The sequence below is a fragment of the Campylobacter sp. US33a genome, assembly GCF_004378855.1.
Classification (GTDB): Bacteria; Campylobacterota; Campylobacteria; order Campylobacterales; family Campylobacteraceae; genus Campylobacter_D.
The window spans coordinates 1-57,671 of sequence record NZ_RYYL01000009.1; the positions used below are offsets into that span (position 1 = coordinate 1).

Here is a 57,671-nt window from a genome sequence, read left to right on the forward strand (position 1 = left end):
ATAAAGAAATGATTAAAGAAATAATCAAAGAAATGATTTGAATTTTTGGTTGGGACTGAAAGATGGAAATTGAAATGAAGAAAATTTAAAAAAAATGCAAACAATGATTTGAAGAAGGTTGATTATTTAAAAAAAAGAAAATAATGATGAAAAACAGTAGATTGAAGCGAAAAATTCAAAAGCAAAAGCAAGAAAGATTATAAAAAGATTATTTGAAAATCAAATCCAATTTTAGTGGAGTAAAAACAATATTTTCCCATAAAACCATTTAAGCATTAAACACAAATGAATTACAAACACTCCTTAAAATAAGGAGTGTTTTATCATTTTTCTATTTAAAACCACCATCTCATATTAAACATAGCAGAATGAGAGGTGAGTCTATTTGAATAAATGCCATTATAGCCTAAAGCTATATCGGTATTATTGCTAAGTCTAAGACCCAAATCAATCTTGTTAAAATAATAAAAATCATCTAAAACATAGCTATCGCTATATCTTATATTTTCAATCATAAAATCAGAATTATAAGTATCATCTAAATTAATATTGACTCCTAAATTTGCAGCAATATACATTTTATCATTAAAGTCATATCTGGCTTCAAGAGCAGGAGATAGTGTATAAAGATTGATATTGTTTTTAGAATACCTTTCATTACCTAGGGTGAAAGAATCAATATTTAATCTATCATAAGCTAAACTCATTTTTGGAGTAAGGATAAAATTATTAATTTTCTTCTCATAGCCTAAACTAAAAGCCACACCATAGCTTAAAGTGTCATAATTGCTATTATCTTGCGAGCTGATTAAAGTTCTTTGCATTTTTGAATCTGTATAAGAAAGTCTTGCTTGTGTTTTAGCAAACAAATCTCCATCTTCTCCTTGCATTAAAGATAAATAATAATTCACTCCACCATAAAAGGCTTTATCTTTTATATTTAAGCGATTCATTGTATTATCCAAAGACAAATCTTCATAACCCATATAAAAACCTAGGATTTTATCTTCTGCTATTCTTTTATTTAAACCAAGGATTAAACCATAGCCATCACCTTTTAAAGAGCCATTGTTATTTGCTAAATCATAATTATCATCTACATAATAAGTTTTTATGAAACTTTTATAATCTTGATTGAAATTCTTTATCTCTTCATCTATGACATTAGCTATCATATAATTTCTTCTGATATGACTTAAGGTGCTAGCTTGAGCTGCAACATAGCTTTTAGAATTTAAAGTATCGGCTGTGATTTTAAATTTAGCATTATAATCACTTTCTAAGTCTGCGCTTGCTGCATTATCTCCTTTGATATATTCTGCTTTATAGATATTATTATCAAGATAGATAAAATCCACACTGCCTATTCCTTTGCCATTATTCACTTCTCCGCCTACAGCTTCTAGTTTTCCAAAGTTATTTGTGGTGTTATCTTTTTGATTGGCTAAGACTAAAGAATTACTATCATATACAGTATTAAGTCTAAAAGAACTTTCTTGTTTAATCATGGAGTCCATATCTAAAAACACACTGCCTTCTTTAAAATTAATGCTACTCCAGCCTGCATCAGGGTGTCCGCCTGCAGCATCAGGACCTAGGACTATGATGTGAGATTGTTTATCTGTATTATCTAAATCATTTAATTTATTATTATCTATGTTATAGTTATTGTTATTTGCATTATTAAAATCTTCAGCACTTTGAGTGATACTTAGTTTATATTTATTGACATTTAGGGTACCATAACTTGCTATACCTAAATGAGCTCCTTCTCCTGTATTTTTATCTGCACTGAATTTTAATTCTCCTGTGTTGCTAAATTCTGTTGTAAAAGGTGTAGTGCTTGAAGATCCATCACCGTGTAAGTGTAAAGCCACAATACTGCCTTGCAATACTCCTTGATTATCAATGTTTGCTCCAGCTGCAACAGTGATTGCATAGCCATTGTCTGATTTAATGGTGCCTGTGTTGGTGAAGGTATCAATGTTTTTTATTTTTACTGCTTCGCCTTCATTTGTAGAGATAATGCCTGAGTTAGTGAAGGTGGTGATGTCGCTAGCATACACTGCTATACCTTTGTCGATGGAGATGATGCCGTTAATATCATTAGTAAATGTGGCAATGCTATCAATATTAATAACACCAAATTCATTATCTATATTTTTAGATGTCACTACATTAATAGAACCATTATTGTAAAATTCTTTTGCACCACTAAAAGATATAGCCGTTGAAGAACCGTCATTAATTGATGTGATTTCTGAGTAATCTATATCAATTTGGCCTTCATTAACGAAAGATTCCATCTTTCCAGAATATGAAATAAAATTCATATTTTTAAGATTAATCTTTCCTTCTTTGCTATTAAAAAAATTATCAATTGGCTCACCGTATACATTTATAAAAGTAGAAAAAAATCCAAGTTCATTGCTTGTGCCTGTAGCATTGATTATGCCATTATTGATAATAAAATCAATATTGCCAAAATTTGTAAAAGGTGCATCCGTCTGAAGTGTGCCGTTGTTAATTATTTTGCCAATATGACCATTTTGGTTTTGAATCATTGAAACACTACTGAAACTGTTAGAATAAATAATTTCACCATTGTTTATTATCTCCTTAATTTCACCATCATTATCTAAAGCATATGAACGACCATTGCTTATATGCTCTATTTTTCCATTATTGACAAATGAATTTATTACACCATCATCATGATTTTTTAAAAAAGTATGAGAGCTTAATTTTATAGTTCCATCATTTTGAATCAAATCAATAACTGCTTTATTAACACTATCATCACCACCTTCTTTTGTGCCATTTACTATAGTATAAGGATTTGCGTTACCATCACCCGCAATATGTTCATAGGTAACACCTTTGCTTACTATAATCTTTGATAAATTCCCTTTATTCCAAAGTAAAGAATTATAATCTTGTAAATAATAATGATAAGCATCAATTTTAGCTACAATGTCAGTATTAATAGCAATACTTCCACCATTTCCTTCGTATGTAAGATTAATATTCTCTATTTTTCCATCTGTAATATTACTTGTATCTAAAATACAATCATTTATCGTGCAAGGATTTGTTGTGGTTATGTTATTATCTTGCGGATTATGAGTGCTCCATCCCCCCCCCCTGTGACATCATTACTTGAGCAGATGAATTTACTCTTGTTACATCAATTTCAAAAGCATAAATAGGACTTAAAATACTTGCCGTGATAGCAGATATCAAACAAGTCTTTTTTATCGATTTCTTTTTCATTAACAAACCTTTAATTTTAAATATTTTAATTACAAAAAATTAATTTGAAGTTTATTAATTTTAAACTTAAAAAGCACTTTAAACACAATGATTCTAAAAAGCTTAATCAATATAACGCTTAGCTAGTTCACCAAAATATTCTATACGCCTATCGCGTAAAAATGGCCACCAACGACGCACTTTTTCGCTTCTTTTTTGATCGATTTCTATGATTTTTACGCATTCATTTTCACTATCCAAAATACAAATTTCTTCTCCTTGTGGTCCAAAAACAAAAGAATTTCCCCAAAATCTAATACCTTCTTCTACACCGCTTTTGTCCTTTTCAAAACCCACCCTATTTACGGCCACTACATACAGGCCATTCGCTATAGCATGGCCTTTTTGAACTCCTAGCCAAGCATTGAGTTGTCTTTGCTTTTCATCATTCTCATCTTTATCAAACCAACCAATAGCTGTAGGATAGATAAGAATTTCAGCTCCTTTTAAAGCCATAAGTCTTGCTGCTTCAGGATACCATTGATCCCAGCAAATGAGTATACCAAGCTTACCTAAACTTGTATTGATTGGCTCAAAGCCCAAATCACCCTGCGTAAAATAAAATTTCTCATAAAAGCAAGGGTCATCAGGTATGTGCATTTTGCGGTATTTTCCCGCAATAGTACCATCTTTTTCAAATACCACAGCAGTGTTATGATAAAGTCCTGCACTTCTTTTTTCAAAAAGTGAAGTAAGCAAAACCACACCATTTTTTTTAGCTACATTCGCCCAAAATTCCACATCTTTTTCATAATCATTTGCCAAATCAAAAAAATCCACATTTTCACTTTGGCAAAAATACTCACTCTGATGAAGCTCACCTAAGCAAACAAGCTCTGCTCCTTGCTTAGCTGCTTGTTCTATAAATTCACAAGTTTTTTTTATGGTTTTTTCTTTGGTAGAATGAAATTTTTGTTGTATTAAAGCGATTTTCATTGTCTTTGCCTTTCTTCTTCTTCATCATCATAAGGATCTAAATGGATTTGTATGTCCCATTTTTCATCTTTAAATATTGCACGGATATTCTCTTCTATTTCATCTGAAATTTTATGTGCATTCAAAAGCGAGATTATAGGACAAAACACCAAATGAACACTTAAATAATTACAACTTGGAGTTTTGCGTGTTTTTAATTCATGATAAGAAATAACTTCTGAATTTTTAGAAATTAAAGCGCAAATTTCATCAACTTGCTCTTTTGGTAATGCTTCATCCATTAAAAAAGCTAAAGCTTTTTTAATAATTTTAAAAGCAGAAAATGCAGTATAAAGGCTTACAATAATTCCAAAAATGGCATCAATAATATGTAAATTTGTAAAATAAATTAAAACCAAAGCCACCAAGGTGCAAGCATTAGTTAAAAAATCTGTCTTATAGTGCAAAGCATCACTTTCTACAATTAAACTTTTGGTTTTTTTGGCTACATAATTTAAAAACAATACAAGAAAAAAAGTTACCCCCAAAGCAAAAACCATTACATAAATACTTGAATTTAAATCAGAGATTTGCTCTTTGTAATAAATTTTTAAAATACTTTCATAAAAGATAAAAATGCCCACACCAACAATGAAAACACCCTCTAATAAGCCCATTAAGGCCTCTATTTTAGAAAAACCAAAATTATAATTTTCATTTGCCTTTTGAGAACTTTTTTTAAGAGCCAAGAAATTAAAAGCAGAAATAGCAAAGTCCATTAAAGAATCAATTGCACTAGAAAGCACCGCTACAGAACCACTTGTTAAACCCACAATAAATTTCACACAAGCTAAAATAATCGCACAAACACTTGCGATAATAGTTGCATTTTTTTGCAAGCTCATCTTAGTCCTTTAAAACGATTTTGACAAGAGCAGTGCAAAGAGCCGTTTTGGCGTAAAAATACTCTCGCATCAACTCCTATGATTTTACGATTTGGCAAGGCTTTGCTAAGTCTTTGTATAATAATTTTATCCTTTTCATCATTATAAGTTGGCACAATTAAGGCATTGTTGATAAAAACAAAATTTGCATAGGTAGCTCCAAGTCTGCGATTTTCATAATACAAAGGTTTTGGTAAAGGAAGTTCAACTAAATTAAAACCTGTTTCTTCAAGCTCTTTTTTCATCTCTTGCAAAGGCAAATAATGCTCATCTTTTTCGTCTTCGCAAATACAGTGTGCTATGGTATTTGGCGTGATAAATCTTGCTAAAGTATCAATATGATGATCAGTATCATCACCTTTTATAAAACCATTTTCAAGCCAAATGATTTGCTTTAAACCAAAGATTTCTTTCAATTTTTCATCAATTTGTGTTTTATTTAAATGAGAATTTCTGTTTTCATTCAATAAACAATGAGAGCTTGTAAGCATCACTCCTTCGCCATTAAAATCTATACTTCCACCTTCTAAAATCAAATCAATTTTCTTAAGCTCTTCTTTAAATTTTTCTTTAAAAAGTTTAGAATTTACCGCATTATCAAGCTGACTTTGAAATTTATTTCCCCAAGCATTAAAAGTAAAATCAAGTGCTTTCAAGCACCCATTTTCTAAAATATCGATTGCGCCAAAATCGCGTATCCAAGTATCATTTGTATCACACACAAAAAATTCCACATTGGGTATATTTTCAAAAGGAGCAAAATCGCTTTTTTTAGGTGCTATAAGCAGCACCTTTTGAAACTCGCTAACCGCTTTTATAAATTCTTTATAGCCTTGTAAAATTTCATCTAAATATGGCTTCCAGTCACTTTTTTCGTGAGGCAAAGAAAGCATTAAACATTCTTGCTCACTCCATTCAGGGATTGATTTTATCATTTAACTACCTTTTTTGATAATAAAATTATAATTGTATCATTTTATTTGCATGATTTTTTTAAAAATCATATTTTTTTAAGATAAAAACCACAAATTTAAAACTTGTTAAAAATTATTCATTCATTTAAGTTACAAAATTTTTGCATTTTATTCACAGCCTTTTCACAATGTGATTTTATATCTAAAATACGATAAAATAGAACTTTAAGTTAAAAATTTATTCTAAAAATTTTTATAATTTTTTAAGCTTAAATATGCCTACAGTGATTTCTTTTTAATTTTGCATATAAAAAAGCCGTCGTTTAGATTATTTGGCAATATCCTTTTGGCTTTTTTTAACGCATCAAATTCTGAACTTTTAGCAGCTACAGCTTCTATCTTATCCAAATTTAAATCTAAAATTTCAATTTTAATCTCTCCATTTAGAGCATTTTCAAGCACTTCTTCATTCTCATATCTTGTAAAAGTGCAAGTACTATAAATTAACTCCCCATCTTGCTTCAAAGCTTTTAGTGCTGAGTTTAATAATCTTTTTTGTAAATTTGAAATTTGCTTGATTTCTTTAAGATTTTTTTGTATTAAAAATCCTGATTTCGCAAAGGTAGAACAAGGCGCATCGAGTAAAATTTTATCAAATTTTGACGGACAAATTTTGCCTATACTCTTAGCATCTTTTAAAAAACACTTTGCAATTTTTACTCCATAATTTTGCAAATTTTTCTTTAAAACAAAAAATCGATCCTTGCTTGCTTCAACACAAGCTAAATAGCCTTGATTTTCCATAAAATTTGCCAAATTAATACTCTTTCCACCCGGCGCAGCACACATATCTAAAACACTTTCATTGGGTTTGACATTTAAATTTTTCGCGCACAAATAAGAAGAGTAATTTTGCACATAAAAATACCCAAGTTCAAAAGCTTTTAATCTCGTAAGAGTATTTTTATCTTTATGATCGATTTTATAGCAATATTTATCAAGCTTAGCGAAAGCAATATCTACTTGTTTTAAAAGCTCTTCAAAATCCAATTCGTTGCTTTTTAAAGTATTGATAAAAACGCAAATATCTTTAGGTTTGTCGAAACTTTCCAAAATATCCAAAACTTGCTTTTCATCATAAAGTCCATCTAGATGAGTTTTTAAATCAAACAATGCCATGAAATTCCTTTAATATAATAAAAGCCGCCAAAGAATCAAGCCTGCCATCTTTTTTTCGTGTATTTATTACTCCAAATTCCAGAGCTTCCCTACTTGTCATACTTTCATCTACAAAATGAATTTCACCATTAAATTCAAGCAAAGTCGCAAAATGTTTAATGCGTCTGCTCATCTCCTCTTCACTTGATCCACCTTTTGGTATGCCTATAATAAGCGAAGAAATTTCGTGTAATTGGATTAAATCTTGTACTTCTTTTGCAGCTTGATTGCGATTTTTTCTCATAATGGCATCAAGTGGAATAGCGATTTTTCCATCCACGCAAAGCGCTACTCCTATGCGTTTTAAACCTACATCTAAAGCTAAAGTTTTCAAATCAAAACCTTTATATAAACCCCATCAATTTCGATTTTCCTTTCGAGTTCATATTCATAAATTTTTTGCCCAAAAACCGCCACAGCCTCATCCACACTCACGCCCTTTTTACAAAATTCTAAAATTTCATCACTTGGCTTTTCTGTTATATCCCCAAAACACGAGGCGAAATCTTTAAAATCAGTTATTAATTCTGCTTTTCTTTCTTTTATGAGCGAATTTGTGCCTCGACTCTCATTAATCCTATGCGGTAAAACATATAAAGGTTTTTTCATCTCTAAAGCAAGTCTAGCGCTTTGCATAGAACCACTTTTTAAATCCGCTTGAGCAATAATTACTGCTTCGCTTAAAGCAATAATCAAACGGTTTCTAAGTAAAAAATCATAATTTTTTGGGATATAACTATCTTCATTTTCACTTAAGGCTAAAGCATTGGTGTAAATTTCATTAATTATATTTTCATTGCTTTTGGGATAAATTCTATCAAGCCCATTTGCAAAAATTCCGATCGTTAATGGCATAGCAGCCTTACTTGCCACAATATCCACACCCAAAGCCCCGCCACTTACCACGCAAACATCAGCCATTTTTAGATAATTTGCCAATTCAAAAACACAATTTTTAGTATAAACACTCATTTTTCTTGAGCCGATGATAGCAACCTTTCTTTTATCCAAAAGCTCTAAATTCCCCTTATAATAGATATTCTTTGGCTTTTTATCCAAAGCAGAAAAAAGACTGTTTGATAATTCTTGTGCTAAAATTTTACTTGCCATAAATTTCACTTAAATACACTAATTCCACTTTTCTAAGCAATTTTTCACTCTCCTTTAATGCCTTAAAAGTATTTTTTCTAGGATGGGCTATAGCTATAGCAAAACCTTTCTTTTGTGCGAGTTTTACAGCACTTTCAAGTTGCTTTTTTACATAAACCACACTATCTTCATTATCTAAAAACACATCTCTTTGGATAAGCGGTTGGGAAAAATCCTTAATAATCTTAGTCGTAACGCTTTTTCCTATGGTTTTAGAATCTACAAAAATCAAATCATATTTTTTAAAAATCTTTAAAAGCTTTCTCATCGCCTTTTCATCACTGGTAAATAAACTACCGGTGTGATTGTTAATATACTTTATATTTTTAAAATCTTTTTTAATCTGCTGTATTTTATTTTCGATTTTTTCCTCGCTATCTTGTGGATATAAAGTGTCTTTTTCCTCATTTGCGTAATTTATCGCCGCTAAAGGCAAATGCACCATATAAAAGTCCAAATTTTTTGCGAATTTAGCTGCACTACTTGGTCTTGATTTATCTTTTGGCATTAAAGATGGCGTGAGTTTTAATTTTGTTTCTTGTAAATCTTTTAACTGCTCAAAACTCACAATATCATCAATGATAATGACAAGCTTTGCTTTTTGAGATACTTTTGAATCCTTTTGTGGTTTTAGCAAACTTGAATTTTGATCTTTAATAACAAGGGTATTATTTAAATCACTAGCATTTAAATCTTTGCTGATATCTTTTTGTAAATTTTCACTTAAATTAAAATCCTCAAAAATTGCATTTTCAAATTCGCTAAAATTTGCTTCGCTGATTTGTTTATTTTGCTGCCAAGTTGGTTCTTTTGCAGGAAGTTTATTTTCATAAGTGATATTAAATTCACTTTTAATAGTAAAGGTATTTTTGTTATTTTTATAGCCAAAATAAACTAAAGATACAAATAAGACAATAAATACAAGGGCGATAATAATTATCTGCCCTTTTTTAAGATAAATTCTTGACAAATTAGTTTTTATCTTTGTCGATTAATTTTTTAGCCGCTATCCAAGGCATCATAGCACGCAAATTGCGTCCTGTTTTTTCAATCAAAGAATCATTCATATTTTTGCGTTCTGCATGCATTCTTGCATATCCTGCACGACGCTCTAGTATAAAATCTTTAGCAAAAACACCATTTTGTATATCTTTTAAAACGCCTTTCATAGCCTTTTTAGTTTCTTCGGTGATAATTTTAGGCCCTGTGATATAATCACCGTATTCTGCAGTATTTGAGATAGAATAACGCATATCAGCAATTCCACCTTGATAAATCAAATCAACAATTAATTTCATCTCATGCAAACACTCAAAATAAGCCATTTCAGGCTCATATCCTGCTTCGACTAAGGTTTCAAATCCCGCTTGTATTAACGCACTAAGCCCACCACAAAGCACCGCTTGTTCACCAAAAAGATCGGTTTCTGTTTCAGCTTTAAAAGTCGTTTCTATAATACCTGTTCTACCCCCACCAATCGCACTTGCATAACTTAGGGCTAAATTTTTAGCATTTTTGCTTTCATCTTGATGCACAGCGATCAAACAAGGTGTTCCACCACCGATAGCAAATTCATTTCTTACTGTGTGCCCTGGTGCTTTTGGTGCTATCATAATCACATCAATACCTTTTGGAGCAACAATTTGTCCGTAATGGATATTAAAACCATGTGCAAAAGCTATAGCCTTACCTTCGCTTAAATTTGGCTTTATTTCATGATTAAAAATATCAGCTTGTAATTCATCAGGAGTTAATATCATGATAAGATCACACTCTTTTGAAGCCTCACTCACGCTTTTTACTTCAAAGCCCGCATTTTTAGCTTTTGCCCAGCTTGCTCCACCTTCTTTTAAGCCTACAATCACTTCAACGCCATTATCTCTTAAATTCATAGCATGCGCGTGTCCTTGGGAACCAAATCCTATCATTGCGACTTTTTTTGATTTAATTAAATTTAAATCACAATCTTTATCATAATACACAGTTATAGCCATCATCACTCCTAATTTTGAAAATTTTTTGAAAAATTATAACAAATAAAAAGCATAAATTTCATATCTTTTTTATAAACTTTATGCAATTATTATATTTTTTAAAATAAAAATTTAAATTTTTACACATTAATTAAAGACTATTGCAATGAAAGAATTTTTAAATAGCCTAAATTACGGCGTTAATACAAATCAAATCAATAATGAATTTAAGCAGATCTTAAGAGAACTTATAGCAAATCATATCGTAAAAGAATATAAAAATAAATTTTATATCAATAATGGCTATACTTTTGGAGTGCTTGATATTTCAAGTAAAGGCATAGGTTTTTTGGAATGCTTTGACGAAAATTTTAAAAAAGATCTACTCATAGAAAATAAAAATCTAAAAGGGGCAAATTACAAAGATATAGTTGCGGTAAAACTTTTACCTTTAAAGAAAAAACGCCCCAGTGCAAAAGTGGTTTTAGTCTTAAAAAGAGCCAATGAGACTTCTTTGGTTATCACTAAAAAATACGGTGAAGCTGTGCTTGGAATGAATATCAAAACCGGACTAAGCACAGCTTTAAAAGCTTCTCAAAAATCTTTAAAAGCCCTACCTTTAGGCACTATTTTAAAAATAGAAAATGAAAATAACAACATCATAGAAGTATTAGGACACATTGATGATGAAAGTGTGGATGAGAAAATTTCACTTGCACTTTTTAATAAAAATAGTGAATTTAGTGACGCTTGCATCAAAGAAGCCTTGGCAAATGGCGATAGTGTAGATGCAAGCATGTATGAAAATCGTATAGATTTAAGAAATTTGGCTTTTTGCACCATTGATCCAGTCCATGCAAAAGATTTTGATGATGCGATTTATTTTGATACACAAAAACGCGAAATTTATGTAGCTATTGCTGATGTAAGCGAGTATGTTTATGCTTATAGTGCTATTGATAAAGAAGCTAGAAATCGTGGATTTTCCATATACTTTCCACATATTGCTATCCCAATGTTGCCACGTCCTTTAAGTGAAAACATTTGCTCTTTAAAGCCAAATTTGGATCGCTTGGCGTATTGTTTTAAAATCACACTTGATCATGAATGCAAAGTCATAAAAGAAGAGCTTTTTGAAGCTATTATTAACTCAAAACGCCGTTTTAATTATGATGAAGTGGATGAAATTTTAGTCAAAAAACCTGACTTAGCAGAGCTTTCGTATCTTTATGAGCTTTTTAAAATCACAAGTATTTTACGCAAAAATCGCCTTAAAAATGCTTTTGAATTTCGCACTGAAGAGCTTAGAATGACTTTGGATGAAAATTTAAGCCTAAAAAGCACGGTTTTTGAAAAAGATACGCCTTCACATAATTTAATAGAAGATTGTATGCTTTTAGCCAATAAAGCCGCTGCAAAACTTATCGATATAGGAGTTTTTAGAAATCACTTGAGTGCAGATTCTAAAAAAATAGACAAGCTAATAAATGAGCTTTTAGAACTTGGAATTGATGTGAAATTTAAACCCAATTTACCCGAACTCATACGCGATATCCAGGCTTTGGCTGATGAGTTAAATTTAAGAGCAGAGGTTGATAAACTCATCATTAAAGCGCAAAAAAAAGCGGAGTATTCTAGCGAAAATGCAGGACATTTTGGCTTGGGATTTGATAAATATACGCATTTTACAAGCCCTATTAGAAGGTATTCTGATCTTATTTTACATAGACTTTTAAAAGCCAAACAAAAAAAAGATGATAAGCTTTTTAACTACTTGCTTTTAAACATACAAAGCACTTGCGAAAGTCTTAGCACGCTTGAAAGAGAAGCAGATAAAGTTGCTTATGACTTTATGGATAGAAAATTTGCTAGATGGGCGGCAAAAAATATAGGCAAAAAATTCAAGGCTTTAGTGGTGCAAAATGATGGAATTTGCATAGCAAAACTTGATGATGAAATTAAAGGCGCTGATATTATCCTTTATGATACGCGAGTAAATTTATTACAAAGCGTTGAAGTGCAGATTATAGAAGCTGATATTATCATGGCAAAAATTTATGCTAAAATCACAAAAAATTTAAATCCTTTAAAGGCAAAAAATGTATAGAAAAGATCTACAAAACTTGCTTTTAAAAGATAAATTTCCAAATTTTTTCTTTCTTTATGGAGCAGATAATTTTCAAAGCGAACTTTATGCTAATTTCATTAAACAAAAATGGAATACTGATGAGACTTTAAAAATCTTTTTTGAAGAGTATAATTTTTCTCGCGTGAGTGATTTTTTAAGTGGCGGATCGCTTTTTAGTGAAAAAAAACTTTTAGAAATCAAAACCAATAAAAAAATTCCTAGCAAAGAGCTAAAAATTCTCATAGAACTTTGCAAACAAAATCAAGATAATTTTCTACTTTTAGAACTTTATGATGAAAGCTCCAAGCAAAGCGATATAGAAAAGATTTTTGAAAATAATTTTGTAAGATTTTTTAAAGCAAATAACGCTAAAGAAGGTGTAGAGCTTTTAGCTATGAAAGCCAAAGAATTAAACATAGAAATCACCCAAAATGCTTTATTTGCTCTTTTTTCAAACTTTGATGAAAATTTATATTTAGCCGCTAGTGAGCTTAATAAATTTCAAGATTTAAGCATCGATGAAAAAACCATAGAGAAATATTGTTTCAGCTTAAGCGTAGTAGGCTTTGAAATGTTTTTTGAAAAACTTTTACAAGGCAAAAATATTAACACAGATCTTGAAAAAATTTTAGACAGTTTTAATGAAATTGCCTTAATTAATTCTTTAAATACTAACTTTTATCGTCTTTTTAAAATCGCTTTATATGCAAAAATTCATGGGAAAATGGATTTTAAAGAATTACTTGGTTATACACCTCCAGCACAAGTAGCTAAAAAACTAGAACTGCAAGCCTTTGGAATTAAAATTTCTCAATATCAACAAATTTTTACTCTATTGCTCGAAAGTGAATATGAGTTAAAAAATAATTCAAAACTTTCCAAAAAAGAATTTTTAATCGCGACTTTATTAAAGCTTTCACAAATTCTAAAAACAAAATAAAATTTTCTAATTTTTCTTGACTCAAACACTAACACTTAAGATAAATTTGCAAGCAAAATTAGTATTTAAAATTTTATAAAAATTAATGTATTTAAAAAACAATTAATAACAAAAAATATTTTGGAATAGAAGTTATCAAAAGCAAGGAAAAACCTTGCTTTTTATTTATTTGCTCTTTCTATATACTCTCCACGCACGGTATCAACGCGTATAACTTCGCCTTCTAATACATGAAAGGGAATTTGTACTACTGCACCCGTTTCAAGTGTTGCTGGTTTTTTATTTGATCCTTGTGTATCGCCTTTAAAATTTGGAGCTGTTTCGATAATCTTAAGCTCTACAACCTGCGGAACTTCCACACCAATAGCTTTGCCATTGTGAAAAAGCACATCAACCATCATACCATCAAGCATCCATTTTTTTGCCTCACCTACATCTTCATCACTAATTGCCACTTGCTCATAAGTCTGCGTATCCATAAACTGGCAATTTTCTCCATCATCATAAAGATATTGCATTGTTTTATCTTCCAAATTTGGAGCTTCGCATTTATCGCCTGCATGAAAAGTTTTTTCAAGCACTTTACCATCAATAAAAGATTTGATTTTTATACGCACAAAAGCAGGTCCCTTGCCCGGCTTAACATGTTGATATTCTACGATTTTAAAAGGAACGCCGTCAATTTCTATTTTAAGACCTTTTTTTAAATCGCCCATTGAATAAGATGCCATATTTTTCCTTTATAAAAAAAATGAAGTTTTGATTTTAGCAAATTTTACTTGATATCTCAATAAAATTAATTTTTTATACCCGAAAAATTAATAAAAAATAAGCTTTTTTAGATAAAATAAGCCCACGCATAGCAAATGCTCGCTTCGTTATGAAGAGGAAAGTCCGAGCTGCAAAAGACAAGGATTCCATCTAACAGATGGCTAGGGAAACCTAAGGGACAGTGCAACAGAAAGAAAACTTCCATTTTATGGTAAAGGTGAAACGGTAAGGTAAGAGCTTACCAGCGATTTTGGTAACAATTTCGGCTATGTAAACCCAATCCGCAGCAAGAAGGGATGGTTTTTGTCTTTATTGGAACCCTTCGCTTGATTTTGTTTGCAAAAACAAAACTAGATAAATGAGCATTCACGACAGAACTCGGCTTATCGCTATGCTATTTTATATATTTGCTTGCTCTTTGTAGCTTTTTAATATCTTGAGCTATGCTTTCTTTTTTACTTGAAACAATCTTAATCGCCTCTTGCAAAAGAGCTCTAATTTCTTCAAGTTTTCCTTGATGAGGATCTAAGGTTTTTATAAGACTTGCGATACTTTCAATATCTTCTTTTATGATAGCTAATTTTAAATTCTTTATCCACTCTTCTTGTTTCATTGCTGATGTACTTCTCTCCAAGCTTCTAATAAGCCTTTTACAACATTAATTACCTCATCAATTCTAGCTTCATTATTCTCTAAATTTGCCAAAGATAAGAGTTGAATTTCTCTCGTATAAAGCCCGCTTAAATAATGTGCTACCTCTCCGCCTTTTTCATAATCAAGACCATTAATAAGCTCAATAAAAATCGCTGTGGCTCTTTTTATATAATACACTCTTTGCTCTATGTCCTCATTTTTAATAGCCACTTTAATTCTTGAGCAAAAACGCAAAAGTCCTTCATAAAGCATTTCTATAAGTTTTTGTGGGGATTCAACCCCAATTTGATTTTGAGAATAAGCATTATAGGCAAAATTGTTTTGCATAAAAACTCCTTTTATTGATTGCTATTATTTGCCGCATTAATCATTTGCGTAATGGTATTTAATTGTGTGTTTAAATCATTTAAAATAATTTCATATTGTAAAAATTGATTTGCCATTGTTTCATATCTTGTATCAATTAATGCTTGAGTTGCTTCTTTAGATTTTGTAAGTGCTTTGGTATCTTGTGTTAAACTCTCATCGTATTTAGTCAATGAGCCATTTGGACCAACTATACCTTCTAAAGTTTCCTTAAGCTGAGAAAATATGCCCAAACCTTCAATAGGTTTAGCAATAATACTTGTTTTACTAAGCCCAAATTTCTTAAGAAACTCTTCATTGCCCTCTATTGCAAAATCACTCCCATCAGTGCCTTTAAATTTAATTTTATAACCTTTTTCACCATCTTGATCATATTCTTCAAGTTTAGCCTCTAAGCCTTCAATACGAAAACTATTAATATGATTGACTAAATTTTGAAGCATTTCTTCTTCGGTTTCGCCTTTCAAAACAAAAGGTTCCCCGCTTGGAGTTTTTGAAAAATCATAAGTTTCATAATTATAAACAATTTTAAAATCACCACTTTTAAAAGTTATGCCTTCTTTGCCTTCTCCAACAAAGTCACTCAAACTACCTTCTTTAATCAAATTTCCAGTATGATTGATATCTTCATATTGAGTAATACCTGAAAAAAAGCTTTCTGCCATTTCAGGATTCTCTTTAAATTTAGTTTCAAAAGCAGAAGCATCAAAAGACAAGGTGCCTGATTCATTCAAACTTAAACCAAAATCTTGCATAGAAAGCATTACAGTAGCAGAAATTTTATTTCCATCTTCATCTAAAACACTCCCTGTAACACTTTGACTTTGAAAAAGATCTGCGATAATTTTTGAACGAATACTATTAACTTCGCTTACCCCTTGCAAAGTTCCTTTTGTCCCAGTTTCGGCATTAAAATCTGTCGCTGCATTTAAATTTAAAACCAAATCATTATAAGCATCAACCATCTCTTGCATAGCTGTAGTAATGGCTTCTGTATCTTGTTGCACATCAAAATTAATTTCGCCTGTAGTATTTAAGGTAAGAGTTAAACCCACACCCAAATCAGTAATAGTATTACTAGGTCTTGTCATTTTAATGCCATCAAGCGTAAATTCGGCATTTTGCGCTTTTTGGATATGTAAAGGATTTTCTTCATCATCTATAATGCCAAAACCTTTAAAATCTTTTGGGTCAATAGGTTCACTACCTGCGCTCCCCTTATCCAAATTCCAACCAAGATTTTCAAAAATTTTTGTAGCATCCTCATTGCTAACATATTCTCCATTTTCGTTTTTTGTTCCATCAAAAAAACTTATTGCACTATCTTCACCTGTTTCTTTACTAGTTAAAGTGAGCCTATAAGGAGTACCTTTTTCTCCGGTATTTACGATTTTAGCAGTGATTTCTCCACCTGTTGCAGTGTTGATTTTATCAGCTAAATCTTTATAGGTAGTATTTTTATCTACAGTAATTGTATAGGCTTTATCTTTTTGAAAAAGCGTAAAAGATACAGGAGACTCTAAGTTAGAATTAACATAACCCATATCATTTTCTAGACCTTTACTTTGATAAACATCTTTTTGTGCTAGTTGAGTAACATTGATTTTCATACTCTGTAAAGCCACGCCACTATCAACCACTAAACTTGCCGGTGGATTATCTGTAATGCTTCCTACAACTTTTCTTTTTGCAAAAGCCGTAGCATCAGCCAATGAAGAAACTGCTGATTTAAAAGTTGAAAGTTTTGTAATAATTTCAGTTAAATCTTTTTGTTTGGCAGTATTTTCTTCAATTTTAGAAGTATAAGGCGTAAGACGAGCTGCCTCATCTGCTTTTTTTAATTGATCAATAATATCTTGTGTTAATACCCCAGAACCAAATCCCAAACTTGATAAACTACCAAATGCCATTTTAACTCTCCTTATCGAATATCATTCCTATTACATCTTGAAGATGCTCTGCTAATTTTAAAGCTTCTTCGCTAGGAATTTGTCTTATTAATCTTCCTGTATGTTTTTCCGTAACGCTAACATACATAGAATGAATTTTATCATTAAAGCCAAATTTTATATTTGTCCCTAAAGACTCCGCTTGTTGATTAAGCTTTTCTGTTAACTTGCTTAATTGCTCATTTATACTCTCATTTTGAGTATTGCCTTGTTCTGTATTTTGTGCCACATTACTAAATTCTACTTTTTGATTCAAAGAAGTTGAATTATTAGCAAAAAAGCTATTATCAATTTGACTATTTACCTTCATTTTAAAATCCTTTTTAAAATTGATTTACTATTGCCTAGTCTTCAAATCGGATATTTTTAAAAAAAATAAACAATCTTTTTAACAAAAAACAAAAAATGTTCCAAAAAATTAAAAAATCTCAAATTTTTCAAAAAGTTCTGAATTTTTTTCTAAAATATTTCTCAAAATCAAATCTTCAATCACACTCTTAGTACAATCAGTTTGTTTAGGCCAAACTCTTTCATAATTCTCAAGCCTACTTTTTGCTGTCGCATCAATACAAAGCTTATCTTGCTTGATAAAAATATCTCTTTTTGCATCGATATTATTAACCACGCGCCATACAAGCATATAAGGATTTTCAAGCTTGTTGTTTGCATCTAAAAAGACTAGAATTCTAAAATGTTTTTTAAAATCAAGCAATTTTTCAAAAAGTCCTAAAATTCTTTCTTTTTTATCAAGTAAAATACAAACAATAGGACTTTTACTTTCTTTATAAAATTGTTTTAAATTGATAAGCTCGATTTTGCTTTTAAAAAGTTCTAATAATTTTTCATCCTCTAAAATTTCAAGCTCTTCTGTCTCATTTTCTTCACAAGCATCAAGCCCTGCCTTACCTCCAAAACAAGCATTAGGAGATGCGTGATCTAATTGATCACAAATTCCTTCAGAAATTAAAATTTTATTTACGCTAAAACGATTTAAAATATAAGGAATTAGCGCATTATAATCATCTAAATTTGGAGCTTTGCTATCTACAAAAATAGCATGTTTTACAAAACTCATTTGCCCTACTCCCCAAAAAGCGTGCATGATTTGTTGTGCATGTGCAGGATATTTTGCATCGATTTTTGCTAAGATAAGATTATGAAAAACTCCATTTTCAGGCATTTTATAATCAAGTAAATCAGGAACTGAGGTTTGCAAAAGCGGTAAAAACACCCTTTCAGTCCCAAGTCCCATAATTTTATCTTCTAAAGGAGGTTTTCCCACAACCGTTGCTTGATAAATCGCGTCTTTTTTGGCATAAATTTTTTCCACTTTCATCACAGGAAAAAGCTCAGCAGGAGTATAAAAACCTGTATGATCTCCAAAAGGTCCTTCAATTTTAAATTCTTCTAAATCCACATAACCTTCAATCACTATGTCGCTATTATACGGAACAAAAATTCCATTCTCGCAAGGAGTGAGTTTAGCTGGAGTTTTTTTGATAAAACCATAAAGTAAAAGCTCAAAAATCCCTTTAGGTAAAGGAGCTTGACCACACCAAATATAAAGCGGATCACCGCCTATTGCGATACTTACAGGCATTTTTTTCAAACCGGCATTTTTATACTCATGATAAAAATTCGCCCCATCTTTATGAATTTGCCAATGCATTAAAAGTTCATTTTTATCGCTTATTTGTAAACGATACATTCCAAGATTATTTTGCGTTTTATCCAAATTTTGCGTATAAACTTGCCCCATAGTAATGAATTTACCCACATCATCTTCCCAAGTCTTAAGCACAGGCAGCTCTTCAAGCGAAGGTAAAATTTCATAATCATACAAAGCCTTATTGGCTTTAAGTCTTTTTGGTGGAACATTTTTAAGACTTAATAAAGTCATAAAAAAATCCATTTTTGCCTTGAAATTTGTAGGAATATGCATTTTTGTGAGTTTTGAAATTTCATCAGCTACCTCATTAAAATCGCGTCCAAAAGCTAAATTTAAGGCCAACTCATTACAAAAAGTATTCATTAAAACAGGAAATTTATATTTTTTATTTAATTTTTTATCCACGGGATTTTTAAAAAGCAAGGCCTTGCCATTTGGCTTTTTAGCTTCTATATAGGCTAAATGCGCAATTTCAAGATCTACATCAATGGGTTCTTCAAAAACTTTTAATAAATCATTTTTTTTTAAAATTTCAATAAATTCTTTCATATCATACTTTCAGCTTTTTTTAAAAGTTCTTTAGCACCTTTGGCTATAAATTCTTTAGCTAACTTTTCTCCAAATCCTTGAAATTCGCTTTTTTTAATCATTCTTTTATCTTGCAAAATTTCACTACCATCAGGGAGTCCTAGTACTGCACGCACACAAATTTCTTCTTCATTTAGCTCTGCATTAATACCTATTGGCACTTGACAACCCCCTTCTAAGGTAGAGATAAATTCTCTTTCTATGGTACTTTCAATCAAAGCATTTTCATCATTTAAACATTTTAAAAGTTTGGTGATTTCTTCATCTTCCACACTTTCTATGCCTAAAATTCCTTGAGATGCCGCAGGAACTAATTCATCTTTGCTAAATTCATAAACAAAATTCACTTCTTTGTCTAAATTAAGGCGTTTAATGCCTGCCATAGCCAAAATAATCGCATCAAAATCGCCATTTTTTAGTTTTTCTATGCGAGAATTTACATTTCCACGCAAAGAAATAATCTCTAAATCAGGTCTTAATAATAAAAGTTGCATTTTGCGTCTAAGACTTGTGGTACCTATTTTTGCACCTTTTGGCAAAGAGGAAAAATCTTTGAAATTTTGAGATATCATCGCATCATTGCTTTGCTCTCTTTTACTTACTGCTGCTAAAATCAAACCCTTAGGAAAAAAACTTGGTACATCTTTTAAACTATGTACCGCCAAATGGGCTTTTCCTTGCAACATACTCTCTTCAAGTTCTTTGGTAAAAAGTCCTTTTCCACCGATTTTTGCTAAAGGAGAATCAAGTAAAACATCGCCCTTTGTTTTAAAGCCTTCTAAACGCACCTTTATTTGATGAGTTTTTTCAAGCACACCGGCTATATATTCGCTCTGCCATAAAGCAAGTTTACTTTTTCTTGTGGCTATAATAAGTTCTTTCATTTTCTTTCCTCTATAATCTCAACATCAATAATCTCTTCATCTTTATGATTAAATTTATGCGAAAAATACTCCTTGCTTTTTTTACTTGTGCTAAAAAATAAAGCAAACAAAAATACTAAAAAACCAAAAATACTGCTTAAAACTCCCGGTAAAATCAATAAAAAAGCTGCAATTACAAAAGAAAATTGCTTCAACATTTCTTTAACGCTCAAAACTTGAAAATCAAGCATGTTCTTCCAAAAAATTGCAAGCAAAATCACCCCAATAATCATACTAAAAAGCATAAAAAGTAAAAAATTACTAAAACCAAAAGCTATAATAAAAAGCACACAAGCTACAAATTCACAAACAATTAAAGGAACTAGAGAAAAACTATATTTTCTTTTCATAATATCTTCTTCTTAATTATCTCTAAAATTTCACTGCTTTTAACAAGTTCTTTTTGCAAATTTGCTCTTTCTATTAATTCCACTTCATTATTTTCCAAGCCCTTGCCAATAACCACGACATAAGGAAAACCCATAAGTTCAAAATCATTCATTTTAACACCAAAGCGTTCATTTCTATCATCAAGCAAAACTTCGATACCTAAGTTTTGCAAATTCTCATAAAGCTCATTTGCAAATTCTAAAGCTTTTTCGTCTTTAATATTTGAAACAATAATTTCAAGCGCAAAAGGCGCTAAAGCTTTATTCCAAATGCAACCCTTTTCATCATGACTCGCTTCAATAGCTACCGCAACCAAACGCGACACGCCTATACCATAACAGCCCATGTAAAAAGCTTGACTTTTGCCTTTTTCATCCAAGAAATTTGCATTCATAGCTTTTGAGTATTTTTGTCCTAATTTAAAAATATGTCCTACTTCTATACCCTTGCTTTTTTTGAGTTTTCCACCACATTTAACACAACAATCATTTTCTTTAACTTCTATTAAATCCTTAAAACGATCTTTGTTTAAATTCACCACATCAATGCCAATTAAATGATAATCTTTTTCATTGGCACCCATTATCATTTGCTTTTCATTTTCAAGCTCAAAATCGACATAAAAATCAATGTTTTTCAAACCTACAAAACCTATAAATCCAGTGACTAAGCCCGCTTCTTGAAGTTCTTCTTCGCTTGCATCTACAAGCTCTAAAGCTTTACAAGCGTTTTGTGCCTTTGTCTCTTGCAACTCATCACTCCCGCGCACAAAAAATACAATAAGCTTGCTTTCATTCTCATAAATAGCTTTTTTTACCACTGCTTTAATGGTATAAAATTCATCAATCTTAAAAAAGTCAGCCAAATCTTTAATGGTTTTAATATCTGGAGTGTGAAACTTACTCGCATAATTTGCCTCAGGGCGTTGAGCTTTGCAAGTTTTTTTAGCTCTTTTTGCTGCTTCAACATTGGCGGCATAATCACAATTCTCGCAAAGTAAAATATCATCTTCGCCATTTTTCGCTAAAACCATAAATTCCTTAGAACCACTTCCGCCAATAGCTCCACTATCAGCCTCCACTGCCCTAAAATCTAAACCCATTCTTTGTAAAATTTTAGAATAAGTCTTATACATCAAATCAAATTCTCGTCCCAAATCTTCTTCATTAGAGTGAAAACTATAACCATCTTTCATTAAAAACTCACGACATCTTAACAGTCCAAATCTTGGTCTTGCTTCGTCGCGAAATTTAAGCCCTATTTGATATAAGTGCAAAGGAAGTTGCTTGTAAGATGTAATTTTGTTTTTTACCAAAGAAAGCATGGCCTCTTCATGCGTTGGCCCTAAAACAAATTCATTTTCCTTTCTGTCCTTGAAGCGCAAAAGCTCTTTACCAAAAACATTATAACGCCCGCTTTCTTGCCATAAACTTGCAGGAGTTACAAAGCTTAGATTGACTTCTTGCGCTCCTGCTTTATCCATTTCTTCTTTAACTATATTTTTAATTTTATCTAAAACCCTTTTTCCTAAAGGTAAAAAATTATAAAGTCCGCTTCCAATTTGCTCAATAAATCCTGCACGCGTTAAAAAAATATGACTTGGTAAAGTTGCATCTTTAGGAGCTTCTTTTAAACTTGGTGCATAAAATTTGCTAAATTTCATCATTATTCTCCATATTAAATTCACATTTGTATTCATTTGAATTTTCAAAATTATCTTGCAAATCAAAAATATAACGCATAGCATCAACCACTACATCGCTTTGCATCTTACCTTGAATATGCCTTAAATTTACCGTTGGGGTATGCAAAAATGCTTTAAAAACTTGATGTATAAGTCTTCTTGCTTCCTCTTCATTGGAATGTTTTAAATAACCTTTATCTAAAGCGATTTGAAGCTGTTTTTGAGCACACTCTTTTGCTTTTAACCTTAAATCTTTAATTAAGGGCGCTAAGTTTAAATCTCCAAGATATTGAAAAAATTCCTCTGTCATTCTTGCAATAATTGCATAAGCAATTTGCGCTTGATGCTCTCTTAAAGCCAAATTTCGTTCTACAATCTCTTCTAAATCATCTACCGTAAAAACTTCAATACTATTATTTTTTTGTAAATCAATATCCCTTGGCACTGCAATATCAAAAAAATATCGTTTAAAAGCTTTTGTTTCTAAAATATCTTGAGTGATGATACACTCCAAGGCATTTGTAGCAGAAAATATTACTTCATAATTATTAATATAATAAGGCAAATTTTCTAAACTATCAAATTTACCCCGCAAATTCAAATCTTCAAATAAAGCCTTTGCGCGTGCAACATTACGATTAAGAATAATAATTTCTTTGACATGGGACATCAGATGTCTACAAGCAAGCTCGGCCATTTCCCCAGCACCCACCACAACAACACTTTTATCTTTCAAATCAATTAATTCTCTTGCCTTATTTACAGCAACAGAAGCCACAGAAACAGGATTTTTAGAAATCTGAGTTTCATTCCTTACTTTGGCGGCACATTTAAAAGCAAAATACAAAGCTTGCGAAAGATGAATGTCTAATGCTTTTTCATTTTTAGCAAAATAAAAAGCATCTTTTAACTGTCCTGTAATTTGTGTTTCGCCGATTACCAAACTATCTAAAGAGCTGGCCACTGAAAAAAGATGATGGATTGCCCCACTATCTTCGAAAACATCAGCCTTTTGATTAAGCAGTTCTTTATCAACTTCGCAAAGCAAAGCAATACAGGCGTTAATATGTTCGCTAATTTTCGAAAGCTCTTTTACATAAGCAAAAATTTCAACCCTATTGCAAGTGCTAAGAACAAAACTTTCTTGAATATTTGCATGAGAGTTGATTAAACGCAAAATTTCTTTTTTTTTGGTTGCGTCTGAGAAAGAAAGTTTTTCTCTTAACGCAATATCAGTATTTTTATGAGTAAAACTTACGCAAAAATAATGCATTAAAAATTCCTATTTATCATATTTTCAACAATTTGATTTAAAGCATTATTTTGATATTTTCCTACAGCTTTTAAAGCCAAAATTCCATAATTTTTTGCTAAATCAATAACAGAATCTAAAATTTGATGTTTTTCCAAATTTATTTTCAACCATTGTAATTCTTCTGAATTTAAATCTTTTTTAAATAAAGTTTTTAAATAATTCTTATCTTGGGTATTTAATTTTTCATAAAGATAAATATAAGCTAAAGTTGTTTTACCTTCTTTAAAATCACTCATGGCAGGTTTTCCAAGCGTCTTTTCATCACCTTTAATATCTAAAATATCATCAATCAATTGAAAAGCAAGTCCTAAATTTTTACCGTATTCCCCAAAAGCATCTTCATCATATCCAGCTAAAATAGCTCCGCATTTTGCGCTAGCTTCAATCAAAACCGCTGTTTTGTTATAAATCATTTTTAAGTATTGATTTTTATCGTTATTAAAATTTTGGCTTAAATTCACATCCATAAGTTCGCCTATGGCAAGTTTTACAACCGCATCTGAAATGATATTTGCAAATTTTGCTTCCATTTTACTTAACTCATGAAAAGCCTTAGAATACAAAATATCGCCAAGCATTAAAGCGTTTTTTGTGCCAAATTTCGCATTAACAGATTTTGCTCCACGCCTTAATTCACTCTCATCAACAATATCATCGTGCAATAAACTCGCCAAATGTATAAGCTCTATTACAGCGCAAATTTTAAAAGAATTTTCGCTTTCACCTGCAATAGCTAAAAGCAATTTAGAACGCATTTTTTTACCTGATTTTGTACCAGAAAGCATTGTTAAAATAGGTTCATAATCAAGTTCTTCTAAATACTGCCTTATCAAATCATCTATTTCTTGCACTTCATATCCTTAAAAGCTTAATTTGCATCATTTTCTTGTCCCCTTAGCGGTTTTACTTGAGACTCGTTAAAATTAATCATGGGCACCACTTGATTGTTTTGCGGTGGATTTTGCAAAGGTTTTTTTCTTGGATCTAAGAATTCCACCATTAAACGAGACTCCTTATCTTCTATATAAACTTTAAAAGTTGCTAAGCCCTTATTATAACCACTAAATTCTAAAATAAGCCTTGCTCTATCAATATGTGGATTTTTATAATCAGGGATCAAAGTTTGAGTTGCCCAATTTAAATTCCTACGCAAAGAAAGGACAAACTGTCTTGGATATTTTCTGAATTTTGTATGAACGATAAGATTAGTATTATCAAACAAAGTCCAGTAAAAATCAAAATTTTGCACCTCATTTTCAAAGCCCAATTCTTTAATTTCCACACTGGCTCTTTCATCTTTTTTTAAAACAAATTCATAAGTGTGTTCAAAAATAGGCTCACTCGCAAAGGCGAAAACGCAAATGCAAAGAGTAAATAAAAATTTCAAAATCAGCCCTCATGACCTAAAATTTTAGCACCCAATTCTATAAAAATATCATTGTGTCTTTGTGTGATAAAATCCCCATTTTCAAGTATAAAATTTTTCACATCTCCTTCGTTTAAACCTTGCTTTTCCAGCAATTCTATCATGGCAATATGCTCAGAAAAAAACTCTTCAAAAACTTTTTCTAAAGCACCCAAATTTCCATTTTGTATGATTTCTATAAATTTTTCTTTGGGAGTTTTATTTAAAATTTCATCAAAAAGATCCATATTCTTTTACCTTAAAATTATATTTAAAGTTAAGATTATAAAACCCTATCAATTAAAATCAGTTTAATTTTAAAAAATTACGGAGTAAAGGACGCCAAAAGGCGTCATATTAAGAATGTGCTTTTGTATTTTGCGCGTATTTAATACCCAAATCAAAAGCCTTAGCATTTGCATCTCTTGTCTTAGCAGGAACCATATGAAGCATGGTTTCTTTTAAAACATTTAAATCAATACATTTGCTCATATAAGCAGCAATGGCAAGTGCCACAACAGATTGAGTAGCAACATTTCCCACCTCATCTTTTGCGATAGTAATGATAGGAATTTCAAAAATTTGCCATTTTTTATAGTCTTCGCTTTCAGGATGCACTAAATTTGGTTCCACTACTATGATACCACCCTCTTTTACGCCACCGCGAAATCCTTTATAGCCTTTATCTGCAGTTGAAAGCATAAAATCAACTTCACCTTCTACTGCATAAGGGAAAAGAATTTCCTTATCATCGATAATAATATCAACCTTAGTAGGACCCCCTCTAACTTGCGAGGTATAAGTAGAAGCTTTAAAAGCATAGCGACCTTCTTTAATCGCCGCTTCAGCTAAAATTTCTCCTGCAGTAATAACACCTTGTCCGCCTTCGCCGCCAAATCTTAATTGATATTTCATTTTAAAGCTCCTAAATCAACCATTCTATTTTCTTTAGCCGCTCTTCGAACTTCCTCATAAGCATGGCAATACTCGGCTTTACTTTCATCTTGATGCAAAATTCCTGTAGGAAATTTATCTTTTCTTTCTTCAAAATCCAAGCCATCAAATTTAGACTTATCCACTACACGATTTTTAATCCAATCAAGCATAGCCACTGCTTCGCCCATTTTGTTTTTTCTACCTAAATTGATATGGCAGTTTGAGAAAACATCTACAAAACTATAACCCTTATGTGCTAAAGCCTTATAAATCAAATTTTCTAGTTTATTTGCTTCAATTACATTGCCTCTTGCCACAAAAGAAGCTCCAGCAGCCTTAGTTAATTCACATGCATCAAAATTTGGATCAATATTACCATGTTGAGCGGTTACAGTATAAAATCCTTGCGGAGTTGTAGGAGAGGTTTGTGAATTTGTAAGTCCATAGATAAAATTATTAATCACAATATGAGTTAAGTCAATATTTCTACGACATCCATGAATGGTATGATTTCCACCAATTGCTAGAGTATCGCCATCACCACTTACCACAATCACATGTTTGCTTGGATTGGCTAATTTTATACCTGTAGCATAAGCAATAGCTCTTCCGTGAGTCGTATGAACAGTATTACAATTTACATAAGAACTCATTCTACCACTACAACCAATACCCGAAACCAAACAAACATCATCCATATTCCAACCAAGTTTTTGCACAGCACGGATAATACATTTTAAAACAACACCATCACCACAACCCCAACACCATTGAGTTGGAAGTTTATCTACCCTTAAGTATTCATCATAATCAAATGCCATTTTATATATTCTCCTTTACTTTAGCAATGATCTCACTTGGAGTGATAGGACGACCATTTGCACGATGCAAACTGATAAAATCGCGACGAGAACTTACTCTTTCAATTTCTTCTAAATATTGTCCCATATTTAGCTCGCTTACCATTACTTTTTTAAATTTGGCTACAACTTCTGCAATTTTTTTCTCAGCCACTGGATAAAGAGTAATTGGACGGAAAAGTCCTACTTTTAAGCCTTCTTCTCTAAGTCTATTGATAGCTTCTTTTGCTGAACGACTTACACTTCCATAAGCAATGATTAAAAATTCAGCATCATCCATCATATACTCTTCATAGGCACAAATATCATCGCTATTGTTTTTAATTTTACCTATAAGTCTTTCCATATTTTTCTTTACTATAGCACCATCTTCAGTTGGAAATCCTATATCTCCATGATGTAATCCTGTTACATGGTAACGATAACCTGTAAAGAATGGATTAAGCGTTGCAGGTTCATTTTCGCCCGCTGCATAAGGTTTATAATCTTTTTTATCGCCTGTAAATTTTTTACGGTTTATAATCTCTATATCTTTTAAATCAGGTAATACTGCTTTTCCGTTCATATGTCCTACAGTTTCATCCATAAGTAAAAATACAGGAGTCATATATTTTTCTGCCAAATTAAAAGCTCTTATAGTTTGCAAATACGCTTCTTCCAAAGATGCTGGTGCGATAGCTATACTTGCAAAATCTCCATGAGTTGGCGCTTTTGCTTGAAATAAATCTCCTTGTGCCACCCTTGTTGGAAGTCCAGTTGATGGACCACCCCTCATAACATTTACAATTACAAGCGGAATTTCAGCAATAAACGCAAGTCCAATTTGCTCTGCTTTTAAAGAAATTCCAGGACCACTACTTGCAGTCATTGATTTTACACCACTCATTGCAGCACCAATAGCCACGCTCACACCCGAAATTTCATCTTCCATTTGAATAAAAGTTCCATCATTTGCCGGCAATAAATGACTTAACTCATGTGCAATTTCAGAACTTGGAGTGATAGGATAACCTCCAAAAAATTTACATCCACAATCAATCGCAGCTTTAGCGATTAAAACATTTCCTGTTGCTATAACTTCTCTCATATCCTATCCTATGCACTCAATTTTTTATATTTATTTTTTTTCACAGCTTCAGCTCTATCTTTTGCTTCGCTTGTGAGTTTTGCAAATTTAAACTCTTCTCTTTTTGCCACCATAATAGCAAAATCCGGACAATGCGCCTCGCACTCGCTACATCCTATACAAGATTCAGGATGAACAACTTCTATCATTTGTCCTAAAACCGCATGAATATCATCACGCATAGCTAAAACTCCTGCAGGACAATAGCTAACGCAAATATTACAAGCTTTACATCTATGCTCATTTACCCAAACAGGGGTATCTTTTGGAGCTACTATACTCATAATTTTTCCTTTATCAACCTAATATTTTTTGAATTTCTTCGCCAATTAAAGCTGGAGAATCCACCACATGAATTCCATAAGACTTTAATGCTTCTTTTTTAGCCGCAGCACTTTCATCAGCACTACCTACAATCGCTCCTGCGTGTCCCATTCTTTTACCCTTTGGCGCAGTCGCTCCAGCAATGAATGCTACCACAGGTTTACTAATATTTTCTTTAATAAATTTAGCTGCTTCCACTTCTAAGCTACCACCAATTTCCCCTATCATTACAATAGCTTTAGTTTCATCATCTTTTTGAAATTCGCTCAAAAGTTCTTTATAAGCAAGTCCTATAATAGGATCTCCTCCAATTCCTACCGCAGTAGAAATTCCATATCCACCTTGAACGACTTGATTGGCTGCTTCATAAGTTAAAGTTCCACTTTTTGAAATAAGTCCTACGCAACCTTTTTTGAAGATAAATCCTGGCATAATGCCTAATTTACACTCTTCAGAAGTGATAATTCCTGGGCAATTTGGTCCTATGATTTTCATACCTTTTTTATTTGCATATTGCTTAGCAAACATCATATCTTTAACCGGAGTATGCTCTGTAATTACAACTGCAAGTTTAATGCCCGCATCAGCTGCTTCAATCACACTATCACCCACAGCAAAAGCAGGAACAAAAATCAAGCTCACATCAGCTCCTGTAGCTTTAACCGCATCAGCTACGGTATCAAAAACTGGCTTTCCAAGATGAGTTTGCCCACCTTTATGAGGGGTTACACCTCCAACTATATTTGTACCATAAGCCATACATTGTTCTGCATGAAAAGTTGCCTCTTTACCTGTAAAACCTTGAACGATTACTTTTGTATTTTTATTAACCAATATACTCATTTTTTATCCTTATCCTACTAAACTTTTTACTAATTCTGCGCCATTTTTAAGATTGGTGGCTGCTTTGATATTTTTAAGATTTGAATTATCTAAAATTGCCTTAGCTTCAGCTGCATTTGTACCATCAAGACGAACAACAATTGGAATATTAACCTCAACATTTTTAGTCGCTTCTAAAATTCCATTTGCAATTCTATCGCAACGAACAATACCACCAAAGATATTGATAAATATCACTTTTACATTTTTATCTCTTAAAATGATTTCAAAAGCTTTTGCAACCGTTTCAGGTGATGCACCACCACCCACATCTAAGAAATTTGCAGGTTTTGCGCCACTGTAATTAATAATATCCATAGTCGCCATTGCAAGTCCAGCACCATTTACCATACAAGCTACATCGCCATCCAATTTTACATAGCTTAAACCAAATTCAGCCGCTTCTCTTTCAGCTGGATTTTCTTCTGTGATATCTCTAAGCTCAGCAATTTCTGGGTGACGATAAAGTGCACTATCATCAAAACTACATTTTGCATCAAGTGCATAGAAATCGCCTTCTGCAGTTTTGATTAGAGGATTGATTTCAAGCATATTCATATCTTTATCCATATAAAGCTTATAAAGTTTTGCTATCATAGAAATAAGTTTTTTGCTTTCATCTTTGTCAAGTCCCAAAACTTTTGCTACTTCAAGTCCATGGAACATTTTAAAACCAATTTGCGGATCAATGCCTACTTTTGCAATTTTTTCTGGACTTTCTTTAGCTACTTTTTCTATATCCATTCCACCTTCACTTGAAGCGATAATGGTGATTTGCTCTGCCATTCTGTTGAACAAAATAGCCAAATAATATTCTTTTACAATATTTGCACCACTTTCTATATAAAGCTTTTGTACGAGTTTTCCTTCTGGTCCTGTTTGATGAGTAACCAAATTCATACCTAAAATTTGACTTGCATAGCCTTTTACTTCATCTAAATTTTTAGCAATTTTAACACCACCACCAAGACCACGGCCACCTGCGTGAATTTGGGCTTTAACTGCCCAAACACTACCGCCTAATTCTTTAGCATTTGCCACAGCCTCATCAACACTAAATGCAACTTTTCCCTTTAAAGTAGGGATACCATTATCTGCAAAAATCGCTTTTGCTTGATATTCATGTATATTCATTTTATTCCTTTATGTATTGATATTTTATTAATGATTTTTTTATTTTATCTTTTTCTTCGTTGCTAAGATCAAGTTTCATGATCTCAACAACACCTTCTAAACCCAATCTTGCCATCGTTCCCAATGCTTTATTTTGCACTCCAAATTCTCCATGCAAAATCACACTCATAGGCAAAAATTCTCCACTCCTGATAGACTCAAGCATTCTCACACAAGCACTAGCAGGCGCCAAATAAGCCGAGGTTTTCAAATGCTTTATAACCTTAGCACCTCCTGTCTTTACTTCATTTTCTAAATCTTCAAATTCTTCTTCACTTAAAAGTTCACTTATTTTTTGATTTTTCACACTTGCATAAGATTTAACCAAAACCATATCATCATTATGAAAACCAATTAATCTCGTATCTACACTTGAAATTTTTGCTTTTAATTTTTTAGCAAGCTCATATTTAAAACGAGCATTATCTAAAACTCCTGCCATAGCAACAATCTTTTTGGAAGAAAAAATTTTACTCTCATAAAGAGTATTAAGTAAAAAATCCACCGGATTAGTTAGGATAATAAAAAGCGGATCGGCGCTAAATTCTTTAATTTTTCTAGCACAATCGAGCATTATGTTGGTATTAAGCTGCAAAAGCTCTTCTCTACTTTGTCCGTCTTTTCTTGCAAAACCTGCACTAAAAAGCACAATATCTGAATTTTTTGTATGAGAATAATCCGTAGAACAAATCAACTCAATATCCAAATTTAAAGCCGCTATGCTTTGAGAAAGTTCAAGTTCTTTTGCATAAAGTAAATCTTCATTAATATCAACTAAAACAATTTGCGTTGCAAGCTCTCTTAAAATGATCGCATAAGCAACACTTCCGCCTACATTACCCGCTCCGATGATTGCAATTTTCATCTTTGTCCTATTTTTTCTATAATGGCATTAAAAGTCGCACTTGGACGCATAATTTTATTTACTTTTTCATCATCAAATTTATAATAACCGCCAAGATCAACTTTAACTCCTTGTGCATCATTAAATTCAGCTCTAATTTTTTCTTCATTAGAAGAAAGCTCTAAAGCAATATCTTTAAAAAAGCTTTGAAGTTCCATATCATTTGCTTGCCTTGCTAAATGATTTGCAAAATACATGGCCAAATAAAAATGACTCGTGCGATTATCATCCTCTTTGACTTTTCTTGATGGAGCTTTATTGTTTTCAAGCCATTCTCCTATAGCTTCATCAAGACATTCTGCCAAAACTTTGGCTTTGTGATGATTGCATTTATTGGCATAAAATTCTAAACTCGCTTGTAAAGCTAAAAACTCACCCAAACTATCCCAACGCAAATGATTTTCTTCTACTAGTTGCTCCACTTGCTTCGGTGCTGACCCACCAGCTCCTGTTTCAAACATTGCCCCACCATTTAACATAGGTACAACAGACAACATTTTTGCACTAGTTCCAAGCTCTAAAATAGGGAAAAGGTCGGTTAAATAATCTCTTAGCACATTTCCTGTGATAGAAATCACATCTTTTCCTCCGCGGATAAGCTCTAAACTTTTTAAACAAGCATCATATGGTGCTAAAATAGCTATATTTTTACCCTTTTCTTTCAAGCGATTTTGCACCAATTCGATCATAATTTTATTGCTTGCTCTTTTGCTATCCAGCCAAAAAATCGCTTCGGTACTTGTTAAATCAGCTCTTTCAATGCCTAAATCGATCCAATTTAACACCGCATCAAATTTAGCTTGATTAGCCCTATAGATATCGCCTTTCTTAACCTTATGCTCCAATAAAACTTTACCATTAACAATGATTTTAAAAGTCCCATCTTCTTTAGCCACAAAGGTTTTATCATGCGAGCCGTATTCTTGAGCTTTTTTGGCCATTAAACCCACATTTGAAACACTGCCTAATTTCGCAGGATTCAAAGTGCCATTCTTACGCAAATCTTCAATTACAGCCTCGTAAATAGTCGCATAAGTTTGATCAGGAATGACTGCATTAGTATCTTTTTCTTTGCCTTCTTTATCCCACAATCTTGCACCATTTTTAAGCATTGCAGGCATAGAAGCATCAACAATCACATCGCTTGGTACATGTAAATTTGTAATACCTTTGTCTGAATTTACCATAGAAATATCAGCAGAATTAGTCAAAATTTCATTATATTTTTTTAAAATTTCATCTTTTTTGCTTGAAGTTTCAACCTTGCTTAAAAGCTCACTTAGTCCATTATTTGGATTGATTCCTAGTTTTTCAAATTCATCTTTAAATTCTACAAATAACTCTTTAAAGAAAGTGCTTACCGCATAACCAAAAAGTATAGGGTCGCTTACTTTCATCATTGTAGCTTTTAAATGCAATGAAAAAAGCACATCATCGTCTTTGCTGGCTTTAATTTCTTTGGCATAAAATTCTTGCAACTTTGCTACATCCATAAAAGTAGCGTCTAAAATTTCATTCTTTTCAAGTTTTAAACCTTCTTTTAAAACTTCACTTTTGCCATTATTTCCTACAAATTCGATACTGGCAACGCAATCCTCATTGATTAAAACCGCTTTCTCATTAGAGAAAAAATCACCTTCCTTCATATAAGAAACACGAGTTTTTGAATTAGGATTAAACTCAACCACACGATAAGGATTATTTTTCGCATAGTCCTTAACTGCTTTAGTAGAGCGACGATCAGAGTTTCCTTGTCTTAATACAGGATTAACCGCAGAACCTAAAACTTTTTGATATTTTGCTTTAATTTGCGCTTCTTCATCATTCTTTGGCTCATCTGGGTAATTTGGTAACATATAACCCTTGGTTTGCAATTCTTTAATTGCTGCTTTAAGTTGCGGAATAGATGCTGAAATATTAGGTGTTTTAATGAGATTTGCTTGCGGATTTTTTACAAGTTCACCTAAAATTTCTAAAGCATCTTCGCATTTTTGCGTATCTTTTAGATATTCACCAAAATTAGCCAAAATTCTTCCAGACAAAGAAATATCGGAAGTCTTAACACTTATATTAACTCTATTTAAAAAAGCCTGCACTATAGGCAAAAAAGAATAAGTCGCAAGAGCGGGCGACTCATCTGTTAGTGTATAAGTTATGTGCATCTTATTCCTTTTATTTTATTTTCCTCTGACAATATATAACAAAGTAGATTAAAAAATAAAATTTTATTTCAACGAATTTTTATTATGTCTTAAATTTACACACTTAACTTAAAAATTACTTAATTAAATAAATTTGCTGGCAATTCAAAAATATTTTTTATCAAATTTAAAGGTGTTTTTAAGGTCTCTGTTAAAATTTGAGTGTGAAATTCCGGATTATCAATTTGTCCATCAACCTTTACCGTTGTTGAAATTTCTCTGTTTTTACCTAAAACAATTTGATTAATAATAGGAACTTTAGAAATAGCTTCAGATGTTGATTTAAGGGTTTTTAATTGCAAGTCAATATTTAAAACATTACTTTTTAAATTAATCACCCCAGTACCTAAAATATCAATACTATCTCCATCTAAATTTAAACCTTCCAAAGTTAAAATATCACCTTTTCTATTAAATACAACTGCACCTTTTTCTACATTTAAACCCTTCTCGTTAAAAGTGGGTGTTTTAAAAAGCAATAAACTCGGAATTGTGTCCAAAAAACTTACCAATTGATTTTGAAACTTCAGGCCTGTAAAATGAGTATTTTTAATCCAAATCTTACCCTTATATTCTTTCGAACTTTTACCTTCTATTAAAAAATTAAAAACTCCATTTTCAACCACCGTTCTTCCAAAAAAATTATTTAAAACTTCATCGCTAATATTAGAAATTTTTAAAATCATTTTTTCAGAATTAAATTCAAGATCAAAGTCACTTTGTTTATAATTTGCTACAACTTTTACATGATCATTTAAAAGATTTGCTTTAAGATTATCAAAACTTAAGGTTTTATTAAAATCTTGCAAAAACAAAGCACTATTTTGCGCATTTATGTAAGTAGGTTTGCTGACAATATGTGTGGTAATTTTTTCACTGTCTGAATTTTTATAGGCTAATTTTAAATTTTTTATAAAAATATGATTAACATCATCATTTAAATCAGCACTTACTAATTCACTTTGGGTTCTAATTTTTATACCACTAGAATTTTTACTTATAAAAAAACTATCTTTAACATAAGGCTTATCATTGGCATAAAATTCGCTGTCAAATATACCATTTTTCACTACCATTTCAAAATTATCAAAATCCTTAGTATAAAAAGTAATATCTTCAGTATTTTGAAATTTAAATTTTTGCAATAATTCCGAATAAGGTTCAAATTTTTTAAATGAATGCACCCTTAAAAATAAACCGTCGCTTAAATTCATATCCAAACCCCATTCTGAAGAGCTTAACCTTTTTTCACCTTCAAAATCAAATACAAATTGCATATTCTCATTTTTCATATCAAGTAGCATTGGTAAAGAAAGTTTGCTTAAATTTAAATCAAAAATCCCCTGCTTTTGAAAAAAATTTATACTAGCATTAAGTTCTGCTTTTAAAAAATCACTTTCCATATTTGGCACTATTATACTGGCTTTTTCATCTTTTAAAATGACTTTTGCTGCACTGACATTAAGATCAAACAAATCAAGCTTTGCATCCTGCATATCAAATTCACCCAAATAATACACAGAATTTTGTGCTTGAAAAGGAATTTTTAAAATCAAATCACTTTTTAACTTTCCACTTAATTGATTAAAAGGTAAATCAATATCATAAAGTTTTAAAATTTTATTAACATTTTTATCTAATAAAAGCTGGGAAGATTTTATATGAAGAAAAATGCCTATTTTGTCACTTTGCATAATATCATATAAATACACCTTGCTTTGAGAAATATCATATTGATTAAATGCAGCTTCTTTAAAATTGAAATCTAATTTTTGCTTGCTCAAATTCATATCAAGATGAGGAATTTTAATCGCATCTATATTATCATCGAGCTTTACTAAAACATTTTTTGCATAACCAAAAGCTTTAATTTCATCATAATAATAATTATTATGTGCCAAATCTGCAAACCCACTAAAATAATCAAAATGATAAAAATCGCCCTTCACTTTTTTGCCAACCCATTCAAGTAAATGAGAATCTAGATTATATTTTTGATTGATTTTCAATAAAACCTTTTCTATATCATAAATATTAATATCTTCTAGTTTATAGGCCAATTGATTTTTTTTATAAGAAAACGAAGCATTAAAATCTACTTCAGGAGCGGTAACTTTACCACTAAAAAAATAAAATTCACTATTGGTATTAATAGAAATATTTCCATCAACACTAGCATTATAATCTTTTACTTTCATTTTTATAATATTAGCATTTATTTCATTTTCAGTTCTTTGTAAATTCAATTTTAAAAATAAAGTAGGATTGTTGATAAAAAACTCATTATTTTTAAATAGAAACTGAAATTCTTGTCCCTTGATATTCAAATTTTCAATATTAATTTCTTGAGTGAAAAAATAAAGATATTTTAAACCTTTGCTGATATCAAAAATTTCTCTTGCCATGCTTTGACTCTGGATTGAGCTTGCGTTATCATCTTCTTTAAAACTAATTTTTTTTGCTCTTACAATTAATTTTTTATCTATTTTAATATATAATTGCTCAAGTTTTAAAAAATCGAAATTCAAGCTTGATATAGAAATACCAAATTTTAAAATCACAAAAAGGATAAAAAACACAATGAAAATAAGTCCAAAAACGCGTGCAATTTTTTTTATCATTTCAAATTTCTTTCTTATTTTAATCCTTGCAATTTTTTATTATTTACTTTTGCCTATAAAAAGCAATAGTGTTGTTTACATACCGCAAGGTTCAGTAGGACAAATTATAACCTATTTAAATAACAATCACTACAATATGAGCAAAATTGACAAATATATTTTATTTCTCCTAGGCCACCCTCAATCTGGCTGGATCAATATAGGCACAAAACCTCTTAATAAAGTCGAATTTTTACACAAACTTACTGTTGCTAAAGCCGCACTTGAAAGCATTACTTTAATACCAGGCGAAACAACAATCATTTTTTTAGAACAACTTGCAAATCAGCTAAATTTAAATAAAGAAAAATTACTCGCAGAGTACAAAAAACAAGCCGAATTTGAAGAGGGTATGCTTTATCCAGAAACTTACAAAATTCCAAAAGGAATTACAGAGCCTTTATTGATTTATTTTTTACTAAAACATTCAGAAAATACTTATAAAAAAATCGCCATGCATTATCTTACCTTGGATGATCTTAAAAGTAGAAAATGGCGTGAGATTATCATTGCAGCATCTGTCGTGCAAAAAGAAGCGGCAAATAATGATGAAATGCAGATGGTTGCCAGTGTGATTTATAACCGTTTAAGAAAAGGAATGAAACTTCAAATGGATGGGACGCTAAATTATGGAATTTACTCCCATACTAAAGTAACACCTGAGAGAATAAGACAAGACAACAGTTATTATAATACTTACAAATTTGAAGGTTTTCCCAAAGAAGCAGTCTGCAATGTATCAATAAACGCCATTCGTGCTGTAATTTTTGAAAAAAGATTTTTCGATAAAAATAAAAAAGGCTCAAGTGATTATTTATATTTTATGAGAGATAAACAGAGCGGAAAACATATTTTCAGTACAAATTTAAATGATCACAATAAAGCTATTGATTTGCAAAAAGGCAAATGATTTTTAAAATTTGGAATAATAATTGCTTATATCTTTAAAATTAAAAAAAAGGAGTTTCAAATGATAAGCCCATTTAAATCAAAAGAGCTTGTAGCTAGTGCTTTGGCGGGAAGAAATTTAAGAAACCAACTTATAAATTCAAACCTTGCAAATGTTGATACCCCTTTTTACAAAGCAAAAGATATAGAATTTGAAACCGCTTTGGTTAATCGTGCAAATGAAATTTTTAAAAAAAATGACAACAAAGAATTACAATTAGCTATAACCGAAGAAGGACATCAAAAACCTTGGAAATTCCCAGATCCTAACAAATCAACCATTTATTTAAGAGATGGGCATTTAGCAAGAAATGATGCAAATACTGTAGATTTGGATGTTGAAACCACAGAAATGAGTAAAAATACAATTATGATTACTGCTCTTGATGGGGTTCTAAGAAGACAAAGTAATATTTTCAGTTCTATACTTGATGCAAGTTCTAAATTAAGTTAAAGGTAAATTATGGCATACTTAAGCGATTTTGATATTAGCGGATATGGTTTAAGTGCTCAACGCTTTAGAATGAATGTAATTAGCTCCAATATAGCTAATGCAAACACAACCAGAACAGCAGAAGGCGGACCTTATAGAAGACGCGAAGTGATCTTTAAAGCAACAGATTTTGATAAGCTTTTAAATGAGCAAATCAGCAAAGATAATAATTTTTTAAAATATGAAAATCCTTTAAACGATCCAAGTTCACTTAAAGATGGCAAGCCTGCAATTCAAAGCGTTGTAGTGGATAAAGTAGTAAGAGATGATAAAGATTTTCGCATGAAATATGAGCCAAATCATCCTGATGCAAATGCACAAGGTTATGTTGCTTATCCAAATATAAATCCTGTCATTGAAATGGCCGATTTAATAGAAGCAACAAGAGCTTATCAAGCTAATGTCAGTGCTTTTACAAGTGCAAAAACTATTGCACAAAGTGCGATTGATTTATTAAAAGGATAAAAAATAAATGAATAGTATAGATAAAATAGGAACACTAAATACAAATCAGAGCCAAGAAAATAAGCAAAATAATAACATAGGCGATGAATTTTCTAAATTACTTAAAAATGAAATAGAAGATTTAGATAAAACACAAAAAACAGCAGAAGCTGCGATGACTGATATTGCTACAGGGGAAGTAAAAGATTTACATCAAGCAGCTATTGCTATTACAAAAGCCGAAAGTAGCATGAAATTTATGCTAGAAGTTAGAAATAAAGCTATTAATGCTTATAAAGAAATCACAAGAACACAAATTTAATCGTACCATAAAACGATGCAAGAAAACAACAAAAATAGAAAAACAAAAGTTGCTTTTGCCTTTTGTATGGCATCGTTTTTTATGCTACTTTTTCTCAGTTCTGCCTTTTTTCTTACCTCAAAAAGACACATTCCTAATACAGAAAAAGACCAATACACCACTGCTTTAAGAGGCAATATTATCACAAAGGATAATTTTACAATTTCAACTTCAAGACAAGTTTATCGTGCAGAAATTGATTTAAGAAGCATGAATCCTGAAAAATTTGAACTTTTTCTAAAGCTTTTTGAAATTTATAGCGGCGCAGATAAAGCGCAAATGCAAGATATTAAAAAAAGACTTAAAAGCAAAAAGAAAAACTATAATTTTATTTTGATACAAAATTTAGATTCCAAGCATGCAAGCTATCTTAAAGAACTTTCAAAAAAACTTTATGTTCAAGGTTTTTTTAAAGCCTTTACTAATAGCAATGGCAAAGTAGAAACTAGGGGTTTAAATGTTGTAGAACACAAAGAAGATCGAATTTATATGTCTTTGGACTCACTCACCCCAACTATTGGTTACACAAGAGTTGTTTTAGATGAGCAAAATAATATTTTAAAAAATATTGGTGTAAAAGGCTTAGAAAAATATTACGATGAATGCCTTATGCCTTTACAAGATGAAAAAATTCAAGGCTTAAAAGATATAGGCGGAAATATTATCTTAAATTTAGATTCAGTAGAAAAAAAACGAATTGATGGTTGTGATTTATATATTAACATATCTCTAAAATTACAAAAAACCATTGAAAAACTCATAGATCGAAGAAATTTAGACCTTAAAGCTAATGAAATTGTAGTTGGGGTGATGGAAAGCAAAAGTGGTAAAATTTTAGCCCTTGCAAGCACAAGAAGATATAATCCTGCAAACCGCGGAGAAGACTTATCTGTTTTAAATGCTAGTGCCATTGAATACAGCTACGAAGCGGGTTCTGTTATAAAACCTTTTATATTTACCACAGCTTTAAGATTAGACAAATTAAAACCAGATGAAATCATCAATACTCACGGCGGTAAATACAAACTGGGTCGCTACACCATAACAGACACTCATAAATCTGATAAAATGAGTATTGAAGAAGTCATTACTTACTCATCAAATATCGGTATGATAGAAATTGCAAAGCGTTTGAGTAATTTAGAAATTATTTCAGGGCTTAAAATTTTTAGATTTGGAGAAAAAAGTGGCATTGATCTTCCTTATGAACAAAAGGGAGAATTGCCAAATCCTAATAGATTAAGAGAGATAGAAAAAGCCGTTTTAAGCTATGGTTATGGACTTAAAACGACTTTTATACAACTGCTAGCTGCCTATAATGTTTTTAATAATAATGGTTATTATACCTCTCCACGCATTGGAGATAAAATTTATCAAAATGGTAGATTTATAATGCTTAATGAAGAAAATGCCGAGCAAGAAAGAATTCTTTCTGCTAGTGGAGCTAAAAAAATGCAAGAAATTTTAATCGCCGTAATTGAAAAAGGCACAGGAAAAAAAGTGTTAACCCAAGGTTTAACCATAGGTGGAAAAACAGGGACAGCAAGAATTGCTGAAAGACAAGGGTATACTTCTAATCGTTACAATGCTTCATTTTTTGGCTTTGCTAATGATAAAAACAACGCTTACACCATAGGAGTTTTAGTGCGAAATCCTACCAAGCCTTATAGCTATTATGCTGCACAAAGTGCTTTACCTATTTTTAAGGATGTAGTAGATATTTTACTCTCCCAAGATTTATTAAAACTTGATATTAATGCAACAGTTCAATAACTCTCTTCTAACCGTTTTAAAAGCTCACCATCACTTGCAAAATCAAAAAATTTAAATTCATTTCCATGTTGCATCACTCCATCAAGCAAATCTCCACTCAAACGATTTTTAAGATCAAGTTCTGCAATTTCAAAACCATCTAAAGTATTTGCAAATTCCCTCAAGCGACTTGGAATTTCTTTAAGTTTAGTATAAAGATAACAAGTGCTTTTAAGCCCCACTCTTCCAACGCGTCCTCTAAGCTGATGTAAAGTTGCAAGTCCTAAGCGTTCAGCTCCAACAATGACAATGGTGCTAAGTCTAGGAAGTGAAATTCCTACCTCTACAACCGTGGTGCTTAGCAAAATATTTCCCTCATCGCGAAATTGTTCTAAAATTTTATCCTTATTTTTATCCTTTCCATGCGTTACAAAAACTTTCTCATAATGACTTTCCCAATACCCCCTTGCTTGTTCTAAAGAAAGATAAGGAATTTTATCACTTGAATTTACCAAAGGATAAATAATGATAACTTGATGATTTTTAGCAATTTCATCTTTGATTTTTTCACTGAGTTTTGCAAAAGCTTCATTTTGTATGCAAAGGGTTGTAATATCTTTTTTAAAAGGCATTTCTTTAATGAACGAAAAATTAAGCAAGTGCGATTGTATCATACTTAGTGTTCTTGGAATGGGAGTTGCGGAAAATTGTATAAAATGAGGACTTAAGCCATTATTTTTTGCCATATCATTAATTTTTTGTCTTTGATTTGAACCAAAACGGTGCTGCTCATCAATCATCACAAGCACAGCATTATGACTTTGAAAATGAATGAGTGCATGAGTTCCTATAATCAAATTTGCTTTTTTGATTTTCTCATCTAAATCTTTTTCTTTTTTACCGCCTTTAATGAATAAAATATCCATGAAATCAGGCAAAAACTTCTTTGCTTCATCGTAAAGTTGTTGTGCGAGTATGCTAGTTGGAGCCATTAAAATTGCTTGTTTAGGATACACCATCAAAGCAGCCCCAAGCAAAACCAAAGTCTTACCACACCCCACATCTCCCATAATTACGCGTCTCTTTGCTTCTTTAGATTGTAAATCTTTTTTAATATCCAAAAGAGCATTTTGCTGATCTTTTGTTAGCTTAAAAGGCAAATTTAAAATCCAGTCATTAATATCATAAATTTTTAACTCATAACTTGGAAAAACCTGTTTTTTAGCCTTAAGCCTTCTTAGAAAATTAGAAATTTCAATATATTTTAAATCTTGAATTATTTTGCTTAAATTTTGATACAAAAAATAGCATTTTTCGTCATTGCTATGCAAATTTAATAATAGATTAATATATTTTTGCTCTAAATGATTTTCTTTTAAATTTTCTTCATTAACATAAGTTTGTATGAGCTTAGAAATACTCTCATCTTTTATGCCTTGTATATTGTATTTGGGGATAAATCCACCTGCTTTTTTAAGAATTTTGGGATTTACAAACTGCCAAGTTCTGCCAAATAAAGTCATTTTAGCGTGAAAAATATAGCAACCATGAGGCTTAAAAATTTTAATATGCCATTTACTGGGATGAAAAAAAACAAAATTTGCCACCAAATTCCAATTTTTACATTTACAAGTTCCAAAAAATTTATTGTTTTGATAAGCAGAAGTTAAAATTTCCACCTCTTCAACGCAAAAATCTTCTTTTGGAGCAGATGAGAAATTTAAATTTTCTATTTTTTTAGGTAAAAACAAAGCCAAATCAACACAATTTTTTAAACCTAATTTTTTAAAAAGCTCCCAATCTTTTTGACTAAGCTTCATTTACCACACTTGCAAAGCAAAGATTTAAAAGCTCTCTGTGCTTTTTGATATAAGAATTTAATTCTTGGAGTTCTACTTTTTCTATAAGTTTTAATTCTTGCTTAAAAAAGCCAAATTCTAAACCTTGATAATACTCACTATATGCCATAGATAAACGCTTGCTTAAACTTTCATAACGCAAAGGCGTTGAACCTATGAGAAAATTTTTAGCTTGGATTAATTCTTCTTCACTCACACCTTCATTTAAGAAATTTTCAAATACTTCTTTAACTATCTTTTTAGCTTCTTTAGCACTTTCATTTTTGGTTTGCAAATAACCAAAAATCCTAGAAAAAGACGCATTCATATCAAGCATAGCATAAGCAGAATACGCAAGTCCTCTTTTAACGCGAATTTCTTCCATTATCCTTGATCCAAAACCACCCTGCCCTAAAATAAACAAAGCAATCTTTGCTAAATGCAAATCCCTATCACCAAATTTCGCAAAAAATGGCGTTGCAAAATAAATATAAGCTTGCTCGCTTTCTTTTTTTATCAAAAGCTCATCTTTTATTTTTTTGCAAAACCCATATTGTTTTTGAGAATTTTTACTGCCTTTTTCAAATTTTGACAATAAATCATTTAAAAGCATGTGAGATTTTTCTTCGCTTAAATTTCCGCCCAAAATTACTACAAGATTACTTAAATTTATATTTTTCTTATAAAAATTTTCTAAATTTTTTAAAGAAAGTTCTTTGATACTTTTTTCATCGCCATCATTTGGAGTTTGAAATTCTTCATTTTCAAAGACACTCTTATTAAGCAAATTTTTAGCTAAATAATCAAAATCACTATTTTTACTCGCAAGTTCTCCTAAAGCATTGATTTTTAATTTTTCTAAAATTTTTTCTTCAAATCTAGGATTTAAAAGCAAATTTTGCAAATGTTTTAGGGCGAATTCAAAGTGCTCTCTTAAACAAGTCAAACTAAGCTCTAAGCTTTCAAAACCACTACTTGCTTCTAAATTTATGGCTTTAAATTCTAATTCTTTAAAAAAATTATCATCAACGCCTTCATTTAAAACTCGTGAAAACATTTTTGCAAGTCCCGCAATCTCATCATAACTTCTTCCGCAATTTCTAAAAACAAGCCTTAAAATCACAATAGGAAAATCATTATTTTCTTCAAAGATAAAAGGAATTTTTACTCCATTAATTTCTAAATTATGCATTAAAACCTTTCTAAAATTTCATAAGCAGTATTGCGTTTCGCTGGGTTTTCACCCAAACTTCTAATAAGCCTTATCATTTCATCTTGATTCATTCTATAACTCGCACCTGCTGCACTTACGACATTTTCTTCCATCATAGTTGAACCTAAATCATTGGCTCCAAATTTTAAAGCAAGCTGTCCTATGAGTGAGCCCTGCGTTACCCACGAGCTTTGCAAATTTTTAAAATTATCCAAATAAAGTCTTGCTAAAGCCAAAAGTCTTAAATATTTATTTGAACTTTGCTTCATAATTTCTGGGTATTTTTTGATTAAAGCTGTATTATCACTTTGAAAACTCCATAATATAAAAGCCCTAAAGCCACCTGTTTCATCTTGCAAATTTCTTAAATGCTCAAAATGATCAATAATTTCTTCATCACTCTCAACCGTCCCAAACATCATGGTTGCAGTGCTTTTCATGCCGATTTTATGTGCTGATCTATGCACTTCAAGCCAAGTGGCCGTGTCGCATTTATTAGGCGCAATAATATCTCTTACACGGTCGCTTAAAACTTCAGCACCTGCGCCAGGTATGGAAAATAAACCCTTAGCTTGAAGTCTTTGTAAAACTTCGGTAATAGAAATTTTAGAAGCCTTTGCAATATAAGCGATTTCAACCGCAGAAAAACCATGTACGGTGATATTTGGATAATGCTCTTTTATCCAAGCTACAAGTTCTTCATACCATTCTATTTTTAGTTTTGGATGCACGCCACCTTGAAATAAAATTTGCGTACCCCCAATAGCCTCAAGTTCTTCTATTTTTTTGCCTATTTCTTCAAAGCTTAAAATATAAGCATCATCTTCTTTATGGTGACGATAAAAAGCACAAAAAGAGCAATCAATACAACAAACATTAGTATAATTTATATTTCTATCTACTACAAAAGTAGTGATTTTTTCAGGATGAAGTTCTATTTTTTTTTGATAAGCCATTTCTCCAAGCTCAGCCAAACTTGCATTGTGAAGCAAATCTAGAGCTTCTTGTTTATTAAGTCTTGACAAAGTTAATCCTTTATTTGTATTACAAAAAACTAAATTATAGCATTTATAAACATAAATTTATGCTATAGTTTCACCCATGAATTATCTTGATTTATTAAAAAATAATAAAAATATTAGAATTTTAGCTTCGGTTCAGTTTATAGTGTATTTTGGTGCTTGGTTTTCACAAACGGGCGTTTTTACGCTTTTAGTTAATCTAAATGCTCCCACTTGGGCTACTTCAATCAGTGCTAGTTTGGCATTTTTACCAGGAATTTTACTTGCCCCAATCAACGGGGTTATAGTCGAAAAAAATAAGCCTAAAAAACTCTTGTTAAGCATGATAAGCATAGAGCTTTTTTCTATATTTTTTCTCATTTTTGTGACCAATCTTAATATGCTTTGGCTTTTATTTATACTCATTTTTACAAGGCTTTGCGTGGCTTCAATTTATTTTCAAGCAGAAATGAGCTTGCTTGCTAAAATTTTAACCCCACAAGAGTTAAAACTCGCCAATGAAATGCATAGTGTTATTTGGGCGATCTCTTATACAGCAGGGATGGCAAGTGCTGGCGTTTTCATTAATTTTTTTGGCACAAAAACGGCATTTTTATTTGATTGTTTTCTTATTAGTATTGGAATTTTATTTTTGCTAAGACTTAGTATTCCAGAATTTGAGCAAAAAATTCAAAACAACTTTCTTACTATGATTAAAGAGGGTTTTTTGTATGTTTTAAAAAACAAAGCTATTTTCCATCTTATTTTACTCCACGGTTTTATAGGGCTTACGGCTTACGAAACCTTAGTTACTCTTTTAGCTCAACACCCCTATAAAGAGGTTTTATCTGCGGCTTTGGTGATTGGTTTTTTAAATGCGGTGCGTGCTTGTTCTTTAGCTTTGGGTCCTATTATCTTAAGTAAAATTATTAATCATAATAATCTAAGTTATATTTATCTTGGACAAGGATTAGGAATTTTACTTTGGGCTGTGACTCAATTTAATTTCTATATTTCCTTTATAGGACTTTTGGCAGCAGGTTTTTGCACCTCCTCGCTTTGGTCTTATACTTACACTGCAATACAAAATCAATGCGATAAAAAGTATTATGGACGCGTTATTGCTTATACGGATATGGTTTTTCTTGGTTTTAGTGCAGGATTTTCGCTTTTAACAGGACTTTTATATGATTTAGGTATGAGCTTAAATTTCATCACTGCCTTACTAGGCGTGGTGTTTATTTTTGTGGCTTTTTATTGGCATTTTGTGAATAAAAAATATTTATAAGGGCTTTTTATTGATTTATATCAACAAAAGCCTTTTTGATTATTGCAAACTCACATCTTCACCTTTTAAGACTTGATTCATAGTATTCATCGCACACATTTTTCCACACATAGAACATGAATTCAAATCATCAGGACGACGCTCGTTAAACATTTTTTTGGCCTTTTCTCCATCTATGGCAAGCTTAAACATTTTTTCCCAATCAATATCCTGCCTAGCCTTGCTCATCTCATCATCTCTTGCCCTTTCTTTAGGGAGCTTAGCTATATCTCCTGCATGCGCCGCAATTTTGGTTGCCACTATACCATCTCTTACATCATCTAAATTTGGAAGTCTTAAGTGCTCAGCAGGTGTTACATAGCAAAGTATATCAGCGCCACTTGCAGCTGCCACTGCCCCACCAATCGCCCCGCTAATATGATCATACCCCGCACCAATATCAGTTACTAAAGGTCCCAAAACATAAAAAGGCGCACCTTTACAAAGGCGTTTTTCAAGCTGCATATTTGCTTCAATCTCATTTATAGCCATATGCCCAGGGCCTTCTATCATCACTTGTACCCCAGCCTTCCATGCTCTTTGAGTTAACAAAGATAATTCTATAAGCTCAGAAATTTGAGCCGCATCGCTTGCATCATGCGTAGATCCTGGACGCAAAGCATCGCCTAAAGACAATGTTACATCGTATTTTAAACAAATTTCAAGCAAATCATCATAGTATTCAAAAAAAGGATTTTCCGCCTCTTTCATCGCCATCCACGCATAAAGCACAGATCCGCCTCTTGAAACGATATTTGTAAGCCTTTTACTTTCTTTAAAAACTCTCGCAGCACGCGAATTTATGCCCGCATGTATAGTCATAAAATCCACCCCGCTTTTTGCATGATGATAGACCACATCTAAAAAATCTTTTGCACTAATTTGTTTTAAATCTTTTTCCAAAAATCCTACCGCATCATAAACAGGCACTGTTCCTATCATCGCTTTTGAAATGCTTATTAACTCATCTCTAAAACGGCTTGTCTTGCCATAATTGCTCAAATCCATAATGGCTTCGATGCCAAATTTATGAGCCAAATCGACCTTTTTTAATTCCTCACTATAATCAACACAATCATTTGAAACACCTAAATTCACATTTACCTTCGTGCGAAGTCCAAGTCCTATGCCGTTTGGATCAAGGCTTTTATGATTGATATTTGCAGGGATGATGATTTTTCCACAAGCAATATTTTCAAGTAAAAATTCCTCGCTTACTTGCTCTTTTTGTGCAACAATTTGCATTTCTTTGGTAAAAATGCCTTCTTTGGCGTAAATCATTTGAGTTTTCATATTTATCCTTTAAAAAATTTGGATAAATGAAGGGTGCAAGTTAAATTTAGAAAGTATAAATTTAAAAAGTATAAATCTTCCCGCCGCTAGCATTATCTAGTTCCGGTTCGGTCTAAGCTTTTAGCTTACTCTCAGCCTGTCTCACAAGCTCCCGTCATTTATGTGTTAAAATTATACTTTAACTTTCTTAATTTTTTTTGCTTAAGAAATTATTTTCACTCATAGCAATGCTCTTTAGTTACCGCTTTGCCTTTTTTGTTTATTAAACTAAAATTTTTATTTTGAGCTATCATTATACATTTGCCAGCGTATCCTAAAAATTCATCATAAAAATAAGGCAAGATTGGCTTACCTTTTTTATCTATAAAATACCATCCCTTGTTTGATTTAAAAGCTATAATGCCTAAAATTTCACTATATTCTCCTAAATTTTCATTAAATTTACTTACTATTTTATTACTAGCAGAACCATTACTATCTTTTAATTCTTGCGTTGAAAAGTGTAATAATTCTTCATTTTTAAATATTTTTGCATTCTTATCTATAAAATTCCATTTTCCATTTTTCTTTATATTAAGTAGAGAATTTTTATAAATATTACCCACTTCATCAAATTCATCAACCAATTTTCCTTCATAATCAATCAAATTGAATTTATCATGGTTTTGAACTATTATAAATTTGTCATCAAAAAAATCAGTAATTTTAGACTCATCATATATCTTATCAAATTGTGCTTTTGTGAGCTGGTTTGCTTTTTTATCAATTAAACTCCATTTTTCTTGAAATTTTCCTACTATAAAATTATTTGAAAGACACTTAATATCATCAAATTTAATCTTGCTTATAAAAACACCATTTTCTAAACTGACAAAATTCCATTTTAAATTTGATGCTTCGCGCAACTTCAAGCCTGTTTTACAATTTGCAAAATAATTAAATTTAAGTTTTGACAATAGCTTCCCTTTGGTATCAATAAGCCAAAATTCATCTTCATTTTCACCATCTAAATCGCCTTCAAAATAATTAGCATAAGCTATTATAAGATTGTACTCAATCCAGCTTGTATCCAGTTTTGTAAATTGAGCTGGTTTAATGGGAATATTTGCATTTTTATCCATTAAACCCATTTTTCCATCTTTTTCTATAGTAAAAAAATCTTGTCTGTTAAAATTATTTCCAATAGGCTTTACATCGTCAAATTGTGGCGAGATAAACATCTTGGCTTTTTGGTTGATAAGCCCCCATTTGTAATCATTCTTTTCATCGAATCTAGCCGCTATAATTTCATCGCTTAAATACATCACATCGATAAATTGTGGTTTGATGATGAAATTTTTATCATCATTACTATAAACAAAACCATAATAGACAAATCCATGCTTATCGATCGCTTCGCGTGCAAACAAATATCTTTTTTCAAGAAGCGATTTTAGATATTTACAAGCTTGCCTATCTTTTAAATCACAAGCTTTTTGATACATTGTTTTTGCTTTTTCAAACCTAAGTTGTAAAATATCTGCAAGCTCATACTCATAGATAATGCCCAAAGACACACAAGCGCTAGAGTTATTATTTTCGCAAGATTTTTTTAAAGAATCAATACTTTTATAATCAAAAGTGTCGGCGGAAAAATAAAATGTAACCATAGAAAAATAAAATGATACTTTTTGGTTGCATTTTATCTTTCCATAAAACTTAAACTTAAAATGTAATTATATTATTTCTTTTACTTTGTTTTTCCAAAAATCAACAAATTTTCTATCAATTTTAGGATTTGCCTCAGCTTCTTTTATTAAATCATTTATACAATCAATTCTTTTTTGCTTGGATTTAATGGTTTTTAATTTCCCAGCTTCTTCATAATACTTAATGCATTGATTTTCAAAAAGATTTACATCATAATTATCTTTTAAAAGCTGAATTGTATTGATAATCAAACCATAGGCTTTGGGATATTTTTCTCGTATTTTTTGTTCTATTTCCAATACAAGTTCTCTTCTGCTTTCTGCAGTATCTTTATTTTTTGACTTTAAGATTATATTAACGCTTTCTTCTATGATTTGGACATATCTTATTGCTTCTGCACACTCATCTTGATTGTTTAAAAATAAATTATGTAAAAATGCGCCTTGTTTATCCATAGGAAGACTTTTGTATTCTTCATATATTTCTTTATAGGAGTTTTCTATTTTTTCCAAGTCCTTTTTTCGCTCTTTTTCTTTTTCAAAATTTTCATTTATTTTTTGCATTCTTTGTTTGTGTGCTTCATCAATTTTCTGTATTTTTTGCTTATGCTCTTCGTTGATTTTTTGCATTTCTTGCTTATATTCATTCCAAATTTCTTTTAGTGGCTTATTTGGTGTTCCTTTTATTTTTCTATATAAATAATTACATAAGAGAAAAATATAAATAATTGCTAATATTGATAATATTGCATTCAATTTAAATCCTTTAAACTATATAATAGAACGCAAAACCTTACCCTGTATAATAATTTCAACTTGTGAGTCTTTTAAGTCCAAACTATAGCTTTTATAATCCTTATTTACACTAATAATATCTAAAACTTTACTTATTGGATCTAATTGCAAAAGTTTAACCATTAATTGGTTATCAAAATTTAAAATATACAATCCATCTCCTTGATATTCATGCGTTTCTTCAAAAACAACCCAGCTATCAGGTAAAAGCATTGGAACCATAGAATAACCATCAACTTTAATAGCTTTCACATTTTTAGGCGTCGTTTTAAAAAAGGCTTTGCTAAGCTCAAGCATTTCTCCTGTTTCATACTCTTCAAGCCCAATTAGCTCATTGCCACCACCAGCGGAAGCTGAAATGTTAAGTTTTGGTATTGAATAAAAATTAGCATCTCGCTTATTATTGTTAATATTATACTCATTTTTATTAGTATTGTTGATAAAATATTCATATGGTAAATTACTATCTTGAGAAATTTTATACACATACTTTTCGGGAATTTTTCCTCTTTTCTCCCAACCAGCTATAAGGCTATTCTCTATTTTTAAATATTTTGCCAACTGATTTTTATTTTTTACCCCTACTGCTTCAAACATTTTTTGCAATATATCTAAGACTTCCATATAATCGTAACCTTAACAAAAAATACTATAAAAAATTAGTTTTTTACTTGACTTATACTAACTTTTAATAGTATAATACTTCAATTATTTTTGAAATTTTATCACAATCGAAAATAAACTTCAATTAAAATTGAATTATTAAGGAAAAAATATGATTAAAACATATTTTAAAAACAATGCTATCAATGTAAAAGCCTTTGCTAGAACTCACAATATTAGTTACGATATTTTACACAGAGTTATCAAAGGCGAAATTACAGGAGAAAGAAATACTAAGGGTAGCACAAAAGCCGTATTTGAAAAACTCTTGGAGCTTGGCATTATTAACGAGCTTCCGCAAGGGTTAAAATAAATGTATTTCCTAGAAACCAAAGAAGCCGCACAAGCTTTTAATGTAAGTACAGGGGCTTTAAGACTTGCAGTAAGCAGAAACTCAAATAAATATGAGTGGCTAAAAGTGGATAACGCTAATGGTGGTAGAGGTGGCAAAAAACTACTATTTAAAATAAGCAAAGATGAGCTTTTAACTGCATTTAACCAAGAATTAATCAGTAAAAATACTTTAATTTATGATGAAAAAATGCAAGAAGTTAAATTGAGCGAAATTATAAGTGAAAATAATACAAATTGTATTCTTAAAGAGAAAAATTTAAATTTAACAGAGCCAAAAATAAATAATGATTTGGCTGTTTTAAATTTAAAATTTGAAAATTTAAGCGATGAAATTAAAAACAATGCTAGAGAAAAGCTTAAGGCTTTAAAGCAAGTGGAAAAATATATTGAAGGTGGCTTAAAGCAAAAAAGAGCTTTGGAATTATGCGGTATTTCTAAAATAGAAATTTTTAGAATTCGCAAAGCATATAAAGAAAATGGCATTCTAGGTCTTATCGACACTCGCGGACTTCATCGCAAAGATAAAACTAAGCTTAGCGCTTGGATGCAAGAATACGCTTTAAGAGAATACCGCACTTTTGGGGCAGGCGGTTTTAATTTTACCGAGCTTTGGTGGCAAATCCATAAAGAAGCAGCTATTAAAGAAAATTATGATTTTATAGGTTTTGATTTGGGAAAGGTAAAGCCACTCTTTAGTGTAAAAACCTTACAAAACTTCATTAAAAATTATTACAAAGATAAACCTTTAGAGTATTGCATTATCACTCAAGGACTTGATCGTGCAAAAAGCAAGTTTCTCCCCGCCCTTGGCAATCAAAGAGAGCTTTACGATATGAAAAACATGTGTTGGCAAATCGATAGCTCTCCAGCTGATATTATAGTAAGAGATGATGAAACACTAGAGCCTTTCCGCCCACACATCTTAAGTGTCGTTGATGTCTTTAGTGGTATGGGAGTGGCCACTTTAGTAGGAAAGTCAAATTCTTTAAGCCTAACTAGACTTTTATGGAAAGCCATAGATAAATTTGGTAAGCCTGATATGATTAAGGGTGATAATGGTAAAGATTATCTTTCAAAAGATTTTCAAAGCTTACTTGATGCCCTTAATATAAGCTATGATGCAGCTATTGCTTATGCAGGAGAACAAAAGGCTTTAGTTGAAAGGCGTTTTGGGACGCTTCAACACGCAAAGATTTCTCAGCTTCATGGATATATTGGAAAAAATCTTTCTCAAAGAGAAATGATAGAGCAAAAAACTCCTAAAAAAGAAAGAAAAGCCAAAGATGAATACGGCTTTGCTAAAAAGACTAATCAAAAATTACTTCACACCTTCAGCGAAGCTTGCGAGTTTTTAGAAGCTGAAGTGATTAAATGGAATATGAGTAAAGTTCGCCGTAAAAAAGGCGTTAAAACTCCACTTGAGCTTTGGAACTCATGTGATAGAGCTATTGTAAAAATAACTTATGAAGAGTTTTTATTTAACGCAGGAAATAAAGAGCTTAGAGTTGTTAGTAAAAAAGGCATTAACTTTGAAGGTAGGGTTTATAAAAGTGCCTTAATGCCAAGTGTGGGCACAAGGGTTAAGTGTGTGCAAAACATTGACAATATAAAAGAACTTTTTATCTATGATTTAAATGGCACTTTTCTTTGCTTAGCTCTTGATGAAAGCATTGCTAAACTTAGCAAAGAGAGCTTTAAAATGCTTAAAAAAGGCTATGAAAGCGAAGTTAAAGCCATTAAAGAAGTGCTTAAAAAAGATGAAATTGCCGCCTTTACCAAGCTTAATATCAAGCAAGACTTACAAGATTTACAAAGTGCTTTTGAAAACTCACTTATAAAAGCTAAAGAAGTGCATCAAAAATCCCTTGCAAAAGAAACCTTAAAAACACAAAGAGAGCTTGAATACATTAAAAACAATGCTAATGCAGATGAGCTTATTTTAAATTCTAAAAAAGAAATAAATAATGATGAAAGTGAGTTTGATATGGAAGCCTTTGTCGAAAAGAAATATTTTGCTGGTTAAAAGCTGTTTAAAGCTTGATTAAATCAAGTTTTAAAGAGTTTTTAAAAAACTCTAAAACAAAGATGCCTCCCCACTTTAGTGGGACGGGGGCTTTAGGTGGATGCAAGGAGCAAAGCTCCTGCTCACAAAGCGGAATTTACTTCCGCTGTGAAGTTAAGAGAAAGGAAATAGAAGATGGAATTAGTAGAACTTACTAAAAAGTTTTTAAGCACCCAAAACATCTCTCAAAACAATCTCTCTGATCGTTTGGGTATCAATAAAAGCTATATGGTGGGCTATATGAAAGAAGGTAGTAGCTATAAATACGCTTCAAAGGTAGAACCTTTGCTTGAAAAATACATTAAAAGCTTTGTGGAAGAAAAAAGCGTCAAAGAACTTCAAACCCCTTTCATTGCCACTAAAGATGCAAAGGCGATTAATGTAACCATTGAAAGTGCCATGAGCAATAGAGAAATGGGAGTAATCATTGGCGAAGCTGGAACTGGAAAAAGCAGAGCCATTAAAGAATATGCCGCTAAAAATGGCACAAGAGTGGTGCTTTTTGAAGCTACAACTGAAACAAGCAAAAGAATGCTTTTGGTAGGACTTGAGAATAAACTCAATGTGTGTTTTAAAGGCTCTTTGGATGATAAAATCAGAGGCATTGCTGCTGAGTTAGCAAGAACTTCAAAGGTTTTAATCATTGATGAGAGTGAGCACTTACCATTTCGTGCTTTGGAGTGCTTAAGACGCATATATGATTTTTCAAATACAGCTTTAATCTTAGTAGGCACTAGAAAACTTAAAAACAATCTTACAGGCATTGGCAGAAATGATTACAACGAGTATGGACAACTAAGCTCTAGAATTGGTGCAAAATGGGAATTAAAAGGACTTTGCTATCAAAATAAAGAAGGCTTAAAAGATGAAGACTTAAAAACGCTTTGTAAGCACTTCGATGTGGAAGATAAAAAGGCAATCGATTTGGTTTTTAACCTTGCTCGTGGCAATTTTAGAAAAAGCGAAAAACTTTTAAAAAGAGCCCTTGAATTTGCAGATACAAAAGCAGTAGAGCTTAAGCACATAGAAGCAGCTGCTTCATTTTTAATGTTAGGCTAATTATGACTTTCGAAGAGATAGCTAAAGAACTTAAACTCTCAAGAGCTAGAGTTTTGCAGATTTATAAAGGTGCAATTAATAAACTATCGCACCCTAGAAACAAAGATAAATGGCAAGCTATCTTTGAAACACTTGAAACTATCAAACAAGAAAGAATACAAAGAGAGAATTTAACACAAGGAGAAAGAAAATGATTAAAGGCACTAAAGCAGATTATAGCAGAAGTCTTTTTGAATTAAGAGGCACTGGAATTTATCGCATTGATAGAGGAGAAGGAGAATTTGTGGATGTTTTAAAAGGAGTTTTTCCTGATTATATTGTAAGAAAAATCATTCGTTTTCATTTGCGTAGAAAGCTTAACAAAAGTGCTTAAATAAGGCACTTTAATTAAGTTTTTTAAACTTAAATTTTTACAAAGGAGAATAAATGGCTTTAGTTTATGTGGCTAGCCCCTATGCAGGTTTGGCTGTAAGAGAAAATCAAAGAAAAGTACAGGCGATTAGCATAGCCCAGCAAGAATGCTTGAAAATTATGCGTGAATGTGCTGATTTTACACCAATTTCACCCATACTTCAATTTAGCTATTTGGATGAAGAAAAACACAGAGAAATTGCTTTAAAAATGGGCAGAAAGCTTTTAAAAGCTTGTGAATATATTTATGTTAGCACCCACAAAGATGCAAAACACTCAAAGGGCATACAAGAAGAATTAGCATTGGCTAAAAGACTTGGTATTAAAGAATTAGTTTTGGAGTTGCCCTTATAAAGGCTTAAGGATAGTTAGAAAAAGAGCCAAACACGCAATGCTTTTAAGGTATGGTGTGGTTCTTTGGGATTATCAAATTAATAAATTTAATTTAAAAGGAGAATAAATGCAAATAAATAATTTAGAAGATGTAAATTTAGCACTTAAAAAAGTAGCTGAACTGACTGTAAAAATGGAAAAGATTAATGGAGAAGTAACCTTAGCTTGTAATGAAATTAAAGAAAGTCGTGCAGGAGAGATTAAGGTTTTAAGCGATGAGCTTAAATACATGGAGCAATGCATTACAACCTTTTGCGAGAATAACAAACACGAGTTTGCAGAAAAAAGAAGCAAAGAATTTACCTTTGGTAAGATTGGCTATCGCCTAAGCAAAAGTGTATCTTTACCACGCGTAAAAGAAAAATTAGAAAACCTTGTAAAAGCCCTTAAAAGCTATGGACTTAATGATTGCATCACCTATAAAGAAGAACTTAATAAAGATGCTATTGTGGAGCTTGAAGATAGCACCTTAGTAAAGCTTGGGCTTAAAAGAGTTGTGAAAGATAATTTTAGAATAGAGCCAAAGATTGAAAGCTTGGAGATTGAAAAATGAGAGAGCTTTCTTTAGTAGCTTTAAAATTTCTAAATAGTGTTTTTAATGCAAAAACCGCTCATTTTAATGGCTTTTTAGAGCTTGATTTTAAAAATAAGTCTAAGCTAAAAAAGCAAAGATTTAAAAGAAAAAAGAAAATGTCTTCAAAGCAAAAAATCAGATTTAAAAAAAGAAAAATTTAACAAGTCCGCTAAGGCGGATTTGATTAAGTTTTTAAAACTTAGATTAAAACAAAAGGAGATGGAAAATGTATGTAAATGCAAGTATAGATGCGTGTGATTTGGAAGATTTTAGCGTAGATGATGTAGTTTATCTTTATGAAGAACTAGATACAGAAGAGCAAGAATTGTTTTTAAACAAAATTGGTAAAAATAAAAGCATTATTAATAAAATAAAGGATTTGTTTTTTCTATTAAATAATGATGAAGCTTTATCACTTTTAAAAGAATTAAACGAGAGTTTTAAAAGTGATAAAGAATGGCAAGAAACTATAAAAAGCATAAATGGAGATGAGAGATGAAGCTAAGAGATTTTGATTTTAGGGTTTGGGACGAAGGAATAAAAGGATATGTTAAAAATCAAGCAATAGCTATTATAGATAATAGAGTATTGGCAGGGAGTATGCATATTGGACAAATAGGTGAGTTTGAGTTTATGAGCGAAAATTATGACGATGAAATTGAAATAGAACTTTTTACTGGGCTTTATGATAAAAATGGTAAAAAAGCATATGAAAATGATATTGTTAAGGCTAAAAATCCATTCAATTATTTAGAAGCAAAAATTAGCATTCATAAAGAAGGGACTTTTTATCTTGAGAATAAAAGTGGACATTACATAGGTTCTTTAATTTATTTAGTTGAAGATGAAGGATATACCATTGAAATCATCGGTAATATCCACGAAAACCCTGAACTTTTGAAATGTTAAAAAATATTAAAAATTTTAACATAAAAATGAAATATGTTAAAAAAAGCCAAAAAATTTAACAAAACTCACTAATTAGTGGGTTTGATTAAGTTTTAGCAAGGAAAAATAAAATGAATTTGGATTTTTTAAATGAGTTTAAATTAAAAAATAAAGATTTAAACGAGAAATTAGAGTTTTTAATCCCTGATTTTTTAGTTAAAAAAGCAATAACTATCATTTATGCAAATGGTGGAAGTGGAAAAAGTTATTTAAGTGCTGCCATTTCAAAAGCACTTTGTGAAGATGCAAGGATTAAAAGCGTTATTTATATCGATATGGACAATCCTTTAAATGTTTTAAATGAGAGAGGTTTTGGCGAACTTATTTTAAATGAAAGCAAATTCACTTATATTCATAGATCAAGCTTAAAAACTTCAGCTTATGAGCTTTTAGAAATGATTGAGAGTAAAGGCGTGGCGGGAAGCTATGAAGGGGTTTTATTTGTTCTTGATTCTTTGCGTAATTTTGCAGATATTGATAATGATGCAAAAATGATGTCTTTGATGTCTTTGCTGATGAATTTAAGAGAATGTGGAGCAACTATTATGGCTTTACACCATTCCACAAAAGATGGCAGAGCTTTTAAAGGCTCAAATCATATTAGAAATTCAAGTGATTGTATGTATTTTTTACAAAAAGTGGCTAACTTAGAACAAGGTTTTGAAGTATTGCTTAGCGTTCAAAAAGAAAGAGCAGGAATTAAAGATCAAGCCTTTTTTATCAATACAAAAACTCTAAGCATTAAAAACACCGACTTACAAAACGCTAAAATCAGTGATAAAGAAGAAGTTTTTATAGATAAGGTTTTAAAGCTTTTAGGAGAAAAAAGCTTAAGCACAAGCGAGATTTTATCAGCACTTGAGGTAAGTAGGAGTGATAATTTTTCAAGGAATACTTTAGAGAAATTTAAAGGCGTTTTTTGGGAAAGTGAGCTTGGCGGAGAGAATGGTCGCACTTTTGTTTGGAAAAGTTTAAAAGCTGACAATAAAGACAGTAACGACAAGGAATTAGGCTCGTTTGATTAAAAATTTAACAAAGCTCGTTTTTAATGGGCTTGATTAAGTTTTTAAAAAGGATAGGTTGTGAAATTCAATACTTTTAAACCTTTTCATGATGAAGGGATATTTTTTGTAAAATTAAGAGCTTATCAAGCCTTACAAAATATGGCTAGAAAAAGTTTAGAAAGATTTTTAATAGAAAAGTTTTTAAAACAAGCTGTTTTAAGAAATAAGCTTTTAATCTTTTATTTTACAAACAATACTGCCTTAATGGAATTTAATGCTAAAAAAGAATGGATAAAGGCTGAATTAAGAGTGATTTATAAGCAAAATTTTGAACTTTTTTATAAGAATTATGCGCTTATTTTTAAAGACATAAAAGCGGAGCTTGTTGTTTTAAAAAACAAGCAAGAGAAAGAAGTTTTAAGAAAAGACGGCTTTGTTGAAAAAAGCACAGGAAATTTTCGTATCCACGATAATGTTTTAAAAGAAAAATTTTTAAAACTTCAAATCGCTATAAAAAATAGTGCTAAAGGAAAATAAAATGCAAAAACTTAGAACTCATCTTATTAAAATCATTCACACTTTAAGAAAAGATGCTAATTTAAGTGATGATGAAAGCTATCGCTGGGTGTTAAGTGAGAGATATGGCAAAACTTCAAGCAAAGATTTAAACATTGATGAGCTTAGAGATTTTGCTATCACTTTAGGTTATGAAGAAAGTTTTTTAAGCAAAAAAGGGCATAAAAAAGCAAGATATTTCAAAAAAGAAAACGCTAAAAG

The 57,671-nt window shown here is 31.3% G+C and carries 60 protein-coding genes, 1 other RNA gene and 1 riboswitch (1 of these 62 running past the window's edge); of the genes, 22 read left to right on the forward strand and 39 right to left on the reverse strand.

Translation table 11 applies throughout. The features are described 5' to 3' along the window. Positions 1 to 335: 335 nt before the first annotated feature. The 10 genes from ELQ16_RS07560 to ilvC form a co-directional block, all read right to left on the reverse strand. Entirely contained in the window at positions 336 to 2,771 is a 2,436-nt protein-coding gene (locus ELQ16_RS07560) for an autotransporter outer membrane beta-barrel domain-containing protein (protein ID WP_134238947.1), read from the reverse strand. Between the two features lie 349 nt (positions 2,772 to 3,120). Then, the gene (locus ELQ16_RS10040) at positions 3,121 to 3,273 is read right to left on the reverse strand and encodes a hypothetical protein (protein ID WP_166739673.1); all 153 of its coding nucleotides are present in this window, start codon (positions 3,271 to 3,273) and stop codon (positions 3,121 to 3,123) included. 102 nt (positions 3,274 to 3,375) lie between these two features. Then, positions 3,376 to 4,248, reverse strand: a complete 873-nt coding sequence (locus ELQ16_RS07565) for an N-carbamoylputrescine amidohydrolase (RefSeq protein ID WP_134238948.1) — start codon at positions 4,246 to 4,248, stop codon at positions 3,376 to 3,378. After that, entirely contained in the window at positions 4,245 to 5,132 is an 888-nt protein-coding gene (locus ELQ16_RS07570; RefSeq protein WP_134238949.1) for a cation diffusion facilitator family transporter, read from the reverse strand. The genes ELQ16_RS07565 and ELQ16_RS07570 overlap by 4 nt, the downstream gene beginning before the upstream one ends. Next, entirely contained in the window at positions 5,129 to 6,106 is a 978-nt protein-coding gene (locus ELQ16_RS07575; protein ID WP_134238950.1) for an agmatine deiminase family protein, read from the reverse strand. The genes ELQ16_RS07570 and ELQ16_RS07575 overlap by 4 nt, the downstream gene beginning before the upstream one ends. Before the next feature lie 258 nt (positions 6,107 to 6,364). Further along, the gene (locus ELQ16_RS07580) at positions 6,365 to 7,264 is read right to left on the reverse strand and encodes an RsmB/NOP family class I SAM-dependent RNA methyltransferase (RefSeq protein ID WP_134238951.1); all 900 of its coding nucleotides are present in this window, start codon (positions 7,262 to 7,264) and stop codon (positions 6,365 to 6,367) included. Next, entirely contained in the window at positions 7,251 to 7,637 is a 387-nt protein-coding gene (gene ruvX, locus ELQ16_RS07585) for a Holliday junction resolvase RuvX (RefSeq protein WP_134238952.1), read from the reverse strand. The genes ELQ16_RS07580 and ruvX overlap by 14 nt, the downstream gene beginning before the upstream one ends. After that, entirely contained in the window at positions 7,634 to 8,413 is a 780-nt protein-coding gene (locus ELQ16_RS07590; protein WP_134238953.1) for a DNA-processing protein DprA, read from the reverse strand. The genes ruvX and ELQ16_RS07590 overlap by 4 nt, the downstream gene beginning before the upstream one ends. Then, the gene (locus tag ELQ16_RS07595) at positions 8,403 to 9,422 is read right to left on the reverse strand and encodes a divergent polysaccharide deacetylase family protein (protein WP_243832613.1); all 1,020 of its coding nucleotides are present in this window, start codon (positions 9,420 to 9,422) and stop codon (positions 8,403 to 8,405) included. The genes ELQ16_RS07590 and ELQ16_RS07595 overlap by 11 nt, the downstream gene beginning before the upstream one ends. 1 nt (position 9,423) lies before the next feature. Then, positions 9,424 to 10,446 carry a ketol-acid reductoisomerase gene (gene ilvC, locus ELQ16_RS07600; protein WP_134238955.1) on the reverse strand — a complete coding sequence of 341 codons (1,023 nt, stop codon included), beginning with the start codon at positions 10,444 to 10,446 and terminating at the stop codon, positions 9,424 to 9,426. A 145-nt stretch (positions 10,447 to 10,591) separates the two neighbouring features. Here ilvC and ELQ16_RS07605 point away from each other — a divergent pair, with 145 nt between their 5' ends. After that, positions 10,592 to 12,532 carry a ribonuclease R family protein gene (locus ELQ16_RS07605; protein ID WP_134238956.1) on the forward strand — a complete coding sequence of 647 codons (1,941 nt, stop codon included), beginning with the start codon at positions 10,592 to 10,594 and terminating at the stop codon, positions 12,530 to 12,532. Beyond that, complete coding sequence (gene holA, locus ELQ16_RS07610) at positions 12,525 to 13,493, forward strand: DNA polymerase III subunit delta (RefSeq protein ID WP_134238957.1); 969 nt, start codon at positions 12,525 to 12,527, stop codon at positions 13,491 to 13,493. The genes ELQ16_RS07605 and holA overlap by 8 nt, the downstream gene beginning before the upstream one ends. Positions 13,494 to 13,654: 161 nt before the next feature. Here the strand turns inward: holA and efp are convergent, their stop codons facing one another. After that, positions 13,655 to 14,224 carry an elongation factor P gene (efp, locus tag ELQ16_RS07615; RefSeq protein ID WP_134238958.1) on the reverse strand — a complete coding sequence of 190 codons (570 nt, stop codon included), beginning with the start codon at positions 14,222 to 14,224 and terminating at the stop codon, positions 13,655 to 13,657. A gap of 123 nt (positions 14,225 to 14,347) precedes the next feature. Here efp and rnpB point away from each other — a divergent pair. After that, an RNA gene (gene rnpB, locus ELQ16_RS07620) (RNase P RNA component class A) lies at positions 14,348 to 14,665 on the forward strand. Here the strand turns inward: rnpB and ELQ16_RS07625 are convergent. The 21 genes from ELQ16_RS07625 to ELQ16_RS07725 form a co-directional block, all read right to left on the reverse strand. Next, positions 14,659 to 14,877 (reverse strand): hypothetical protein, encoded by a 219-nt coding sequence (locus tag ELQ16_RS07625; protein ID WP_166739674.1) that lies wholly within the window; start codon positions 14,875 to 14,877, stop codon positions 14,659 to 14,661. The two genes, rnpB and ELQ16_RS07625, sit on opposite strands and share 7 nt — an antisense overlap. Next, complete coding sequence (gene fliS, locus ELQ16_RS07630) at positions 14,874 to 15,245, reverse strand: flagellar export chaperone FliS (RefSeq protein ID WP_134238960.1); 372 nt, start codon at positions 15,243 to 15,245, stop codon at positions 14,874 to 14,876. The genes ELQ16_RS07625 and fliS overlap by 4 nt, the downstream gene beginning before the upstream one ends. Positions 15,246 to 15,256: 11 nt before the next feature. Further along, on the reverse strand, positions 15,257 to 17,194 hold the full coding sequence (fliD, locus tag ELQ16_RS07635; RefSeq protein ID WP_134238961.1) for a flagellar filament capping protein FliD: 1,938 nt from the start codon (positions 17,192 to 17,194) through the stop codon (positions 15,257 to 15,259). A gap of 1 nt (position 17,195) precedes the next feature. Beyond that, positions 17,196 to 17,543, reverse strand: coding sequence for a FlaG family protein (locus ELQ16_RS07640; RefSeq protein WP_134238962.1), 348 nt, complete (start codon positions 17,541 to 17,543; stop codon positions 17,196 to 17,198). Positions 17,544 to 17,651: 108 nt separating this feature from the next. Beyond that, positions 17,652 to 19,451: a menaquinone biosynthesis decarboxylase gene (locus tag ELQ16_RS07645; RefSeq protein ID WP_134238963.1), complete on the reverse strand. Its 1,800-nt coding sequence runs from the start codon at positions 19,449 to 19,451 to the stop codon at positions 17,652 to 17,654. After that, on the reverse strand, positions 19,448 to 20,374 hold the full coding sequence (gene hemC, locus ELQ16_RS07650) for a hydroxymethylbilane synthase (RefSeq protein WP_134238964.1): 927 nt from the start codon (positions 20,372 to 20,374) through the stop codon (positions 19,448 to 19,450). Before hemC ends, ELQ16_RS07645 begins: the two co-directional genes overlap by 4 nt. Next, positions 20,371 to 20,763 carry an FxsA family membrane protein gene (gene fxsA / locus ELQ16_RS07655; protein ID WP_134238965.1) on the reverse strand — a complete coding sequence of 131 codons (393 nt, stop codon included), beginning with the start codon at positions 20,761 to 20,763 and terminating at the stop codon, positions 20,371 to 20,373. Before fxsA ends, hemC begins: the two co-directional genes overlap by 4 nt. Continuing rightward, positions 20,760 to 22,469: a proline--tRNA ligase gene (locus ELQ16_RS07660; protein ID WP_134238966.1), complete on the reverse strand. Its 1,710-nt coding sequence runs from the start codon at positions 22,467 to 22,469 to the stop codon at positions 20,760 to 20,762. Before ELQ16_RS07660 ends, fxsA begins: the two co-directional genes overlap by 4 nt. Next, on the reverse strand, positions 22,456 to 23,760 hold the full coding sequence (hemA, locus tag ELQ16_RS07665) for a glutamyl-tRNA reductase (RefSeq protein WP_134238967.1): 1,305 nt from the start codon (positions 23,758 to 23,760) through the stop codon (positions 22,456 to 22,458). The genes ELQ16_RS07660 and hemA overlap by 14 nt, the downstream gene beginning before the upstream one ends. Further along, a complete protein-coding gene (locus ELQ16_RS07670; RefSeq protein ID WP_134238968.1) occupies positions 23,760 to 24,653 on the reverse strand; it encodes a polyprenyl synthetase family protein in 894 nt (297 codons plus the stop codon). Before ELQ16_RS07670 ends, hemA begins: the two co-directional genes overlap by 1 nt. A gap of 17 nt (positions 24,654 to 24,670) precedes the next feature. Further along, the gene (locus ELQ16_RS07675; protein WP_243832614.1) at positions 24,671 to 25,189 is read right to left on the reverse strand and encodes an exporting protein; all 519 of its coding nucleotides are present in this window, start codon (positions 25,187 to 25,189) and stop codon (positions 24,671 to 24,673) included. A 2-nt stretch (positions 25,190 to 25,191) separates the two neighbouring features. Next, the gene (locus ELQ16_RS07680; RefSeq protein WP_134238970.1) at positions 25,192 to 25,455 is read right to left on the reverse strand and encodes a DUF2018 family protein; all 264 of its coding nucleotides are present in this window, start codon (positions 25,453 to 25,455) and stop codon (positions 25,192 to 25,194) included. 109 nt (positions 25,456 to 25,564) lie between these two features. Continuing rightward, entirely contained in the window at positions 25,565 to 26,122 is a 558-nt protein-coding gene (locus tag ELQ16_RS07685; protein WP_134238971.1) for a 2-oxoacid:acceptor oxidoreductase family protein, read from the reverse strand. Continuing rightward, complete coding sequence (locus ELQ16_RS07690) at positions 26,119 to 26,964, reverse strand: 2-oxoglutarate ferredoxin oxidoreductase subunit beta (RefSeq protein ID WP_134238972.1); 846 nt, start codon at positions 26,962 to 26,964, stop codon at positions 26,119 to 26,121. Before ELQ16_RS07690 ends, ELQ16_RS07685 begins: the two co-directional genes overlap by 4 nt. 1 nt (position 26,965) lies before the next feature. Further along, positions 26,966 to 28,090: a 2-oxoglutarate synthase subunit alpha gene (locus tag ELQ16_RS07695; RefSeq protein WP_134238973.1), complete on the reverse strand. Its 1,125-nt coding sequence runs from the start codon at positions 28,088 to 28,090 to the stop codon at positions 26,966 to 26,968. Positions 28,091 to 28,098: 8 nt separating this feature from the next. Continuing rightward, a complete protein-coding gene (locus ELQ16_RS07700; protein WP_134238974.1) occupies positions 28,099 to 28,413 on the reverse strand; it encodes a 4Fe-4S dicluster domain-containing protein in 315 nt (104 codons plus the stop codon). Positions 28,414 to 28,426: 13 nt separating this feature from the next. Continuing rightward, the gene (sucD, locus tag ELQ16_RS07705; protein ID WP_072230414.1) at positions 28,427 to 29,296 is read right to left on the reverse strand and encodes a succinate--CoA ligase subunit alpha; all 870 of its coding nucleotides are present in this window, start codon (positions 29,294 to 29,296) and stop codon (positions 28,427 to 28,429) included. A 9-nt stretch (positions 29,297 to 29,305) separates the two neighbouring features. Further along, on the reverse strand, positions 29,306 to 30,469 hold the full coding sequence (sucC, locus tag ELQ16_RS07710) for an ADP-forming succinate--CoA ligase subunit beta (RefSeq protein ID WP_134238975.1): 1,164 nt from the start codon (positions 30,467 to 30,469) through the stop codon (positions 29,306 to 29,308). 1 nt (position 30,470) lies between these two features. Then, positions 30,471 to 31,373 carry a malate dehydrogenase gene (locus tag ELQ16_RS07715; RefSeq protein ID WP_134238976.1) on the reverse strand — a complete coding sequence of 301 codons (903 nt, stop codon included), beginning with the start codon at positions 31,371 to 31,373 and terminating at the stop codon, positions 30,471 to 30,473. Next, entirely contained in the window at positions 31,370 to 33,574 is a 2,205-nt protein-coding gene (locus ELQ16_RS07720) for an NADP-dependent isocitrate dehydrogenase (protein WP_134238977.1), read from the reverse strand. The genes ELQ16_RS07715 and ELQ16_RS07720 overlap by 4 nt, the downstream gene beginning before the upstream one ends. Before the next feature lie 119 nt (positions 33,575 to 33,693). Next, positions 33,694 to 36,234 carry an AsmA-like C-terminal domain-containing protein gene (locus tag ELQ16_RS07725; protein WP_134238978.1) on the reverse strand — a complete coding sequence of 847 codons (2,541 nt, stop codon included), beginning with the start codon at positions 36,232 to 36,234 and terminating at the stop codon, positions 33,694 to 33,696. On the opposite strand from ELQ16_RS07725, the gene mltG reads away from it, so the two are divergent. The 5 genes from mltG to ELQ16_RS07750 are packed head-to-tail and all read left to right on the forward strand — an operon-like array spanning position 36,194 to position 40,292. Further along, positions 36,194 to 37,183 carry an endolytic transglycosylase MltG gene (gene mltG / locus ELQ16_RS07730; protein WP_134238979.1) on the forward strand — a complete coding sequence of 330 codons (990 nt, stop codon included), beginning with the start codon at positions 36,194 to 36,196 and terminating at the stop codon, positions 37,181 to 37,183. The genes ELQ16_RS07725 and mltG overlap by 41 nt on opposite strands. A gap of 60 nt (positions 37,184 to 37,243) precedes the next feature. Next, on the forward strand, positions 37,244 to 37,675 hold the full coding sequence (flgB, locus tag ELQ16_RS07735) for a flagellar basal body rod protein FlgB (protein WP_134238980.1): 432 nt from the start codon (positions 37,244 to 37,246) through the stop codon (positions 37,673 to 37,675). 9 nt (positions 37,676 to 37,684) lie between these two features. Then, the gene (gene flgC, locus ELQ16_RS07740; protein ID WP_134238981.1) at positions 37,685 to 38,179 is read left to right on the forward strand and encodes a flagellar basal body rod protein FlgC; all 495 of its coding nucleotides are present in this window, start codon (positions 37,685 to 37,687) and stop codon (positions 38,177 to 38,179) included. Positions 38,180 to 38,186: 7 nt separating this feature from the next. After that, complete coding sequence (gene fliE / locus ELQ16_RS07745) at positions 38,187 to 38,480, forward strand: flagellar hook-basal body complex protein FliE (protein ID WP_134238982.1); 294 nt, start codon at positions 38,187 to 38,189, stop codon at positions 38,478 to 38,480. A gap of 15 nt (positions 38,481 to 38,495) precedes the next feature. After that, complete coding sequence (locus ELQ16_RS07750) at positions 38,496 to 40,292, forward strand: penicillin-binding protein 2 (RefSeq protein ID WP_134238983.1); 1,797 nt, start codon at positions 38,496 to 38,498, stop codon at positions 40,290 to 40,292. On the opposite strand, the gene recG is transcribed toward ELQ16_RS07750, so the two are convergent. From recG to ELQ16_RS07765, 3 genes are read right to left on the reverse strand one after another with little or no spacing between them, the layout of a single operon-like run. Continuing rightward, entirely contained in the window at positions 40,286 to 42,091 is a 1,806-nt protein-coding gene (gene recG, locus ELQ16_RS07755) for an ATP-dependent DNA helicase RecG (RefSeq protein ID WP_134238984.1), read from the reverse strand. The genes ELQ16_RS07750 and recG overlap by 7 nt on opposite strands. Further along, a complete protein-coding gene (locus ELQ16_RS07760; RefSeq protein ID WP_134238985.1) occupies positions 42,081 to 43,301 on the reverse strand; it encodes a pitrilysin family protein in 1,221 nt (406 codons plus the stop codon). Before ELQ16_RS07760 ends, recG begins: the two co-directional genes overlap by 11 nt. Next, complete coding sequence (locus ELQ16_RS07765) at positions 43,301 to 44,347, reverse strand: dehypoxanthine futalosine cyclase (RefSeq protein WP_134238986.1); 1,047 nt, start codon at positions 44,345 to 44,347, stop codon at positions 43,301 to 43,303. The genes ELQ16_RS07760 and ELQ16_RS07765 overlap by 1 nt, the downstream gene beginning before the upstream one ends. A gap of 76 nt (positions 44,348 to 44,423) precedes the next feature. On the opposite strand from ELQ16_RS07765, the gene ELQ16_RS07770 reads away from it, so the two are divergent. After that, positions 44,424 to 45,611: an MFS transporter gene (locus ELQ16_RS07770; RefSeq protein ID WP_134238987.1), complete on the forward strand. Its 1,188-nt coding sequence runs from the start codon at positions 44,424 to 44,426 to the stop codon at positions 45,609 to 45,611. Positions 45,612 to 45,650: 39 nt separating this feature from the next. On the opposite strand, the gene thiC is transcribed toward ELQ16_RS07770, so the two are convergent. The 4 genes from thiC to ELQ16_RS07790 all read right to left on the reverse strand — a co-directional run bounded on the left by thiC (position 45,651) and on the right by ELQ16_RS07790 (position 50,050). Further along, positions 45,651 to 46,943 (reverse strand): phosphomethylpyrimidine synthase ThiC, encoded by a 1,293-nt coding sequence (gene thiC / locus ELQ16_RS07775; RefSeq protein ID WP_134238988.1) that lies wholly within the window; start codon positions 46,941 to 46,943, stop codon positions 45,651 to 45,653. Between the two features lie 60 nt (positions 46,944 to 47,003). Further along, positions 47,004 to 47,108, reverse strand: a riboswitch (TPP riboswitch). A gap of 50 nt (positions 47,109 to 47,158) precedes the next feature. Next, positions 47,159 to 48,592, reverse strand: coding sequence for a WG repeat-containing protein (locus tag ELQ16_RS07780; protein WP_134238989.1), 1,434 nt, complete (start codon positions 48,590 to 48,592; stop codon positions 47,159 to 47,161). 66 nt (positions 48,593 to 48,658) lie between these two features. Next, positions 48,659 to 49,387, reverse strand: coding sequence for a hypothetical protein (locus ELQ16_RS07785; RefSeq protein WP_134238990.1), 729 nt, complete (start codon positions 49,385 to 49,387; stop codon positions 48,659 to 48,661). A gap of 15 nt (positions 49,388 to 49,402) precedes the next feature. Next, on the reverse strand, positions 49,403 to 50,050 hold the full coding sequence (locus ELQ16_RS07790) for a S24 family peptidase (protein ID WP_134238991.1): 648 nt from the start codon (positions 50,048 to 50,050) through the stop codon (positions 49,403 to 49,405). A 151-nt stretch (positions 50,051 to 50,201) separates the two neighbouring features. Between ELQ16_RS07790 and ELQ16_RS07795 the strand changes: the two genes are divergently transcribed. The 13 genes from ELQ16_RS07795 to ELQ16_RS07855 all read left to right on the forward strand — a co-directional run. Then, complete coding sequence (locus ELQ16_RS07795; protein ID WP_134238992.1) at positions 50,202 to 50,402, forward strand: hypothetical protein; 201 nt, start codon at positions 50,202 to 50,204, stop codon at positions 50,400 to 50,402. Then, positions 50,403 to 52,466, forward strand: a complete 2,064-nt coding sequence (locus ELQ16_RS07800; protein ID WP_134238993.1) for a DDE-type integrase/transposase/recombinase — start codon at positions 50,403 to 50,405, stop codon at positions 52,464 to 52,466. A 174-nt stretch (positions 52,467 to 52,640) separates the two neighbouring features. Continuing rightward, on the forward strand, positions 52,641 to 53,564 hold the full coding sequence (locus ELQ16_RS07805; protein WP_134238994.1) for an AAA family ATPase: 924 nt from the start codon (positions 52,641 to 52,643) through the stop codon (positions 53,562 to 53,564). 2 nt (positions 53,565 to 53,566) lie between these two features. Further along, the gene (locus ELQ16_RS07810) at positions 53,567 to 53,758 is read left to right on the forward strand and encodes a sigma factor-like helix-turn-helix DNA-binding protein (protein ID WP_134238995.1); all 192 of its coding nucleotides are present in this window, start codon (positions 53,567 to 53,569) and stop codon (positions 53,756 to 53,758) included. Further along, positions 53,755 to 53,937: a hypothetical protein gene (locus ELQ16_RS07815; protein WP_134238996.1), complete on the forward strand. Its 183-nt coding sequence runs from the start codon at positions 53,755 to 53,757 to the stop codon at positions 53,935 to 53,937. Before ELQ16_RS07810 ends, ELQ16_RS07815 begins: the two co-directional genes overlap by 4 nt. Before the next feature lie 53 nt (positions 53,938 to 53,990). Further along, complete coding sequence (locus tag ELQ16_RS07820; RefSeq protein WP_134238997.1) at positions 53,991 to 54,329, forward strand: DUF4406 domain-containing protein; 339 nt, start codon at positions 53,991 to 53,993, stop codon at positions 54,327 to 54,329. Between the two features lie 106 nt (positions 54,330 to 54,435). After that, a complete protein-coding gene (locus tag ELQ16_RS07825; RefSeq protein WP_134238998.1) occupies positions 54,436 to 54,921 on the forward strand; it encodes a host-nuclease inhibitor Gam family protein in 486 nt (161 codons plus the stop codon). Next, positions 54,918 to 55,103 (forward strand): hypothetical protein, encoded by a 186-nt coding sequence (locus ELQ16_RS07830; RefSeq protein WP_134238999.1) that lies wholly within the window; start codon positions 54,918 to 54,920, stop codon positions 55,101 to 55,103. Before ELQ16_RS07825 ends, ELQ16_RS07830 begins: the two co-directional genes overlap by 4 nt. 65 nt (positions 55,104 to 55,168) lie before the next feature. Then, positions 55,169 to 55,441, forward strand: coding sequence for a hypothetical protein (locus ELQ16_RS07835; RefSeq protein WP_134239000.1), 273 nt, complete (start codon positions 55,169 to 55,171; stop codon positions 55,439 to 55,441). Next, entirely contained in the window at positions 55,438 to 55,851 is a 414-nt protein-coding gene (locus ELQ16_RS07840; protein ID WP_134239001.1) for a YopX family protein, read from the forward strand. Before ELQ16_RS07835 ends, ELQ16_RS07840 begins: the two co-directional genes overlap by 4 nt. Before the next feature lie 110 nt (positions 55,852 to 55,961). After that, positions 55,962 to 56,915, forward strand: a complete 954-nt coding sequence (locus ELQ16_RS07845; RefSeq protein ID WP_134239002.1) for an AAA family ATPase — start codon at positions 55,962 to 55,964, stop codon at positions 56,913 to 56,915. A 57-nt stretch (positions 56,916 to 56,972) separates the two neighbouring features. Then, complete coding sequence (locus ELQ16_RS07850) at positions 56,973 to 57,431, forward strand: hypothetical protein (RefSeq protein WP_134239003.1); 459 nt, start codon at positions 56,973 to 56,975, stop codon at positions 57,429 to 57,431. Position 57,432: 1 nt separating this feature from the next. After that, positions 57,433 to 57,671, forward strand: partial view of a regulatory protein GemA gene (locus ELQ16_RS07855; protein ID WP_134239004.1) — the 5' portion only. The gene runs 217 nt beyond the window's last position; 239 of the gene's 456 nt are visible here — the first part of the coding sequence; the start codon lies at positions 57,433 to 57,435; its stop codon lies off the right edge, out of view.

Coding starts and splice junctions, on each gene's coding strand:
- flgC (WP_134238981.1), top strand. CDS start 37,685: ATGGCATACTTAAGCGATTTTGATATTAGCGGATATGGTTTAAGTGCT.
- ELQ16_RS07790 (WP_134238991.1), bottom strand. CDS start 50,050: ATGGAAGTCTTAGATATATTGCAAAAAATGTTTGAAGCAGTAGGGGTA.
- ELQ16_RS07810 (WP_134238995.1), top strand. CDS start 53,567: ATGACTTTCGAAGAGATAGCTAAAGAACTTAAACTCTCAAGAGCTAGA.
- fliS (WP_134238960.1), bottom strand. CDS start 15,245: ATGCAAAACAATTTTGCCTATAATGCTTATTCTCAAAATCAAATTGGG.
- ELQ16_RS07750 (WP_134238983.1), top strand. CDS start 38,496: ATGCAAGAAAACAACAAAAATAGAAAAACAAAAGTTGCTTTTGCCTTT.
- ELQ16_RS07690 (WP_134238972.1), bottom strand. CDS start 26,964: ATGGCATTTGATTATGATGAATACTTAAGGGTAGATAAACTTCCAACT.
- ELQ16_RS07590 (WP_134238953.1), bottom strand. CDS start 8,413: ATGGCAAGTAAAATTTTAGCACAAGAATTATCAAACAGTCTTTTTTCT.
- ELQ16_RS07780 (WP_134238989.1), bottom strand. CDS start 48,592: ATGGTTACATTTTATTTTTCCGCCGACACTTTTGATTATAAAAGTATT.
- fxsA (WP_134238965.1), bottom strand. CDS start 20,763: ATGAAAAGAAAATATAGTTTTTCTCTAGTTCCTTTAATTGTTTGTGAA.
- ELQ16_RS07640 (WP_134238962.1), bottom strand. CDS start 17,543: ATGAAGGTAAATAGTCAAATTGATAATAGCTTTTTTGCTAATAATTCA.
- ELQ16_RS07820 (WP_134238997.1), top strand. CDS start 53,991: ATGGCTTTAGTTTATGTGGCTAGCCCCTATGCAGGTTTGGCTGTAAGA.
- ELQ16_RS07605 (WP_134238956.1), top strand. CDS start 10,592: ATGAAAGAATTTTTAAATAGCCTAAATTACGGCGTTAATACAAATCAA.
- ELQ16_RS07830 (WP_134238999.1), top strand. CDS start 54,918: ATGAGAGAGCTTTCTTTAGTAGCTTTAAAATTTCTAAATAGTGTTTTT.
- thiC (WP_134238988.1), bottom strand. CDS start 46,943: ATGAAAACTCAAATGATTTACGCCAAAGAAGGCATTTTTACCAAAGAA.
- ELQ16_RS07700 (WP_134238974.1), bottom strand. CDS start 28,413: ATGAGTATAGTAGCTCCAAAAGATACCCCTGTTTGGGTAAATGAGCAT.
- efp (WP_134238958.1), bottom strand. CDS start 14,224: ATGGCATCTTATTCAATGGGCGATTTAAAAAAAGGTCTTAAAATAGAA.
- ELQ16_RS07805 (WP_134238994.1), top strand. CDS start 52,641: ATGGAATTAGTAGAACTTACTAAAAAGTTTTTAAGCACCCAAAACATC.
- hemA (WP_134238967.1), bottom strand. CDS start 23,760: ATGCATTATTTTTGCGTAAGTTTTACTCATAAAAATACTGATATTGCG.
- ELQ16_RS07695 (WP_134238973.1), bottom strand. CDS start 28,090: ATGAGAGAAGTTATAGCAACAGGAAATGTTTTAATCGCTAAAGCTGCG.
- sucC (WP_134238975.1), bottom strand. CDS start 30,469: ATGAATATACATGAATATCAAGCAAAAGCGATTTTTGCAGATAATGGT.
- ELQ16_RS07625 (WP_166739674.1), bottom strand. CDS start 14,877: ATGAAACAAGAAGAGTGGATAAAGAATTTAAAATTAGCTATCATAAAA.
- fliD (WP_134238961.1), bottom strand. CDS start 17,194: ATGGCATTTGGTAGTTTATCAAGTTTGGGATTTGGTTCTGGGGTATTA.
- ELQ16_RS07845 (WP_134239002.1), top strand. CDS start 55,962: ATGAATTTGGATTTTTTAAATGAGTTTAAATTAAAAAATAAAGATTTA.
- ELQ16_RS07685 (WP_134238971.1), bottom strand. CDS start 26,122: ATGAAATATCAATTAAGATTTGGCGGCGAAGGCGGACAAGGTGTTATT.
- ELQ16_RS07645 (WP_134238963.1), bottom strand. CDS start 19,451: ATGAAAGAATTTATTGAAATTTTAAAAAAAAATGATTTATTAAAAGTT.
- ELQ16_RS07575 (WP_134238950.1), bottom strand. CDS start 6,106: ATGATAAAATCAATCCCTGAATGGAGTGAGCAAGAATGTTTAATGCTT.
- flgB (WP_134238980.1), top strand. CDS start 37,244: ATGATAAGCCCATTTAAATCAAAAGAGCTTGTAGCTAGTGCTTTGGCG.
- ELQ16_RS07835 (WP_134239000.1), top strand. CDS start 55,169: ATGTATGTAAATGCAAGTATAGATGCGTGTGATTTGGAAGATTTTAGC.
- ELQ16_RS07840 (WP_134239001.1), top strand. CDS start 55,438: ATGAAGCTAAGAGATTTTGATTTTAGGGTTTGGGACGAAGGAATAAAA.
- ELQ16_RS07565 (WP_134238948.1), bottom strand. CDS start 4,248: ATGAAAATCGCTTTAATACAACAAAAATTTCATTCTACCAAAGAAAAA.
- hemC (WP_134238964.1), bottom strand. CDS start 20,374: ATGAAAGAACTTATTATAGCCACAAGAAAAAGTAAACTTGCTTTATGG.
- ELQ16_RS07570 (WP_134238949.1), bottom strand. CDS start 5,132: ATGAGCTTGCAAAAAAATGCAACTATTATCGCAAGTGTTTGTGCGATT.
- ilvC (WP_134238955.1), bottom strand. CDS start 10,446: ATGGCTATAACTGTGTATTATGATAAAGATTGTGATTTAAATTTAATT.
- ELQ16_RS07660 (WP_134238966.1), bottom strand. CDS start 22,469: ATGATGAAATTTAGCAAATTTTATGCACCAAGTTTAAAAGAAGCTCCT.
- ELQ16_RS07800 (WP_134238993.1), top strand. CDS start 50,403: ATGTATTTCCTAGAAACCAAAGAAGCCGCACAAGCTTTTAATGTAAGT.
- ELQ16_RS07825 (WP_134238998.1), top strand. CDS start 54,436: ATGCAAATAAATAATTTAGAAGATGTAAATTTAGCACTTAAAAAAGTA.
- ELQ16_RS07770 (WP_134238987.1), top strand. CDS start 44,424: ATGAATTATCTTGATTTATTAAAAAATAATAAAAATATTAGAATTTTA.
- recG (WP_134238984.1), bottom strand. CDS start 42,091: ATGAAGCTTAGTCAAAAAGATTGGGAGCTTTTTAAAAAATTAGGTTTA.
- ELQ16_RS07725 (WP_134238978.1), bottom strand. CDS start 36,234: ATGATAAAAAAAATTGCACGCGTTTTTGGACTTATTTTCATTGTGTTT.
- ELQ16_RS07715 (WP_134238976.1), bottom strand. CDS start 31,373: ATGAAAATTGCAATCATCGGAGCGGGTAATGTAGGCGGAAGTGTTGCT.
- ELQ16_RS07760 (WP_134238985.1), bottom strand. CDS start 43,301: ATGCATAATTTAGAAATTAATGGAGTAAAAATTCCTTTTATCTTTGAA.
- ELQ16_RS07815 (WP_134238996.1), top strand. CDS start 53,755: ATGATTAAAGGCACTAAAGCAGATTATAGCAGAAGTCTTTTTGAATTA.
- ELQ16_RS07720 (WP_134238977.1), bottom strand. CDS start 33,574: ATGCACATAACTTATACACTAACAGATGAGTCGCCCGCTCTTGCGACT.
- ELQ16_RS07580 (WP_134238951.1), bottom strand. CDS start 7,264: ATGGCATTGTTTGATTTAAAAACTCATCTAGATGGACTTTATGATGAA.
- sucD (WP_072230414.1), bottom strand. CDS start 29,296: ATGAGTATATTGGTTAATAAAAATACAAAAGTAATCGTTCAAGGTTTT.
- mltG (WP_134238979.1), top strand. CDS start 36,194: ATGAAAATAAGTCCAAAAACGCGTGCAATTTTTTTTATCATTTCAAAT.
- holA (WP_134238957.1), top strand. CDS start 12,525: ATGTATAGAAAAGATCTACAAAACTTGCTTTTAAAAGATAAATTTCCA.
- ELQ16_RS07795 (WP_134238992.1), top strand. CDS start 50,202: ATGATTAAAACATATTTTAAAAACAATGCTATCAATGTAAAAGCCTTT.
- fliE (WP_134238982.1), top strand. CDS start 38,187: ATGAATAGTATAGATAAAATAGGAACACTAAATACAAATCAGAGCCAA.
- ELQ16_RS10040 (WP_166739673.1), bottom strand. CDS start 3,273: ATGAAAAAGAAATCGATAAAAAAGACTTGTTTGATATCTGCTATCACG.
- ELQ16_RS07680 (WP_134238970.1), bottom strand. CDS start 25,455: ATGGATCTTTTTGATGAAATTTTAAATAAAACTCCCAAAGAAAAATTT.